We start from the raw sequence: 56,746 nt of genomic DNA on the forward strand, positions 1-56,746 counted from the left end.
AAGCTCACGAAAGACGAAGCCCCGGGAAAAATTCTGGAGGAGATGTCCGATTGGCGTCCCCTCGAGAGCATATACGAGTGACAGGCAATCGAGCGGCTCATGAAAGACAACAAAGACGTAGACAAGTTCTACACCCCTGAAGACGCCACAGAGGCAATTCGAAACCTGTCAGCCGAGCAGAAGCGGAGGCTTGAACGTGCGGCCAGAAGGCGCGCTTGGTTCTCAGGAGACCACAAGGGCCTCTTGCATGAAGCCATCGCAAGCACAGCAATTGGAAGGAGACGGTGGAACCGCTCCGTCGATGTTGTGCGTCACCTGGACCAAGCGATGCGCAGCATGACTTGGAACGCCGCGAAGCGCAAAGAGATTGCCTCTGACAACCTCGAAGAAACATCGACACGGGGGGCATGGCAGGACGAGGAGCTGTCAACCGAAGCGGCCCTTGAGGCTCGCGAAAGCCGCGAGGAACAACGCGCGAAAGCCATCGAACTCTGCGGTGACGATTGGGAAGTGCAACTTCTCGTAGAAGGCCTGCTCAACGACAGCACGCCGGAAGAGCTGGTTGAACTCTTCGGAGACAAGACCTCATATGAAACGGTCCGAAAACGAATGAATCGAAAAATCAAGAACTACCGGGCCCAGGGTGATAACCGATGACGAAAAAGAAGGACCCTGGAGTGACCCGTCTCGAAGACGAGATGGTGGAAGATGTTTTCGCCATGAGCGACGCTGAGATCGAGGCGGAGCTGCGGGAAGATGGCGTCAATATCGACACGTTCGACAAGGAAATGGACGAACTTTTCGCGTCCGCCCTCGCCGAGGGCGGGCAACGGCGCCTGCAGGAAGCCCGCAAGGCGGTCGACCTGCATCATGAGCGCCAGAAGCGAAAAGAGCAGCAGAAGTCCCAGGACGAGCTTCGTGCGAAGATTGCTGCAATTGTGTCGGGAAATCCCGACCTGACGATGGCCGCCCGCAACTTCGAGAAGGAACATGACGGCGATCTGGAGGGGGTCCTTGAGGACCTGCAGGAGCTCACGGGTGACGATTGGGATGGCGATGAGTGATGCGCAACATCCGTGATCCGGAAGAGTTGTTGAAGGAGTTCGGCATCTCACGCCCCGACCAGATCGATCTCGAGGCCATCGCCTGGACGCAGAACGCACGTGTTCAATACCGTCATCTGCACGGGTGCGAGGCCCGGATCATTGGTGCAGGAAACCGTGCAATGATCTCCCTGAAACCGGATGGGAACCCGCGCCGGAGGCGTTTCTCGCTTGCCCATGAGATCGGCCATTGGCAGTGCCATCGCGGGCAGACCCTAATGTGCCAGGCTGACGATATCGAGACGGGCAGCACAATCGGAAGACTTCCAGAGCGCGCGGCCGATCGCTTCGCTGCTCAACTTCTTATGCCCGAGTTCCTGATCCGGGAGAGCCTTCGTGGCTACGGCAATCGTTTCGACATGGGAACAATTAAAGCCATGGCGGAAGATTTTGACATGAGCCTAACAGCCGCCGCGATCAGGTTGGTCGAGCGCAACACCGTACCGAGCTTCTTGATCTGTCATACGTCGAAGGGACGAAAGTGGTTCACGCGATCCCCGAAAGTCGACCACCAATGGTTTCCAATGGATCACTTAGACAAGGACAGCCTAGCGTTCGACGTCCTGTTTGGTAGAGGGCCCGACGACAGAATGCTGCGCGCGAGCGGGGCAGATGCCTGGTTCGACAAGCCGTGGGCACACGAGATACCCATCAAGGAGCAAACCGTGCGTATTTACGACGATGAAGTGTTGACACTCTTGGTCGTGCAGGATGAGCGCATGCTGGCGAATTGACTTCGGCAGCTGCTGACTGAGCGAGCGATGAGGTCAGATGATCTAGTCGTCTTCCAGCTCCCCCTTCTCTCTGCTATCCATGCTGTAGTTCAACCGAAGCGCTGACGAAAATCTAGAATAATCGGAGCTCACGGCCGGTGCTTTCTCGGCCTTTTCACGCGTGGACGTTTTGGTGCATCATGCAAAATGGTAGCTTGATGCCGAAAGAGTTGGCAGCCGACAATACGAAGCCTGGATTGCAGGTATGGGAGGCAAATAAATGCTTTCATCTCCTAACCATGATCGGCCAACGTGGGCAAATTCTGCAGCGCAACTCGTCGAAATGGACGTTCGCGGCATATCATTGCCCTACATGGGGCTTATCCCAAGCTCAATCTGACATCGGTTCGAGCGTGACTTTCGCGGCCACGATAGCTATAACCACTTCATGTATGGCGATTGAGAAGATATGGTAAGCTGCGTGCCTTCCAAGGCTACATATTGCACAAAATATAGGATGCAGAGTCCTTGGAACCAACTTTTTCGAGCAAACTCATGAGGGACTTGGCGACAGAACCCGAGAAAGCTTACCGCCATCTCGGGAGTGAAAGCGGCCAGGCTTTCATCAGTTTGGTCGCAGACTTCCGAGCAGCCTTTTTCGCGGGTGATGTACCGATGGGCCCAAGATCGGCAACGAGAAACGGTGACAGCTTCGAGCTGGACTGGTTTGTCTCCTCTGGCTGCACACTGAAAACGGTGATAACTGCCTCTGGCAGACGGGACGACGCGTGGAAAGACGCTCATCGAATCCATTTGGAGACTATTATGATTGGCGGGGAGGTACTGGCTTGATGTTTGAACCGAACTGGGCTTCTCCACCGGGTGACACAATCTCGCGGCTGGCGGCAGCCGCCAGCGTTCCGATATACGAATTGGCGGCGCGCATCGGGTTCGAAGAAGATGTGTTTGCTGGAATCATGGACGGACGTGTCCAGATCTGTTCCGAGATCGCGGTTGCATTATCATCGGAACTAGGCGCATCGAGCCAGTTCTGGACCGCACGTTACAACCAATTTGTTGCAGATAAGGCGCGAATTTCCAGTTCTGCGCCTGACCAATCGTTGTCCACTTGGGGGCAGACGTTTCCAATTAGAGCGCTGCGCGAGCTCGGTTGGCTACCAAAGGGCTCTCGCGGCGAACGTCTCTCCGACGATGTACTCCGCTTTTTCGGCTGCGATAGTATCACCAACTGGAATGAACGATACTCCTCCGGGATTGGCCAAGTTGCATTTCGAACGTCGTTTGCCTTTGAAAGCGACGAGATGGCGACGTTAGCTTGGCTTCGAGTCGGCGAGATGCAATGCGAGAACTTATCTCTTGCGAGGTTTTCCGCGAGCAATTTCAAGAAGCGTCTGCCTGAGCTAAAGAAACTTAGTGCACTCAAGCGCCCCGAGTTATTCTTCCCAAAATTACAGCAAGCGTGCGCTGAAAATGGCGTTGGTCTGGTAAGTTCGAAAGCCCCAAGTGGATGTCGCGCAAGCGGTGCAACCTGGACAAACACAAAGGGCAACCCGATTATTTTGCTCAGCTTTCGCTACTTGAGTGAAGACCATTTTTGGTTCACTTTTTTCCATGAGGCAGCGCACGTTGTTTTGCACGGTACCGACCATATTTCGGTGGATGGTGCCGATCCGTCACCACTAGGTGCATCAGTATTTGAGGAAGAAGCCGATGCGTTCGCGCAAAACGCGCTTGTCCCATCTGACCTCAGGGAAGAGATGTTGAACGGCTTCCCAACCCGCCCATTTGCCCGTAAGATCGCGCGTGGAGCAGGCGTCACACCTGGCATTATTGTCGGGCAACTTCAAAGAGCTGGAGTTCTGCAGCCACAACAGCTCAACGATTTAAAGCGCCGCTACAAATGGGAGGGGAGTACTACACTACCAGTCCTTTTTCAGCCGCGGAAATACTCGTAGACATCAGGACTCTTTTGCCAGTTGCAAAGGCTGTCCTCGATCACCTGTTTTCCCACACCGAAAACCTCATCCAAGGCATCAATGCGAGACTCCAAAGCTCTGCCTGTTATGTGGTGTTCGCGATCGCCAAAAAACAACAGCCGCGCCCCAGCGAGCGGTCCTGTTGCTTTGTCCAAGTAAACGCTGCCTGGTGTAATCGGAGCGAGCTGAAGTTTGCCAAGCATTGTGAGAAAATCGAACCTACCTAGACGCCCCCCACCGAAACCAAATACTCCCTTCATGGAATTGTAGAGAGCATCGAAAGCCGCTCGCGGCTCTTGCCCAACACTCGCGTGTGTAGCGATCATTCTTTCACGAAAGCCGCCGAACTCCGTCTGCCACGCATAGTACGTACGAAACGTCTTTGCTATCGCTTGAGGCTTCTTACTTTGGAATTTCCGATGATTGGAAAAACTACCGGAGACATTGGCGTCTGCCAATCTGCCCGAGTTCGCGGTCAACATACTCTCAAATGCATTTGGATCGGCACTATAGTGGGTGAATGTCCAAACAGGTCCCGCGCCAAATGTACCATAGACATTCCCCGCTAGCTTCCATTCATCTGCTGCGTGTTTTCCGAAGTGGGTCAAGATGAATGTTAGCCAAACCGCTTCGTCGAGTTGCCCGTGTCGTTGAAGGTGAAGGGCGCCTCTTACCGGGTCGAAAATACCCGAATGTGGATCACACCGAGCCGGGTCCACGCCGCGCATCAGCAAAGTATCAGTATATGAAATTCGACGAAGGCTGGACACGATCTGATGCGCCCAGCAAAGCCTCCGTTGTGCAGTCGCGATCCCAGAAAGGGGACCAAACTGCGCGTCAACTTGCCCTATTCTTCCTAGAAATTCGTTGACTCGGTCTTTATGTATGCCAACCATGCTTTTCTGCCTCAGCCTACGTGCTCAAAAAGATCTCTAACGGGTGCTTGCTTTCTTTCAAGCCTGCCGAGGATGTAAAGCCGATAAATCGGTGAAATCTCCTTCATTATCTTCGCAACCCTACGCAACTCGGGCCTCTCGGCTCTAAGATCATCACCGCGCTTCCGCATCTCCTCAAAAATCTTATGAATTCGAAAAAGTTCAATAAAGTCGAGCCAGTAAGGGTCGAGATTTGTTGGCGCTGTGTGGTCGATATTTCCGGTTCGGATCTGGTGTTCGGCGATTTTCACTTGCTCTATGCTCTTCCACGGATTTCCTAAAGGCATCTCAGGCATTGGTGAATAATCGTGAAACCCTTCCCGATAATATGCTTCGGCGCCGGATGTGGAGAGGTTCGCGGGTCGCCCCTTAGTTGCGGCGCTGTCATGGTACAGATGTAGACTAGTCACGGAATGGCTATATCTGCCCAATCCAAGGCCCAATTCTCGAGCCGCTATCTCCTGTAGCATTGTAAACGTGAAAACATCATGCGGAAGCCCAAAGAATGCGTCGTTGGAACGCATGTGCGTGTGCATCAACAGTTGACCGTTTCTTATCGCAAATTGAATAGTGCAGGTGCAGGGCTTGTCACCGTTTTTCGGTTTTGCATCCGAGTTGTCATAAATCTGAACAAGCGCGTTTCTTGACCCTTCGCGTTCACGCAAAGTACGGATCACCCGATCCCATTCACTTGCTCCGTCGCGTTTTGCGAGCGCTTCCTTCCCGAAAATTCGCGGCCCATAGGCCCCGTTCGCCGTGACCTCATCCTTGATCAGCTTTGGGTAGTTTGGGATATAATGCTTGATGAACTCGACGCGATCACTCCCCGATAAGTACCAAAAAAGTTCTCCAAGTGGGCTGAAGGCTTTGGCTTTGGAGAACGATCGGCTAAGGCGCGCCCGAGGGTTCTTCAGCTCCAAAAGTGCACCGAAGACCTCTGTGCTCTTTCCCTTGCTGGAGTCGACCACAAAATTCCCACGCCCGGTGAGCAGCTGCTTGAAAACAACTCTCATGAGGTCGTCTAGGCTGTCCTCGCTCGCATGAAACACTGTTCATCAACCTCGTTCTCTGGTTGAATTTCGGCCTTCTCGGGCGAAAGTTCAAGGCGCCTAAGCCAAATCCCTTGTCTCCTGATACGAATAAATAGCTGGCTCGCGGCGTGGGTGGTAGGTCGAGGTCGAATTCAGGGTTGACTTAGTGACTTTCAGCAAATTGTGAGATTTCATGTTCAAGAAGTTCATTCTTTCTAGGAAAGTCTGTCCCTTGCAGAGGTATAAGGTCCACTTTCCTACGGCCGCATATATCACCGCTGCCAGTCCTTTTCCGCTTGGGAGACAACTCTGTCTGACAAGTTTCGCTCGGCTTGTTTTGCCTCTTTCAGCGTCAGCCCGAACGCCACATGCGACTTGGCTGCAGACACAACCGACCGCGCAATCCACTTCCGCTGGTCCGCATCCGCGAAATCCCCTGCCAGTGCATCCGTCTGCCCGCTGGCAAGTTCCGCCACAACCCCTTTGCCATACCGCTGACGCAGCTCGTCGGCGAACCGCTCAGCATGGGCATCACCCCGGAACTCAACTTTGCCATCCGCCCGCATGATGCGGCCCATCGATCCGAGGGTGCGCAGCAATCGATCATTTTCGGGAACGACCTCATGCGCCCGGGTATGCTTGATCAGTTTGGCCGCCGTTTCATAGAAACCTTCAAGATCATTGACGACCTTCCGACTCTGCTCCGGATTGCGAAGATCGGTGAGCCGCCGCCCAGACAGGACCAGCAAGTCACCGCGCACCCAGTCGCGTTCTTTCCAAGCATTGGCGGCACCCGTTTCCAATCGCTCAGCCATACGATCACCGCTGAGACCCAGGGCCACAGCTTTGCCGACGATATCGTTCTTGAGCCGGTCGGCAACACCTGGCTGCAAATCAACGGCCTCCCTGCCCTGTGTCAGCCGGTCACCCTCAAGACCCGTCGCGTAAAGCTTGGTCTGCGGCAGCATCTGCAAGAGCTGCGCGCCGCGGGCGTCGCCCAACCCTTTGGCGATGTCGATGGCATAGCCATAAAGCTCGTCCCGCATTTCCTTGCGCTCGGCGACGGGCAACTTCCGGATCTTGCCCTCCGCCTGTGCCATCCATCCGCTGAAATGCCGGTCCAGATCGGCCCGCTCAACTGTGGCCACATCACCCGGAAACGGCTGCAGCACCCCGCCCCGCCGCAAGGCTTCTTCCGCTTTAGCGATCTTCTCACCAATCTCCGGCAGGCCCGTGAGCGCCGCCACATGCTGCAGACTGCGCATGGCATCCGCCGTGCGCGTCATCGTCGCCAGAGCATCCTCCAGCGCCTTGCCCTCACGCGGCCGTTCTTCCGGTGCCCGGCCCTCGACCCGCGCCCGCTCGATCTCTGCCCGCGACGGCCCATAGGTCAGCAACCCACGCTCGGCGCGCGAAGTGGCATCCAGAAACACGCCCTCCTCGGCCGCGATCGCCACCATGCGCTCCTTCATAACCTCCAGATTGAAGACATGTTCCTTGGCCATGAAGAACCAGCTGTCGTTCACCGTGCCCCGGTTGTTGATGACCATGTGGACATGCGGATGCGCCTTGTCGGTGTGCAGGGCCGCGACATAGGACCAGACATCGTCCTGATGCTCGCCCGACTGGAACATCTCGAAGGCCCAGGCCTCGGCGATCAGCTTCGCTTTCTCCGGCCGCACATGGGACGGGAAGCTCATCAGCAGATGGGTGGTGTGGCCGTTCTTCGGTGATCCGCGCCAGTCCTCGACCCAGTCGCTGACGATGTCGTTGCGCTCATCCTTAGTCAGTCCCTTGGCGTCGGCATCCAGCACGACCCCGTTGCCGAAGATCGAGGCTGACTTCGAGAACAGATAATCCATCTGGGCGGCCAGTTCCTTGGCGTTCGCCGTCCCGCCCTTGCCGATCTTCTTCAGAACCGCCGCGCTTGAGCCCAGCGAAAACCGCCACATCTGGCTGGCCCGGGTCGAGAAACTGAACCCGCGCTTGGGCGAGGACGAGCCGCCCGCCTTCACCCTGCCCTGCTGCGGCCGCAGGAAGTTGATCTCCCCAAGAACGGCCTCTGCAACCCCGATGGGACGCGACCCAAGCTTAACCATGGCGCGCGCCCTCCTGGCTTTCTGCAAACTTGCGGAAAAGCGCCACGCCCTGCCGCCGACGTTCGGCGATAATCTGGCTCAGCGCCTTCGCCACCATTGGCAGGGACCGCCGCAATTCATCCACCGAAGCCCATTGCGCCTTGACCATCGGTGCTCTGCCGCGGTTCGCCGCCAGGGCGATCTGGTTCACGTTGGTGCCGATCTTGCCCAACTCGTAACGGATTTCTTCCAGCTTGGCGCTGTCCTCCCGGCTGAACTCGAGGAAACCTGACGCCATCCGCACCACCGATCGCACGCCGTCCGACCGGGATTTCGCACCAAGCTGGGTGCAGAGCGCATCGAAGGCATGAAGTTCTTCGGCAGGCAGGCGACAGCTCACGACCTGGCCCTTGTCCTCCGACCGAGGCCGACCTCGCCCACCGACTTGCTGTGCTGCAGAATCAGAAACTTCATTGCCAGTTTGGTCAGAAACACTGGATTGCGACTTAAGTCTCGTTTTGCGTGTTTCTGATTTTACCGCCAACTTCTGCCACCGATTATTTGTAGACACATCGCATTTCCTGCCACTCTTCCTATCCCTTCCCTCACCTCCCTTTCAAGTGCAATCTAGGCGCGATTTATGCTCTTGCAGATTGTGCTGACCTTGGGTAACTCCCCCGCCACCGAATGCGTTTCGCTGATCGCGCAACACACAAGGTGAGACAGGTAACGCGCACCCCCAGCCAGGAGGCCAGAGGCGCATTTTCCTTGAGAGTATGGGCCTAAAGCCTTGTTTTGTTTACCGTGCGGAGCCTGTCGTTCAGTGTTCAGGTTCCGGAGAAAGGAAGTGTGGGATGCGTCTTGTAGCATCAGGGATGTGTGTTCGGGGTTCCGCCTTGTGATACACGCATTGCGCGATCAGATAAAAGAGATACGCATCCAGTAATCAGACAAATGATTAAAGAGATACGCCTTGCGCAATAAGATTTGCGCGAGCCGGTTTCTGATATCCGCAGTGTGCGTTCAGATTAAAGCGATGTGAGTTAAGATAAAAGATTTACGCGATCCGCATTGTGAGAAACGCGATCGGCGAAGTGAGGAAGGTGGTATGGGTTACGGAATACGCGTTGTGCTGGTGATGAACCGCAAGGGGGGATCGGGCAAGAGCACCGTCTGCCGCGCCTTGGCTTCTGCTGCGGCTGCAAAAGGCGAGACGGTGACGATCTTCGACACCGATGCTTCAAAGTCCTGCCTCAAGTGGATGCAGGCGGGAAAGGAGGCAGGCAACTGGTCTTCCTTGGTTGAAGTGATCCACACGCTTGATGCACACCGGGTGGCAGAAGCCATAGGGCAGATCTACGAGCAGCCCGATCAAGAGCATCTCATCCTGATCGACACCTTCGGCGGCGGATCTGAAGCACAGGACGTTCTGGCGGTCGCAGCGCACCGGATCATCTGCCCGATGATGTTGTCGCGCGGTGATCTCAGCGAAACGATGGAAACGGCCAACTGGTATTTGAAGCTGCGTGCCCGCGTGGAAAAGCCCGACGAGCTTGCAGGGTTTTCTGTGTTGCTCAACCGGGTGCCTGTGCGGGTGTCAGAGACCGAGCGGGCGGTGGCTGAAGAGCTGTTCAAGTCCTTGCCAGCCCTTGAGATCTATCTCGGTAGCCGCGCCGCTTATGTTCGAATGGACAAAGAAGGGCTTCTCGGGGTGATCGCGGACAAGACGCCAAACCGGGCGCTTGCAGCGCATGTCCAAAGTGCCGTGAAGGAGGCAGGGGACCTTCTGGAGGAAATCGACCAGCTGATCCTCTATCCGGCGGAGATAGCATGATGGCGCAGCGTAAGGACATGATGCGGATCATCCGCCAGGACGCCGGGTTTTCGGCCAAGTTGGGGTTTGGCGGGAAGGTGGGCGAAAGTGATTTGGTTGATCGGCCAATCCCGGTTCAGCCGACGTCAGCCGATGAATTGACCGAGACAGAACCTTCGCCACCCGCGATTGCAGTAGCGGCGGCGGCGATGCCAGGTGGCGACGCAGGCGAGGTCAGCATCAGACCCTTTGGGTCCAAAGAAGAGTCCCGGGACGAGAAGAAGGTTTTCAATGCCCAGAGGGCTTCGGATGCGATGGCGGCTGGTCTTGCAACTGGGTCAGCTGTGCGCGGGCAGGTTGTCCATGTCTCATTGTCGCTGACCACCCGTCAGGCGCGGCTGGCAGAAGAGTGGGCCACGGCTGCACGTTGTACCGTCCAGTTTTTGATCCGTCGCGTTGCCCAGGGTCTGCGCGATCAGGTCTTCGACGATTGGGAACGTGATGGGATGCCGGAGGTCGAAGAGTCCCGCGGCGCACGCGGCAAGCACCCAACCAGCGTGACCTTGACCCTACGGCCGCAGTTCGCGGCTCACCTCGCGAAAATTCATGACCCGCTTAGAATCCTTGGATTGGCACGCGCCATGGGTCCTGCCTACCGCGCGCGGTTCCAGGACGCCTTCGACGACGCCCTGGCCAAGGCGAAAATTCAGACAACAAACGAGGGAGACGAACAATGACCAGCACAGAAGACCCTGCCCTCGCGCGCACCATCCCGCCGTCTGAATTCGACATTGGCACGCCCGTCGAATGGATGGTCGATCCGGATCAGCGCGAGAAAATCCTCGGGGTGACCTATGAGTTCAGCCAAACCGGCGAGCGCAAGACCGTTTGGTACACGCCCAACAAGCGGCGGGCAAAGAAGGCATTGGTCTTGTCTGAGTTGACCCAGGCCTGATTAAGTTTGGCGCGGCGCGGCTTGGCCGCCACCTGTTTCCGAGCTGGCTTTCGCGCCAGCTCGCTGGGGCAACGAAGAGACCCGGCGACTCGCGCCACCGGGTCTGATCTGCGGGGTCTCAGCCCGCGAACTGATCCTCGCGGTCAACCAGTTCGGGGTCTTCGCCTTCACCTGCCTTTGGGCGGCTCAGGAAGTCGACCTTTTCCGCGATGATCTCGCAGCCGTAGCGGTCGACCCCGGCGGCATCGGTCCACTTGGTGTAGTGGATGCGTCCGTGGACCATCACCTTCATGCCCTTTTCGCAGTTGTCGGCGACCGTCTTGCCGAGACCGTTGAAGCAGGTGATGCGGTGCCATTCGGTGTCCATCACGCGGTAGCCGTTCTCGTCGCGCTGGACCCGACCTTCGGACAGGCGCGGACGCGAGGTGGCGAGGGTGAAGTTGGTGATCTTGGTGCCGCCTTGCGTGGTGCGGACTTCCGGGGACTGACCGATGTTGCCGGCGAGGATGACGATGTTCTGCATGTGAAGCTCCTGTATCTGGCTGAAGGGACCATCCCTTCGACAAGACCCGAATGAAGCCTGTCGGTTGAGGCTTGCACGGTGGCCCTTCCGCCACCGGAAACCCCCGAGGGGCCGGGGTGGTGCGGGCAGGGAGCGGCACGCGACCAACACGGCCCGGACCTGAGCGGGGTTGCGAGCCAGAGGCCGAACAGGCTTAGGGGATTGTCCGTCGAAGGGAGGTGCCTGAGCCGGGATCACGGAAAGCGGCAGGGCAGAACCGCTCAAACGAGCAAATGGCAGTGTCAGGCCCGGGAAGAAAGAACCCGGAAAGAGGGGGGTGCCTAGTTAGCAACAGCGCACTAGATTGCCGCAACCGTTTCGTCGAAAGGGGGTTTGCACGATCAGAATAGCAACGCGGGGGACAGACCGAATGTGACGCCGCCCTGCGGATGTCGCAAGCATGTGTCGCCATCTGCGACCTGAAGGTCATGATAGCAATGCCGGTCTCGGATCGCCTTGCTACCAAGTGCCGACGCCCCGGCTGTGCCCGCAAGGGTTGAAAAGAATGTTTGGGCGAAAGAATGATACAGCTCCCCAGCCGGAAAGGCGGTGATGCGTTCTGACACACCGATTGAGCCGCTGGAACAAATCGAAACGCTAGGCACCGTCAGAGCAAAAACTTGACGCGAGGTGTCAGGGTCGTGGAGTTGTTGACCGATAGGGCTCGGCAATCGCTCAGGCCCAAAGCGATGATCTCGATCGCTCCAGCCCAAAACCTTCGATGAGCTATAGAAACCAGTTCTATCGCTCATGGCAAGGAACGCGAAAAACCTCGCCTACCCAGGTTGAAGGGCAATCTGTCAGCGTTCGAAGCAATTTCAGATCGCCATAGAACGCTTTGGGCCGCCCGGGGCCGCCCGTCAGCGAACGTAACCTTTCCGCTCCTTGGCTCGCGCAAGTTTCATCAGGGCGTTGACGGCCTGCCCTTCGTCAGAGTGGGTTTCGACCAGCATCTGCCCACGCGATCCGATCCGCCCCCATTCTCGCACCAGACTGGACTTATCAAAGAGATCGCTCTCAATTGCCATCCGATAGTAGCGCCGCATGTTGCGCGCAGGGTCAAGCCGCCGCAAATGCAGCAAGCGAGGAAACACTTCGAACTGGTCAGAAGATGCAGACATTTCTACCGGGCAGTAAGGTATCCAGAATCTAACAGGCAGGACGCTTCACAGAAAGCAGAGAAAACCCTTCAGGGTTCACAAAGCTTCGCATCATCAAGTGTGGTGGCGTAGAGCAGACAGGTTTCCATGTCGGCTAAGGTAGCCTCCAATCGGTCGTAGTCGGATTTCAGCGCCCGGGCTGCGGTGATCGTTTCGTCAAATTCTGTGGCCAGCTCTTTGTGCTTCTTGAGCAGGCCATTGTACTCATCAACCAACGTGTTGTTTTCACCGAGCAGCTTGTCATAGGCTGCGGCGCATTCGGTCACGTTGGATTTGCATGTGAAGCCTTCGTAGTCGCATTGGTACTTGTCGAAACAGGCTGCGTTCTGGTCGACGCACATGCCGCTGCTCGAGCAGACCGTATCGCCAAATCCAAGGCATGCTCCCCGGTCACCGTATGAACAGCTGAACCCCTGCTGTGCACTGACGCCGGTCGGGATCAAGACAAGGGCGATCAACAGCCTTAGGATCTTCATGCCATCACATCCAGCTTCGGCAGGCCGCGCACGATTTCCATGGTTCGCAGGCTCACGGTGATGACGCGTTGGAACAGTTCCAGCGGGTAGGCGGGGTTGGTCATCGTCTCGATGGCATAGCGGTTGGCGTCGTTTTCGATGCCGCTGTCCTTGTCGGTCTTGACCACCTGGCGTTCCATCACCCACTCCAGTGCGGGCTTGCCGTTCACGACGTAGTCGTAGGCGTCCAAGGGCACGTCCTGCATGGTGATGTTGGCGTTGTAGATGACGGTGGTCTTGTCCTTTTCCTTGCCCGCCTTGCCGAAGGCCCATTTCGTGACGCGGTAGAAGGCCTCGGGGTTCTTGATGTCGGCTAGGCGCAGGTCGCCTTGTTTGATCGTGACCGGGTAGGGTTCGACCGTTTCATAGTTCACATGCAGATCGCCGAGTTCACGGCCAGCGCGGCTGAAGGCCCAGAAGTCGGCGGCGGTTTTCACGCGGGGGATGCGGGGCAGTTCCTTCGACAGGTTGTCGGCATACTTCGCGCGGTAATCCTCAGAATGCAGCAGTCCGTAGACATAATAAAACAGGTCTTCCTTGGTGATCGTCTCGCCAGCGTATGCGTCCTGAAAGTGCTTCAAGCCAGCGTCGGTGATGCCGTCGATAGAATTGCCGGTCGGCTCCGCGGAGAACAGGTCCACCTCTTCGTCGTCCGCATCGACTTGCGCAAAATACAGTTTCAGCGGGAAGCATTGTATCCCACCATCACTGTGGATGTCCGCGATTGCATCAGTCATCAATGCAAGATGCCCGTCACCGTTCCATCGCTGCTTAACCATTATGTGAAGATTCGATGAAGTGCTGCCCGGGAATATCTGGGGCATGAGGTAACGATTTTCGTTCATCATCGGGTCGTAGTACAGCCATGTCTTCGTAAATGGCCGATGGATAGCTTTTGCAAGGGCGTCTTTAGAAAACTCAGTCGGTTTTCCCCGAACTGCGTTCAATCTCAAAACCCATGACCAGCTTATATCGAGAAGAGAGATTGGAAGGTTATCTGTGGTTTTCTCGGTGCCGGAGAAATCTTTTTGCTGCGCAACACTATTGTAGAAGTCGATGGTCTTTCGCATGTTATTGGCGAGGTCATGCTTGGAAAAATTATAGCACCAAGAGTCCCGATTGGTTTTGAGCCCGCTTGAGTATGACTTGAAAACCGCCTGCTGTTCCTTATTCTTCTTGTCACCGAACGTGATGAACTCTCCAAAGCCGCTATCCCTTTGGCTCAGCCAATCGTTGTGCTCATTGGGTCTTATGCACTTCCAACCATCCGCCGCTGCGACACCTTGGATGCTGCCGAAATCTCGGACAATCGACAGCTTCTGCTTTTGGTCCAAATAGTCGCCAATATCATGGAAGTAGATGTTCCCACGTTCAGCTCGTTTCTCACTTTTGACAAAAACGCTTATCGCAATCGGCGCTCGACTGCCCGAACCGAATATCTTCCCGCCTTCGCGGCGCGATTGTTCACCGCTTGTTCTTTGGTTTCCGCGCAGGTGGAAAATATAGAGGTCGGTGAACTCCTCTGCCAGGCAAGCCCGCAATCCATCTGCAGCCTTTCCTTCCACCCAACCTGCGTTCGTAACATACGCCAGCACACCTTCGGACCCAATTCGGTCCGAAGCCCATCTGATCGCACGAATGTAGCTGTCATAAAGACTGCGCGGGTTTCCTGTGGAGCGTGCGGCATAGGTTTGTTGAATGCGGTTATCAAGGCCGGTATATCGAACGTTAGCTGCTTCGTCATTGTCGCTGCCTTGCCCTGCGGAGTAGGGCGGATTGCCAATGATGACCCGAATATCCGTCGCCTTCTGCCGCTTCCGCCGCTCCGAGTTGTCGGGCATGTAATGCGAGATCAGGTCGTCGCTTTCATACATCTGGAAGGTGTCGGTCAGGCAGATGCCCTCGAACGGCACATACTCGCCGCCCTGCAGCCCATGATAGACCGCCTCGATGTTGATCGCGGCGATGTAATAGGCCAGCAGAACGATCTCATTCGCGTGGATTTCGTGGCGGAACTTGTGTTCCATCTCTTCGGGCGCGATCAGGCCGGATTGCAGCAGCCGGGTGATGAAGGTGCCGGTGCCGGTGAAGGGGTCGATGATGTGGACGCCAGGCGAGCCGAGGGTCTGGCCGAATTCGGACTGCAGCACCTCGTTCACCGAATGGATGATGAAATCCACGATCTCGACCGGCGTGTAGACGATGCCCAGCTTTTCGGTTGTGCGCGGGAAGGCGCGGCGGAAGAACTTGTCGTAAAGCTCGACGATCAGTTTCTGCTTGGCCTGGGGGTCGGTGATGCCCTGTGACCGCAGCTTGACGCTGGCGTAGAACTTTTCGAGGTCGCGGGATTCCTTGTCGAGGTTGGCCTCGTTCAGCACATCCAGCACGCGCTGCATGGCGCGGGAGACCGGGTTTTCGGCGGTGAACTTGTGGCCTTCGAACAAGGTCTCGAACACGGGCCTGGTGATGATGTGCTGCGCCAGCATCTCGATGGCGTCGCCTTCGGAAATGGTGTCGTTCAGATCATCACGCAGTTCGCCAAGGAAGGCATCGAAGGCGCGGCGTGCTTCGGTGTCGGGGTCTTTCAGCAGGGCGGTCAGCCGGGTGATGTGGTTCTTGGCGATTTCGGCGATGGAGGCCGACCAATCCTCCCAATAATCGCGGGTGCCACATTTCTTGACGATCTTGGCCATGATGGCGCGGGAGAATTCGTCGATCGAGAAGGTCATCTCGGTCTGGGTGGGTTCGGGGCCTTCGATCACGTCATCGCCTGGTCCGCCGCTGCCCAACCCGATGCCGGAACTGGCGGCCTTGGTCTTGTTCGGCAGCTTCTGGACGACAGCGGTGACCGAGCGCAGTTCTTCGGAGTCTGCGTTGATGCCGACAATCTCGACTTTGTCCGAGATATCTTGGCCGAGGGAGGCCTTGTTGATCGTGCTGTCGAAGCGTTCGTCATGGGCGCGCAGGGCGTTCAGGATTTGCCAAACGACGCGGTAGCGTTCATTGTCGGCCAGCGCCTGTTCGGGCGGAACCCCGGCAGGGACGCCCACGGGCAGGATGACATAGCCCATCTTCTTTCCGTCAGCGCGGCGCATGACGCGGCCGACCGACTGGACGACGTCGATCTGGCTCTTGCGTGGATGCAAGAACATGATGGCATCGAGGGCGGGAACATCGACGCCCTCGGACAGACAGCGGGCGTTGGTCAGGATGCGGCAGACATTGTCGCCCGCATCAGCCTTCAGCCAATCCAGCAGTGCGCCGCGCGTTTTGGCGTTGAATGTGCCGTCGACGTGTTCGATCTGGCACTGGAGGTGGTCAGAGGGGGTGTCGTCGTCGATCAGGCTGTCCTGCCCGAGGTATTCATCGACCACGGCTGTGAATTCGTCGCGGATTAGCTTGGAACTGCGGATGTCCTTGGCGAAGGCCAGCGCGCGGCGCATCGGGTGGGGATCGGTCGAGACATCGGCCTTCAGGTCGATCTTGGTCAGGGCCTTGTAGCAGCCAATGATCTTGGTGGCGTCGTCCAGAACCAGTTCGCTGCCCGCGTCGCCAAGGCGCTTTTGCACGGCCGCGCTGACCAGTCCCTCGTCCATCGCTAGCACGATGACCTTGTAGTCGGTCAGCAACCCGTTCTGCACGGCCCAGCCGAACCCGCGATAAAACAGTGTCTCGCCGAAAAGGGCCGGGTTATCCATCGAGGCCAGTTCGGCTCCGACCTCATCCGCCTTGCTGCGGACATTGTCGCCGAAAATCCGGGGCGTCGCCGTCATGTAGAGGCGCTTGCGTGCCTTCACATTGTCATTGCTGTGAATCTTGACGAAATTCGACTCTTCATCGCCGTCGAGTGTGGCACCTGTGGTGCGGTGCGCCTCATCGCAGATGATCAAGTCGAACTCGGGCAGCCCGGCTTCCTGCGCGCGGGTCAGTGTGACTATGGATTGGTAGGTCGAGAAGATGACGGTCATCCGCTCTGGATCGTCCTCGCCAGCTTTTTCGGCGACCTTGACCGGGTCAGTGGTGGCGGGAAACGCCAGGTCATGGATTTCGATTTCCGCAATGTCGTCCGTGCTTGTGCGGCGCTTGCCAACGTGGGCGTCGGAGCAGACAGCGAAGGCGCGGATCGGCGTTTCGGTGTCGTTCGTCCATTCGCGCACGGTCTGGGACATCAGTGCTAGCGACGGCACCATGAACAGAACGCGCTTGCCCTTTCCTGCGATGGCTTCGGCGATCTTCAGCGAGGTGAAGGTCTTCCCGGTGCCGCAGGCCATGATCATCTTGCCGCGGTCGGCCGCGGCGAGGCCCTTGCTGACGTCTGCCAGCGCATCCTTCTGATGGTCCAACAGGGACTTCTTGGCGCTTAGGACGATTTCGCCGCGCGCCTCGAAGATGGTCCAATCGATCCGACTTTCTCGCAAGTCGGTCAGGCCGATGCGCACAACCGGGATCACTTGATCACGGATCATTTCCTCGGCGTTTGTGCCCCATTCCTTTTCAGTCGTGTCGAGAACAACGCGCCTGCGGAAAGGCTCCTTGCCCGAGGCTGAGATGAAACTGTCGATGTGGATCTTCTGGATACGGGCATCCGCGGCGTAAAACTTTGCTTGAATGGCTGCGAACCCTGCCTCATTCCGCAGTTTTGCAACCAAGTCAATACCAACGTCTTTGCCGTCGCGGCCATTGGTTTTTGCCCAATCCGACCAAGTCCAGACCGCTTCATATTCTTCTGACTGAACAGGGTCATTCATGAAAAACACGAGGGCCAACCGTTCGAAATAGGTGCCCTTTTCACGCTCTGTAACTGCAGCGTCGCGGTAAGACTGTAAGATTCGGTCGATGGCAGTCATAAGCACCCCTGACTATGTATTTCATCAACTTAGCGATGAACCATCAGGGCGGCGACTACAAAAATTCGCCTTTTCGCCAGTGTCGATAAAAAGGGGGCTCACGCCCCCTTCTCGAACTTCAGGACCGGGATGCCCAGCTTCTTGGCCTTGTCGGCGAGGTTTTCCTGAATGCCATTGCCCGGGAAGACGAGGACACCCACAGGCAGCACGTCCAGTATGGCGTCGTTGCGCTTGAAGGGTGCGGCCTTGGCGTGTTTGGTCCAATCTGGCTTGAAGGCTACTTGCGTGACCTTGCGGGCTTCGGCCCATTTGGCGGCGATAAGTTCGGCCCCCTTGGGACTGCCACCGTGCAGAAGGACCATGTCGGGATACTTGGCCTGGACCTGATCGAGCTTGCCCCAGATCAGGCGGTGATCGTTGAAGTCGGTCCCACCGGTGAGGGCGATCTTGGTGCCTTGGGGGAGCATCACTTCGGTTTCCGAGCGGCGCTTGGCGGACAGGAAGTCGCGGCTGTCGATCAACGCTGCGGTCAGGTGCTTGTGGTTCACCATTGAGCCAGAGCGGGGCCGCCAGGTCGAACCGGTATGAAGCTCGAACGCCTCGGCGCTGCGGTCGCGGAAGGCTTCAAGACAATGCCGCCGTTCCACGAGGCTGGTGCCTTCGGCCGTCAAGCGCTCGAGCTCAGTCGATTTCACCTCAGAGCCGTCTTGTTCACGCTGCAGGCGGTGCTGCGCCACTTCGTTGTCATCGAGCAAGCGTTCGGTGCGGGCGGCGGCGCGGTGGAAGAGGTTGACTTGGCCCCAGAGCAATTCTTCGAGGTCCGGTTCCATCCGGGTGTCGCCAAGGGTTGCGACGAGGGCATCGAAGATATCGCTGACCGCGTCGATGAGGCGCTCGGGTTCCGGCATCGGGCGCAGATCGATCTCGTCCTGGAAGGCACGGGTGCCGTAGAGCTGAAGCTCCTGAAGCGCCCAGGCGGTCTGGGAAAGGGCGGGGCTGCGGTCGAAATCTTCGCTCTGGAATTGGGTCGTCATGGTCTTTTGCCTCCGGCTGCTCGGGCCCGCGCGACATCCCGCGCGGCCTTCATGGGCTGCGAAAGCTGTCACTGGGGACGCCGCTTCACCCCCTCTTTGGGGCCGGAACGCATGTGGAGGAGGACGGTGGGCGGCTGATTTGTCTCGCGATGCAAAGGCGGGGCTCGTCCCCGCCGGCGGAAATCAGTTGCCCTCCGTCCTTGAAGGGGCGGCCCCTTTGACGGCCGCCTGCCCATCTCTTGAAGGACGTGCGGGTGTCGGGTGGGTTCGAAAGCCGGGATGCGGGGAAAAGACGCGACCCGGTTACTCTAGCGATCCTTGACCCCTGCCCCGCTTCCTGACTGGCTTTGCGCTTTGATAGCTCAGATCGTCAGCCGATGCTGATCCTTGAGGTCGATCTGCTGTGCCAGATGCAGGCGCAGCGCCACAACGCCGTGGGCACGGAGATCATCGTTGAAATCCCCAAGCCGCGGCTCCAGCACCCGTACGGCAATCCCGGCCTCGGTTGCTCTGGCGGTCAACCTCTCCGCCGCACGCTGCCCCGCCGGATCGCGGTCGATGGCGATGTAGAGGCGCTGCAACCCTGCGGGCAACAGGACAGCCCCGAGGTGAGACGACGAGAGCGCCGACCAGACCGGCAAGGAAGGTACAGCCTCGCGCACGGAAAGCATGGTCTCGATGCCTTCGCCCAACACGAGGGTTTGATCTGCGGGCACGATCCTGACGGCATTGCCCAGAAGGTGACCCATTGCCCGACGGGGGATCTCGACAGCCGCCTTGTCCCGACCGTCAGGCGCCAACCAAGTGCGATGCACACCCTGCAAGACCCCTGCCAGATCGGTGACCGCCGCGATCATCGCAGGTCTGGGCACAGGCTTGGTCTGACCCTCATCCCGATGCCAGCATTTCGGGTGGAAGCGTAGAGTTGAACTCGGCACCGCCTGAGTGATGCCCCGGGCACGCAGGTAGGTTTCTGCCTGAGAGCCCGCCAAAGACAGCGAGGCTGCAAACAAGCGCGATGCTGCTGCCGGCGTGCCCGAGGGGGATTTTCGGCTGCGCGGGGAATCGGCATCAGGGAGAACCGGCTGCGGACGGCCTAAATGCACCCGGGCCTCAGCTAGAAGATCGGGAAAGCGGGTGATGCCCGTGCGTTCGCGAATGATGTCGAGGAGATCGCCATGTTCCGAAGTGGCTGAATCGGTCCATTTGCCCCGGGCACCCGGCCCCGACGTGGGACCGGTCAACCTTACAAACAGCGATCTCCCTGGATTGTTCTGCAAATCGCCGACCATCCAGTAAGAGCCTTCCCGCCTTCCGGCGGGAAGATAATGGCGGCAAACGCTTTCGGCATTTTGCGAGAGGTCTCGCAGTATCTCTTCTGTTTCCAATGACATGGCACACACGATTAACAACCTTTGCGTGCATGTAGACCTTGGATGGGGAAACGTGCAAGCAGGTGGTCGAGCACGGAGATCCCACTAGCATCGGCGGGACAGAACAGCCGCAGCTTCCAGCTGATGATTTCCGAGAAGAAGCCATCGGCTTTGAGGCGGTCTTTTTGCGCTTCCGTGAACCCGGACAGCTCTATCCGGTTCACACCCATGACGCGGGACCGGTGCAACTCCATCGCTTCGGCGAGCCGCACCACGGTCTTGCCCTCCAGAATGAGGGCATGCACCTGCGCCGCAGTCAGTTTCGGCGCGTCAGCGGCCAGCGTGGTCGCGACCCAGGCGGGCGAGACACGGCGGCCGATGATGCGTTGGCCGTCATCGATCTGGAGGCGGTAAACACGGGTTTCGTCCTGCGGCAGCTGCTTCCAGATTGGCAACAGAAGCCCCGCGACGATGTGCAGTGAGGATTCCGAGAACTCCGGCACCTCAGCCAGTTCCGCGGTCCAGGCGGCGACAAAGGCCGCGCGATCAGCCTCCAGCCAATGGGTGTCCTCCATCATCTTGACCGGGAGCGTGTGGGTTTCCGTTGGCCGGATCAGCCGCAGGCGCGGCTCGATAGTGCCGTCGTCCAGCATCAGGCTGGTCGCGGGCAATTGCACCGCGGCGCGACCCGAGCGGCTGTTGACCAGAAGCCGCGCCTTGGGGTCCTCGAGCCAGTCCAGCGCATCAGCCAAGGAGACCGGTGCATTACGGATCTTCTGCGCTATGGTCAGCAGCTGGGTTTCTGCCCCGGAACCGGGATGGGTGTAGATCACCCGAGCATCCGTGATACGGAAGCTCTCGGCGCGCAGGGTTTCCAGCCCGAGGTCATAGATCCCGGCGGCGATGGCGCCTTCGATGCGCTGCGCCAAAAGCTCCTCGAAGGCAGTAAACAGGATGCCCTGCATCGCAATCGTCAGCGCCAGCAGGCGATTGAGGAAAGTCGTGATGGGAGGCAGATCGTCCTTCAGACCGTTGTCATCTGTGAGGCTAAGGCCGGTCGCATCCTCGAAGGCCCCGAGCGAGCAACCCGGCACGTCACCGCGATAGAGTTTGCGGTAAAGCTGACGCAAGGAATCACGGGCGTAAGTCGACTCGAGGTTATCCTCGGGTCGGAACAGCCCCTGCCCACCGGTTTGGCGTTGGCCGCGTGTGATCGCCCCGAGAGTGTCGAGACGGCGCGCGATGGTGCTGAGAAACCGCTTTTCTGCCTTCACATCCGTGGCGATGGGTCGGAACAGCGGCGGCTGCGCCTGATTGGTGCGGTTGGTGCGCCCGAGACCTTGGATGGCCGCATCCGCCTTCCAACCGGGTTCCAGCAGATAATGGACGCGCAGGCGCTGGTTCCTGGCGCCGAGGTCGGCGTGATAGCTGCGCCCCGTGCCGCCCGCATCCGAGAAGATCAGGATGCGCTTTTGGTCGTCCATGAAGGCGGCGGTTTCCGCGAGGTTGGCAGATCCGGCGCGGCTTTCCACGACCAGTCTTGCCGCAGGATCTTCACCCTTGCGGATGATGCGGCGCGAGCGGCCCGTGACCTCGGCCACCAGATCGGTGCCAAAGCGCTGCACGATCTGATCCAACGCGCCAGGCACGGGCGGCAGCGAGGCCAGATGCTCGATCAGCGCATCGCGGCGGCGCACGGCTTCGCGGCATTCCACCGGCTGGCCATCGCGCGTGACGGGCCGGGAGGAGAGGTTGCCTTCGCTATCGGTGAAGGGCTCGTAGAGTTGCACCGGGAAGGAGTACTGCAAATAATCCAGGCAGCTCTCTCTTGGCGTGATGTCCACCCGCACATCGTTCCACTCATCCGTAGGGATGTCCGACAGGCGGCGTTCCATCAGCGCCTCGCCGGTGGAAACGATCTGGATGACGGCCGCATGGCCTGCGGCCAGGTCGGCGTCGATGGCGGCGATCAGGGTGGGGGTTTTCATCGAGGTGAGCAGATGGCCGAAGAAGCGCTGCTTGGCGCTCTCGAAGGCCGAGCGGGCGGCGGACTTGGCCTCGCGGTTCAGCGTGCCGCTGTCGCCCGTGATGTTGGCCGCCTCCATCGCCGCCGCAAGGTTGTTGTGGATGATGGCAAAGGCCCCGGCATAGGCATCATAGATGCTTCGCTGCTCGGGACTGAGCGCATGAACCAGCATCTCGTATTCGACACCGTCATAGGACAGCGACCGGGCGGTGTAGAGGCCAAGCGACCGCAGGTCGCGGGCGAGGACTTCCATCGCGGCGACCCCTCCCGCCTCGATGGCCTGGACGAACTCCGCACGGGTTGCGAACGGGAAATCTTCGCCGCCCCAGAGGCCGAGCCGCTGCGCATAGGCGAGGTTGTGAACTGAAGTCGCCCCGGTGGCCGAGACATAGACGATGCGGGCACTGGGCAGTTTATGCTGCAGGCGCAGGCCAGCCCTGCCCTGCTGCGACGCTTCGGTATCGCCACGTTCGCCCTTCGATCCGGCGGCATTCGCCATGGCATGGCTTTCGTCAAAGAGGATCACCCCGTCGAAATCCGCTCCGAGCCAATCGACGATCTGGTCGACGCGGGATTTCTTGGCCCCACGTTCTTCCGAGCGAAGTGTTGCGTAGGTGGTGAAGAGGATGCCCTCAGAAAGCGGGATGTCGCGGCCTTGCGCGAAACGCGACAGTGGCGTGACCAGCAGCCGCTCCTGACCGAGAGCTGACCAATCGCGCTGCGCATCCTCCAAGAGCTTGTCGCTTTTCGATATCCAGAGCGCCTTGCGCCGTCCTTGTGCCCAGTTGTCGAGCAGGATCCCGGCCGACTGGCGGCCCTTGCCTGCGCCCGTGCCATCGCCCAGGAAAAACCCGCGCCGGAAACGGACAACATCACTGGCGCCGTCAGGTGCCGCCGAGACAAGATCACCGGTTTCATCGACGTTCCAGGATCCTGCGAGATGGCCGGTATGGGCTTCGCCCGCGTAGATCACTGTCTCGAGCTGCGCGTCGGAGAGAAGGCCATCGCGCAACACGGCAGCGGGCAACTTCGGGCGGTAGCTGGGTTTTGGGGGCGCGACCGAGGCCATGGCCGCCGATTGCACCAGCTTGGTCGGATGCGGTTCCGCCCCGGGGATGTTGATGGCCTGCAGGCGGAAGGTCTCGTAAATCGCATCCGAGAGGCGCGCGGTATCATCGTTCTCGCGCACCTCGCGCAGGGTGTAGGCGAGATCTTCGGCCTCGATCTTAGCGATGGCTTGCGCGGGTTGGGCCGCAGAAGTCGCGCGAGATATGCCGATGGCCTTGCGCGTGGAGGGCGCAGAGTTTCCCGGGAAGAGGGAAGATCGGCTCTGACTTGCTTTTGCCACGTGTTCCAATTCGAGACGCGGCGGAACTTCGGCGGTGATCCGGGCTAGGAGATGCGCTGCATCCGGAGAGGCCAGCTGGCGCAGGTCAGCCGTGACACCACCCATTTCGCCACCACGGCATTTGTCGATGACCGAAATCCGGGTCTCGAAAGTGGTGCCATGCTTGGCGAAGGCGGCTCCCGACACAGCGCCGGTGAAGACCAGATGCGCGGACTCGGTCAGGCGGTCGAAAGTCTCGGCCCATGCCGGAGCGTCGGGCGCGAAATTCGCACCCGTGATGGCGACCAGCCGCCCACCAGGGGCCAGCCGGGCAAGCGCCGAGCGCAGATGCCGGGCCGTCGCCTCGGTCGTCCGACCATCGACGTTGGCCATGGCCGAGAATGGCGGGTTCATCAGGATGACGCTCGGGCGAACGCCCGCGTCGAGATGATCGTCAATCTGCGCGGCGTCAAAGCGAGTGACCGGGCAGCCCGGGAACAGCAAGCGCAGAAGGTCGGCGCGGGTGTCTGCCAACTCGTTCAGCGCGAGGCTGCCGCCCGCAATCTCGGCGAGGATCGCCAGAAGCCCGGTCCCGGCCGAAGGCTCGAGGACCAGGTCGCGCGGCGTGGTATGTGCGGCGGCCAGAGCTGCAAGGCCCATAGGCAGCGGCGTTGAGAATTGCTGAAAGCGCTCCATCTCCTCCGAGCGCCGGGTGTGCGTGGGCAAGAGGCCCGCCACCTTGACGAGGATCGGCAGCAACGCTGCAGGCGAGCCAGCCCGTGCCAGCAGCGCGCGGCCGAATTTGCGCAAGAAGAGGATCAGCGCCACCTCGCCAGCCTCATAGGCGAGCTTCCAGTCCCAGGCGCCGGTCGCATCAGAGCCGCCAAAGGCGCGCTCCATTTCAACGCGCAGGCGCAGCGCGTCGATCTGGAAACCCTGCGCCAGATCGGGCTGCAGCGCCGCGGCCACGCTCAAGATCGCGGCGGCCGTATCGAGGGACGGGATGGGGATAACAGGCGCAAGCGCGCGCTCGGTCGCAAAAGGGGCGAGATGGGTCATCGGAAACTCCGGACTGAGGGACAGGATCAGGCCCGGACACCCTCTTTCGGGCACCCTCAGGCCTGACCCTCCCCGGCCCCCCTCTTCCTCTCGAACTCCATGATCTGCGCAGGTGGCTTGCTTTTGTTCATGTTATGTTCTATATTGGAGGCCAAGCTAGGAAGGGAGATCCCCGATGGAGAGCACCACTTACGCCTTGCCCGCGACGCCCAAGCAGATCGCCTATGCGCGCTCTCTGGCCCTGCGCAACCAGACGCTTTTGCCGTGGGAGGTTCAGCAAGACCTGCGTGCGCTCAGCGCCTGGATCGACGTGCAGGCCAGGCTGAAGCCGGGCACACAGGACAGCCGCCCGACATCAAAGCAGGTCGCCTTCGCCGAACGTCTCGCCCGCATCAAACGCCGCGCCGTGCCGGATGAGTGTTTCCGCGACAAAGGGCTGATGTCGAAGTGGATCGACGGGAACAGGTGATCCCGGTACCGGCTGGTGATGCCCCATACCGCTGTCCGGGCCTCTCGCAATCATTCGGAGCTTTTGCCACAGTGTAGTTTGGCAAAACGAGCGTAGTTGCCAAGCTATAGTGTTGCGGACTGGTTCTTCAGAACTTCAACCTCGGTCGAACTTCTGTCCGAGCCGCGCCAGCTCTGTGAGCGCCGCTTCCTTCTTCTGCACGTCGTCCTCTTCAGCGATGAGCTTGCGAACAGTACTGACGGACATGAACATTCTCAGCGGATTAGAAACCAAAGATTGGAACCCGTAGCTTTCGTAAAGCGCCTTGCGGCGCGCGACGCGATCTGGATCGCCGCAGTCGAGCACATCAAGCATGACGACCGCGACGCCAATCGCGTCAGCGGCAACGGCAATCCGCCGGAGGGCGTCGACAAGCAGATCGCCGCCAAACCCACCGCCGCTGAACTTCTGGTCCCGCCCGATCATGGAGATGTAGGCGGCAGGAATGTTGCCATGCGAAGGCCGGGTCCGTGCAAACTTTACAGGAAGATCCGTAAACTGAACCGCGTGCGCATTCAGAGCATAGAAGCCGATGACCGTGCCGTCTCGGTCAACCATCACATAGAGGCGGACGTTATCTGCCTTGGCGAGCTTGTTCGCGGTCTTCTGAAAATAGTTGTCGACCTGTTCGACGCCGCAAGAAAAAGCCGCCCGATCATGTTTCTCTGGATCGAACGGCTCGATGATGTAAGTGGCCGGTTCAGATGTCGCCATTTACTGCGACACAACCGTTTTGCCATGCCGACGGAAGGCCGAACGTAGGGCGTCAGTCGGTACCGCCGGGGTATCAAGCGCTGCGAAGAACGCCTCATGATCGACCGGCTGCAGTACCGTCCGTTCATGCGCTGCGATCGTTGCCAGCGCTGCCTGGTAAGCGGCATTCATCGTGAAGACGGAATCGTCGACGCCAGAAAGCGCCGCCGCCTGCTGGATCGCAGTCTTGATGCGCGGCTTCGTCCGGAAATTCATCCGGGCCTCGTTACGCTCATCGATCGCGCGCGTGGTGTCGTGGAAACCAAGCATGGTCGCCTCCTGTTTCGCTATCCATCATGTACGCCATCTTGACGTACATCGCAAGCGTTCGGTCGTGAAAGTTCTTCGAGAGTATCGTGCTCACCCGAACCGCCGCCCTCCTTCCGTGAAGGTGTATTCGTTCACGATGATGCCGTCTTCGATGGTTTCGTCAGACGTCAGGTGGTCGTATTCGGTCTGAAGCTGGCGGTAGAGCCAACGGGCGAGATCGCGGATCGCCTCAACCACGGTCTCCTCGGCATCCGCGGTGGGCGGTTGCCAGCTTGGGCTGTCGCGGGTGACGTCCACAGACATGGTGTATTCGTGATAATAGCGGCCGCGGTGGCTGATCGCGGCGGCAAGCTGGTAGAAGTTGCGCCGCTGTATGGCCTGAAGCCGGTCGGCGATGCTGTGCAGAGTCGCGTCCTGGGGAACATAGTCCCGGATACGCGCGGCCGCACCCTTGGCGTGGCTGAGGTAGCCCTCCAGACAAGCCCCATCCCCCTGGCTCCAGAACCCTGAAAACCAGATGCAGGGCTCGGACCGCGTCCCGCCGCCCATCAGCCGGACGGAGGTGGTTTTGAGCCGGATGCCGAGAATTTCGCAGATGCGTTCAAAATCCTCGTAGACCGTGTCCCACCAGTCATCGTGGGGGCCAAGCTCGCGATACCAGCTGCGCGCCCTTTCCTTGGCCGCATCCGAGAGTTCGGAGAACTGGTAAACGGTGGTGCAGATGACGTCAGGCATGGGCGTCCTCCCCGTTCAGCGCAGCGGCGAGCCATTCTTGGCTGCTGGTCCAGCCGACGGATTTGCGGGCACCGAGGTCGATGACATGCGCGCCGCCACCGAAAGCGTCGATGCGGGGTCGGGAACAGGTCAGCGAATACTGGAACCCCCAGAGGCCGGTGAGGTCGAGTGCGTCCGCGAGGCGCAGCACGAAGCTGATGACAGCCTCGACATCGCCGTGCTCGTCGTCATGGATCCAAAGTGTGCTGCCCTCAGGTGCGTCCTGGCGCGAGAGTGTGAGTCCTGCGAATTCCGGCTCGTCGGCTTCCTGCTCCGCGGCGCGGAGATCCTGAAACAGCGCAAGCGCGCGGGCAGCCTTGTCGGCCGTGCCGACGTCGATGATGCATGAGAAATGGGTGAAGTAATCCGCCATGGGGACCTCCTGAAATTGAGAAGCCCGGCCAAGGGGCCGGGCACTGGATTGGGATGAAGGGATGAGGCAGAGCGATCAGCCGGATGGCGGATCGCCTGCGGCTTGACGTGCCGCGTGCGCGCAGGGCATCTGCCGGTAAAAGCGTTTGCGTGCCGTTCGGAAGCTGCGCACGGCGCGCGTATCGGGATGTAGAGCCCGGACCGCCGCACGCAGGACAGTGAAGGGCGACGCCGTCAGCGGCAGGCGGAGGCGCAGATAGGCTGGATCGGTCATGTCAGCTGACCTCGACCACGGGCGAGGCGAGATGCGGATCGACGAGCGCCTCGATCCGCTCGGCCCGGCCCATCCAGGGCTCGGGGCGGATCACTTTCACCCAATCCGCAAAGCTGGGGATGAAGCCGAGGTCCTCCTTCACATGCTGCTCGCCAACCCAACGGGTCGGGATGATGCGCCCTGTCGAGAGCGTGAGCGTCGGGCCAAAAATCGTCTCGGCCATGAATATGCCTCGGCATGGTGGCGCAGCGCCCGGTGCCGGAAGTCTGCAGTTATGGATTTTGATGCATCGAACCAGGCATGAACTACGATGAAGTCGTCAACCGTGCCGCCCCATTTCTTCACCGAGGAAAGGGCGTGGTGGTAGGGATGTGCCATCGCCGCCCCCTTCAAAAATCGTGGGTTAAGAGTTCGGACGAGGTGAAGCGCTCGTTGAACTCGAGATGGATGCAGCGGGCGGAAGCGTCGAAGCAGAACTCGCCGTAGGCGCCGTCGTTGTTTTCCCAACCGCCATGGGTGTCGGAGAGGAAGTCGTAAGCCAGCTGCTCGACGACATCCTCCAGCGACAGGCTGCGCATCTCGACCTCAGGATCATCCCAGGTCAGCGCGGCATAGGGGATTTCGCTCAATGGGAAGTCGACGGCGGTCTCGCCCGACCAGGCGCCGATGCTTTCGATCTGGCCGCTGTCACCGGCACCGTCGAAGGTTACGGTGACATGGGTGATGCCGGCGGCCATGAGGCCATCGAAGAGGCGATCCTTGTTGCCCGGGCGCAGGGCGAGGGTACGGGCAGTGCGTTCGGCATGTGCGGCGAAGATTGACCCCATATCGACGGTGGAGGGCGGCATCGGCGGTGCGAGGGTGGGTTCAGTCAGGTTCATCGGGAAACTCCGGTAAAGGGAAAGGGGCGGAGCTGGGCCGGGTGATCACTCTCCCCCCGGCAAAGCTCCAAATCCCCCCTGCCCTTCTCTGTCTCTCGGGGCTCAGGCCGCGACCTGAAGCGCCCGGGTGGCAAAGGCGCGCCAGAGCGAATCGACGAGCCGCGCATCCAGCAGATCGGCACGGTGCCGCAGCCTCTCAGCCAGATCAGGCTCGCCCCATGCGGCAGCGCGGCTCGCCTGCCCGCGAAGCTGGCTCGCTTCGGTCACGACGCACCGCGCCTCGGTTGCACTGGCCACCGGATGGCACCAGGCGACGGCCCCGTCGCTGGCGGCCCCGGCCAGCACAAGCTGTTCGTCGCGATCAAGGATCGCCAGAAGCTGGAACGCGGCATCCGCGGCCATCGCCTCGGCATGATTGATCGCGCCCTCCATGGCCTCTGCCAGCGTCGCGAAACGCGCGAGAACCAGTGGGGTGGCCCGGCCCGACATATTATCCGCAGGCGTCCGGTGCGATAGGGTCAAGGCGAAGGGATGGTTGGGATCAGCGTCGCCAATCGCAAAGACCGGCGCAAACCTCGCCGGGCAAGTGGTCGAGTGGATAGGCAGAGACAGGTCGAACATCGGGAATATCTCCGACGGCGCAGGGAGCCGCTCTCCCCGCCTCATCCGTCAAAGACTAAACCGCCGCCCTCTTCCTCGGAGGGGACGGACGGCACCAACCAGTTATCTTGCCGATGGCAAATCACTCCATCGGACACGCAAGTATCGACCCTGCCGTTTTGGCAACGCCTTTCGGTCGATCATTCGACCCGATACTTGAAAATCCCCGTTGATCTTGACCACAAGTAACCTGTTGAAATTTCCTGCAGTGTCGACCACCACCACGTCTTTGGTCTTGAACGGCGTAATAGTTTTCACCTCGACATGGTCGTTGCCAAGTCTTCCGTCCGCGCCTTGGGCGTAGGTCTTGTTCAACCTGATTCCGTAAGTAATCGCACCGAAAAGTTCGCCGATATCGCCATAGACGGCGAGATGAAGGCCAGTCTCCGCGTGGTAGCTTTCCGCAAGTGATATGAGGTTTTCAAAGTAGGGTATCATTGACCGAATGGCGTTGGGGTACTTTGCCCCCCACTCCTTGTAGCGAAGCTGCTCGTCAATTTCCGACCAGGTAACCCATTCGCCATCATCATAAAACGCGCGATCTGACCAATCAGTATCATCCATCTATGCTCGCCCAACTTGAAGTTTTGCAAGTGGATAGCAATCCATTTTGGCAATAAAGAGGCCGGAGGCACCAGAGCCTCCGGCCCTGCGGTCAGCCGACCCGGTCTAGGAGCTTCTTGGCACGCCCTTCCATATCGAGGCGGGCATCCTGCTGCGTCTTATCGCGCGCAAGCCGCGTGATGCCCTGGACGAAGTCGAAGATACTTTCGGGCGGGCGGCCCTCTTCCATCAGCACCTTCTCGATGATCTTGCCGGACTCGGCCTTCGAGAAGCCGCGTTTCCTCAGGAAGTCATCGCGGTCTTCATCCGTGCGCGCGACGATCTGCTGCCGCGCAGCCTTGATGCCGTTCACGAAGCCCTGCGGCGAAGAGTTGGCAAACCGTGTCAGCGCCGGGGCCGCCTCGTGGGCGAAGCGGGAGGCGGCGTATTTCGAGTGGCGGATCGTGATCTCCTGGAAATCTTCGACGCCCCAGAGGTTGCGGTTCTGGCAAACCGCCCGCAGGTAGAAGCTTGCCATGCCAAGGGTCTTCGCCCCGACCTCGGAATTCCAGCAATAAAAGCCCCGGAAGTAGAGATCGGGGGAGCCATCGGGCAGCTTGCCTGCTTCGATCGGGTTGCGATCATCGACCAGGAACAGGAAGACATCGCGGTCCGAGGCATAAAGCGTGGTTGTGTCACGGCTGATTTCGACATCGGGGTTGTAGACCCCGGTCGACCAGTCGAGCACCCCCGGCACCTTCCAGCGCGTGTCGCCCGTGCCATTGCCCGCGATGCGCTGCACCGCCTCGACCAACTCGTGGTCATGGATACGGCCATAGTCCGGGCCGGTCACGGCGCGCAATTCGGTGCGACCATCTTCGGTCTCGAAGGTCTTCACCTGCTCGGCGCGATGGTTGGTCAGACCGTATTGCAGGTTGATCCCCGCCAGCGGCGCAGGCAGCTGCCGCAGGTAGGATGCCGGGGCGCCTACGATGCTGGCAAGCTGGCCGAAGGCCCAGTGCGTGGGCGCGACAGGTTCATGCGCTTTCGGCAGGACCAGGTGCAGCCGCTCGGGGTTGTCACGCGCGGCCTCGACGCGGATATCCGCCGTCTGCACCACCCGGCTACGGCTGCGCTCAGATCGGCCCTTCACCGATGCCCATAGATCATCGAGCGACAGATACCGCTCGTCATCAGGCCGATTGAACCATTCGGACGATACCCGCCCGTTCCGTTCACCCCGGCTTACATCCACCTTCCAGCCACCAGCCCGCGTCGGTGCGACCGGATCCAGAACTTCCACAACGCCCATCGGCAATCTCCCTCGACAGGAGCCGGGAGCCACTCTCCCAACCCTCAACCTGTCACTGGAAACTCATCCAAACTCGAACTCTAAAGCCCAGCCAGACAAGTGGGCCGGACGGTCTGCCTTTGGGCCACAAGTGGTCAGCCGTTTGAAGCATTTGTGGGGCTTGCACCCTCGCCGATGAATATCCAATTCGAAGCAATCGGACGGCTTAGCCAAGGCAGATTGATGATCGACGTATTGACAAAGTTCTTTGAAAGCTACCCGAGGAGTTTCCTAGACACGAACGGCCCTTTCGAGGGCGGGATCTCGCCCGAACTAATGTCCCGGATGCTGGATTTTCGCGACAGGCAGCTGCACATTCTGTCCTATGCGCAGCACTATCGGATCGACCAAGAGACGGTCCAAATGTTGACCGACCTCGCCTACGGAACGAAGCCCGCTGGCCGTGAGGAAATCTACCGGGAAGCCCAGTTTCCCTTTCCTGCATTACTTGTCGAGTGCCCGGACACGACCGGTGAAGGGTCTTACGTTGCCCTGACGACGGTAGTGGACGATTGCATGTACACCCAACGCATGCTCGTTTCCGCCAATGGGATTGTCCCAAGTCTGCTGGTTCTAAAGTCCTCAGGCCTAAAGGGCGAACTGATCTGGACACCAACCTATGAGGCGGCGATGTTGGGGCCAAAGAATCCGGATGGTGACGCCGCCGTTAAAGCCGAAAGTGAGGTCTGCAGCCACTTCGTCGCGATCGTGGCCACGATGTGTTCGATGCTCAAATACAAGGGCATGATCGAAACCGATGAAGTCCAGGCGTTCAGTCGACCTGAGCGTCGGCGAGCCGAAAAGGCCGGGAAGCCGCTTCTGGACACGCTTGTGACGCGTGTTCGACTTGGTTCCGCCGGCAAGGTCCAGCTGAAGGCAACGCAAGTAGAGAAGGATCTGGATGAACCTTCGGAAAAAAGGCGCGCGCACTGGGTAGCGGGCCACTACATGCGGCACATCGCGAGGCCTGAGAAGGTCTTCCGCATGCCGCATGTCCGTGGCGCAGGTCCCGTGATCCCGCAAACGCGCCGAGTTGAATTGCCACATGTCGCAGATCGACTGGCAACGAAGGAGCGGCTTGCGACCACGGGTGAGGGCGAATAGCCAACGCCTACAGCGGGCGCCAGTGTCCGCGTGCCTCCAAATTATTGTCGGGGCCTGCAGATTAGTACCAGACCACTAAAATGAATGATGAGAGGCATTTGGACACCGTGGAACTCAAATATCCGATCAACCTGATGGGGGCAGAAGGCGGCGGAGAAAAGGGCGATGTCGTGACACGTGACGGTGAATTTCTTGGAGCATGGTCCTTCGAGAAGAACGAAGCCGAGGAGACGGGCATTTTTCATTTTACCGCTGACGGTGAAGTGGAACCGACGTTCTCCGAGAGCGTCCCGGTCTTGACGAGCGGAATGCTCACAGGTCTGGCGATGAGCAATTTGTGCCGATCCATACGAGACTGGCACGACGGGCAATCCTAGTTTGCGCCTCGGCGTCATGCACTATTGGGCAAGCCCGGCGGGTTTCCCCGCCGGGCCCTGGGGAGACCCCGTTCTTTTCAGAACGGGATCTCGTCGTCGCGGTCGACCAGCTCGGGGTTTTCGTTTTCGGCCGACTTCGGGCGGCTCAGGAAATCGACCTTCTCGGCGATGATCTCGCAGCCGTAGCGATCAACGCCGGTTGCGTCGGTCCACTTTGTGTAGTGGATACGGCCGTGGACCATGACCTTCATGCCCTTTTCGCAGTGCTCAGCGACGGTTTTGCCGAGACCGTTGAAGCAAGTGATGCGGTGCCATTCGGTGTCCATGGCCCGGTAGCCGTTTTCGTCGCGGATCGCACGGCCTTCTGAAAGGCGCGGCCGCGAGGTGGCCAGGGTGAAGTTGGTGATCTTCGTGCCGCCCTGCGTGGCGCGGACTTCGGGCTTCTGACCGATGTTGCCGGCGAGGATGACGATGTTCTGCATTTTGTAGCTCCTGTTTTTCCTGTCCCTGGGACCGTCCCTTCGACAAGACCCGAAAGAAGCCTGTCGGGTGAGGCGTGCACGGCTGGGCCATCAAAACAGACGGAAACCCCCAAAGGTCCGGGGTGGAGCGGGCAGGTGCCGCGTTTCCAAAGAAACGCTAGCCAACACGGCCCGGACTGACGCGGGGTTGCGCGCATGAGGCCGAACAGGCTTAGGGGATTGTCAGTCGAAGGGATGGCGCCGGGGACAGGAGAGATCGGGGGCTCTTGCAGAACATGTCTTCCCTCGCCCTGCTAAGACGGCAAACCCAAAGTCCTTAGCCCCATAGCGGCTGATCACCTCAGGGCCCCTTCGCTTGCCATTCGCGAACCAGCCCGATCGGCGTTGCGTGCCCGCGCCGTGACGGTTATCCCAAGGACATCATTTTGGACATGAGGCACCCATGGCCGAATTCGACGTTGAGACGCTGTCGCTCAAAGAGCTCAAAAGCCTGCAGAGGGATCTGGCCAAGGCCATTTCCACATTTGAGGACCGGCAGAAAAGCGATGCCCGCAGCAAGCTCGAGGTCCTTGCCAAAGAGATGGGCTATTCTCTTGCCGACCTGATTGGCACCGAGGTAAAACCCAGCCGTGCGCCCGCCGCCGCGAAGTACCGCCACCCAGAAAACGCGGCTCTCACTTGGTCAGGCCAGGGGCGCAAACCGCTGTGGTTTGTCGCAGCTCTAGAAGCAGGCAAATCGCCCGAGGACCTGGCAGTCAACTGACCATCTGTGCGTGACCGAGCAGTAGGACGTTCGTGTTATAGAAATCCACTTTTGTGAACATGTCGCCTCGGTCATGTTTACAAAACGTGGTTCTCCATACATTAGAAAGCCCCCTGCCCTATCTGCTTCAGTTTCTTGCCACCGCCTTCTTTGGATTTCGGAATGCCGACAAGACGTCGGCGCAGTGGGCCTGTCAGGCTCTTGAGGGAAGACAGGCGAAAGGCCCGGAGGCGCGTTCGCGCCGTGCCCGGGCCTTCTTGGCGACCGTGGGCATTACGCCCACGGGTCGATTTCTGCAATCAGGGAGACCTCGTCACCGTCGATTTCATCGGCGGGGACGGCACCAAAGGTTCCATCCCCGGCCTGAAAGACGACGATCGAAACCATGAGCGTGGCGGCGAGAGAGGCGGCGAAGGCGTGAGCATCTTTGCGGGACATCTGTTTTGGCTCCTGCTGGGAGGCGAGGGACCATCCCCCGCGCTGACAGGAACCCGCAGGCCCAAAGACCGGCTGACATCACCGGGTGCGTTCGGCTTGCCCGAATCCACACGGCGGCACGGGCTTGCCCCGTAGTCCGAGCCCTTGTGGCTTGATCTCGAAGACTGGATTTGGGCCAAGGAAGGGACTGGCAAGCGGGGGATGGTACTTTGACACAAGGAGCCGAATTGTCCCGCCGATGCTCACCCCGCCAGCCTTTCAGACATGCTCTTAGTTGACCGAGGCCTTACTGGGGATGGAGCCTTTGGTGCCCCGCGCAGATGCACGGGACAGGTTGGTGCTGGATGAGAGGCCCGCGTGCGGCGGGGCCCCTTGGTCTATGAGAAGGCTCAGGCGGCGATACCCGCCTCCCCTGCCCCGTCGGCTTCGTCGCCAACGACTTGCAGCCGCGCGTTGCGATAGCCTTCCTTTGCAATCCAAAGCTCTGCCGCCGTGACGGACGACGCCAGATGCAAAAGCTCGGTGCTGCCCCCGAAATCCAAGAGCACGCGGACCTGCCCCACCTTGGGCTCATCGATGACTTCGAAGACCAACCGGCTATCCGCCGAATGGCTGCGCATGATGGTAACGAGGATGACCCCGTCCGAGGAGAAGTTCCCCTCATGCAGCGTGAAGGACGCCGGAGCCGTCCAGGTTGGATAAGGCCGCGGCGGTTCCTTCTTTACCAGACGGCCAACACCGTTGGACCTTTCCCAGGCTGCCAACTTTTTGGTGAAGCGTGCTGGCGGCTTTGGACTGCCGTCGGTGTAACGAATGAGCGCGCCCAAAGGCGTTTGGTCGATGATTGTGTTTGCGGACATGATTCCTCATCTTGAATGCGAGCATTCGCACTCATCATATTGATATTATTGTTTTTTGTGGTGGTTGAGGGCGGGTTTCCCCGCCCTCGGGGGCTCAGATCACTCCGCAGCCATCAGCGCCGTGCTTTCCACGGGCAAATCGGCCATCAGGAAGGCGGGCAAGTCGATCTCAGCGTCAATGTCAGCAGCGCCCAAGGGTTCTTCGCTCAAAGCCCCCTGCCCTTCTGCAGCGACATCACCGTCCAGAGCGGCAAGATCACTGCGCCGCAGAACCTCCGGCAACCAACCGCTCCCCTTGAGCAAGCGCTCGGCTTCCGTCGCCATCTCGCCCTTCTTCAAATGATCGAGCAACTGTGCGGTGCCCTCCCCCTTCGCCTCACGCACGGCCTCGAGAATGCGCGCCTTGGGAACCCGGTTTAGATAGGTGTCCGCCGTCGGCTCCCATCCTGCCGCGACCAAATCGAGATCGACAGCTTGGGCCACGAGGTCGGACTGCGCTATACGGCGGGCCAACCCGCTGGTGGAGATGCCCGCGCCATAGGGGTTCACCTTCTCATGCAGCGCGTTGATCCCGAAGCTCAGGCAATGCGCCAGCAGAGCCAGACGGCTGGCCTGATCGAAGGCCGAGAGATAGTCCCAAAGCACGGCATCGTCGCCAAGCGGCAGATCGGCCTCCCAGGCAGCATGACGATCGTCCACGGCCTTGGCCACCGGACTGTCCTTCAGATCAGGCGCCTGAGCCGACATGTAGACGGTGCGCACAGACGCCTCGAGGCAACTGCCCGAAGCGCCTGAGCTGCGGAAGGTGTCATTGACCAGCTTCATCAGCAGCAGCGTCAAGGCGACGTCGGGCGAACGCCCAATCGCCTCGCGCAAGGCGAGGGTGCGATGCGCGGTCAGCTCCATGACCAGACGCTCCGGCAAAGGCTTCAATGCGCCATCATCTTCGTCGTATGGAAGACCGGCACTGAACGGCTGGCCCCCGGAAGTGATGACGGTGGCCGCAGACGGACCAGCGGACAGCTGATGGGCCGAGACGTCACCATCAGTCCCCTGCCCTTCCTTGTCCAGTTCATCGCCGAAGTTGGCCACGGTCTCTTCGCGAGGCTCATCCTCCGGCCGGACATAGCCGCGATAGACAGCCAGGCCAACATCCCGATCCAGCGTCACGAAGACGCCAGCGCGACCAACCTCGGCCGCATCGAAGATCAGCGGACGCTGATCAAAGGCTTCCATCGCCGATTCCAGCTCGCCGAGCCGGGTGTCGATCTCCTCGGGGTATTCGTCTTGGCCAGAGTATTCCTGTTCCAGTGCACGATACTTGGCGAGCAGCTTGGCATGCTCTGCAGCTTCATCAGCGCTGAGCGGCGATGGATCGCCAGCCAGCCGCCGCAGACCGTAGCTATAGCCATAGGGCAGCTCAGTTGACACCTCGATCCACTTCCAACCCTCAGCGGCGATTGCTTGAGCCTCGGCTTGCAGTTTGTCCGCGACCAAACGGTCGAGCAGGGCAGGGTCCTCCAACCAGCCACCATCATCGCCTTGGAAGAGATCGCGCAGGACAACGCCACCCGCTGTCTCATAGGCATCAACACCGACAAACACCGCGCGCCGATCCGAGGCCCGCACAGAGGTTTCGGTCAACATGCGCCGGATCGAATAGGGCTCTTTGTTCCAGGAGTTCTTCACCGCATCCCAAACCTGCGCCTGGCGCACGTGATCGGGGTTCACCGTGAAGGCCATCAGCTGTTCCAGCGTCATGCTATCCTCGGCGTAGACGTCCAAAAGGGCAGGGGCCACAGACGCGAGCTTCAACCGCTGTTTCACGATCTGCGGCGTCACGAAGAAGGCCGCCGCGATCGCCTCCTCGCCCTGACCCTTCTCCCGCAAAGCAACAAAGGCGCGGAACTGATCGAGCGGATGCAAGGCAACGCGCTGCATGTTCTCAGCTAAGGAGTCGTCCTCGGCCAGAATATCTGATGTCGCATCACGCAACACGCAAGGCACAGGCGCTGTCTTTGCCAAACGCTTCTGCTTCACTAGCAGTGACAGGGCCTGAAAGCGGCGACCGCCAGCCGGGATCTCGAACTTGCCGGTCTCGACGCCATCGGCATCCAACACAGGCCGCACGCTCAGGCCTTGCAACAGGCCACGACGTGCGATGTCCTCGGCCAACTCCTCCACCGACACACCGGCCTTGATGCGCCGGACGTTGGACTGGCTCAGCACCAGCTTATCAAAGGGGATATCCCGTGAGGACGACAGGGTGATCTTCTGGGCAGCTTGGGCCATCAGGTCTTCTCCACGACGGGCGCCGGGAGCCACTCTCCCGATCTCACTTCCCGCCACCGTCAAACCAACCATTCTCTCACTTTCGTACTGGACATAGGTGGCAACGACAGCGCCCCAGACCGGCAGGCCGGCGCGCTTTAGGTTGGTAATTTATGTACCAACGCAAAGTTGGCCATGGCCAACTCTTGTCTTGGTGCAACCGGCTAGGATCCTCGATAGGTAGCTATCGGGGCTTTTGACCTGGTCGATCTTGCAGGCCATTTGATCTGCCAGCTGAATCGCTTCTGCCAGGCCAAGCAAAGACACCGCCCTACCCAACAGAGCGCTGTCTATTCTCAGCATCTTACCAAATTCAAATAGCAGCTGTAGTAGGCCGTGTTCTGTGGTGGGGTGGTCTGGATAAAAGGCCGGGATTTCGGTCAAGCAAGCCCACAGCTCTGTCATCGAGCGCGGTAAGGTTTTTTTTGTATATGATTTTTGAGTCTCTTTGTGCCGGACATTTTGTCCGTCTGAGGCGGTCGGTTTGTTTGAGTTAGAAGACGGTGCTTGTTCTTGGCGTTGTTCGTGTTCTGGATTGTTGGCCGTGGCCAACTCTTCGAGATTCGGTATGCTTGGAGTGACTACCTTACTCTGCAGGATGCATTTAAGTCTGCTGATGACGCTGCTTGCCTGAAGTACAGTTACTCCGGTTCGACGCATAAAGTTGCGGGCAGCTTCGACGAACTCTAGGGCCTCGCCTTGCAGGCAAAGGGAGAGGCATTCACCGCGCAGTTTCTGGATGTAGGCTTTCATGCCTCGCAGTTCGTCGGCTTCCTGACGATGTTTCTGAGACATTGCAAGGATTTCGCCAGACCGTACGAGCAGGGGCGACAGGTCGATGCCAAACGCGCCGATGACTTTACCGTTGCGCATAATTGGGAATCGTTTGCCGTTGGAGCTGTCACGCCGTTGGATCAGATTCGCAGCTTCAAGTTTCTCAAGGTGCCGCCGAAGTTGCCTGTCCGTTATGCCTTTCGCGCGAAAACATAAAGTGTCGTTGCAAGCGAACACGGTCAGCAGGGTGAGTGGCGTGATTGGGCTGTCATTCCCGGTTTTCGGATCGTTGCAGGGAAGGCAGCTCAAGAGTGCGTCAAGCACAACGACTGAAGGCGGCCGCAGGCCCAGTGCGCGACTTGTGGTGTTGACCGCCGCCATAAGCGCGCGCCGCGTTACAGGTACGAAGTGTGGCTGTTGTTCGATCGTGCCAATACCGGCGAAAGAATCGAAGATTGAAGGCGCACAACTCAACTGTGCCTCGACCTCGATGGTCGTGACTGCTTCTTGTTCCATCTGTTTTCAGACAGCAAAAGGATACCGGTCACCGAAATCGGTGTTGCAGTGATTCGATTTTTTGGGTACCAATAGATTGCGAGTAAATCGGGACCCTCTGGAGTGCTTCACCGCCTTCGGGGGGTTTCTTTTTGCGCTACGTCTGCCTCCTTTTTGATTGTTTCTTGCCTGTTTGATCAGGGTTGACCATGGCCAACCCTATAAAGATCAATCACTTAACCGTTTCGGCGTCATGATTTTTCTATCCACTCCTTGTAGAGGCGCTCAAGCTGCGTCTCCACGAAGTTGATGAACCCGCGCTCCTTTTTGTCGGAAACCTCGATCAAAAGACGTTGGCCTTTGGACCTGAAAGCCACCGAAGTTGCGGGCATCTTGTTGAGCGGGGCAGGGGAGGGGCCCTTGGCGGCAGACTCCGATGCGTTCTGCTGTGCATCCGCAGCCTTCTGCAGCGCATCGATGACAGCGCTGAGCTTCTCTGCCGCAGTGCCTTCTTCAGGAACAAGCAAGAGGACAGAACTGTCTGAAGGGGCGTTTTCGGTTTTGACCAGACGACGCAGTTCCAGCCATGGGCGACGGCCTGCTTCATGCGCGGCGCCAATTTTGTAGATCACTGCGTCGGGCACGTCTCGGGCAACGCCAATCAGTTTGCTTAGCGTTCCCTTGTCGACAGCTAGCACATCGCCGATCTCGGCCCGGGTGAAGCCCTGGTCCTCTAGCTTGGTGGCGAAAATGGCTTGTTCGATGAAGCTGCGTTCTAGGCGCGCAGAGTTTTCCAGAGCCTGTGAGACAAGCGCCTCACGGTGGTCCATTTCCTTGACATAAGCCTTGACCTTGATCCCAAGCACGCGGCACGCGGCAATTCTGCGGCGTCCGTAAACCACCTCATAGCGAGGGCCAGGGCCACGGCGATAGCGGAGCAGTGCAGGGAGCTGTTGTCCTGATGTCCTGATGGACTCGATCAGATCATCAAGCCCTTCGGATACGTCAAAACGATCCGCGATTTCAGAATCGCCGATCTCATTGACATCCACGTCCTGGGCCGCTTGTGCCGAGACCTGAGAAAGGACGTCTGACATGCTCTTCAGGGACCGAGGCGAGCTTTCGTCCACCTTCGACCCGGCCTCGGCAGCAACCAAAGGCTTTGAGCCCATTTGTGCTAGGCTCTTGGCAAGAAGATCACGCTTCATTTGTGCCCCCTCGACCCCATGCTGACTGGATCATCTTTTCAATGTCATTTGAAAAGCTCATCACCGACTCTAGGGCTCGCTCATAAGTCTTTCGGTTCTTGGTCGTAGCGAGGTCCACTTCGAAGATTGTCTTCTGCGAAAGGCCGGCCTCGCTAACCGCCGAAGACTTCACGAAGGGCGTCTTGATCACACTGTCACCTAGCAATTGCCTGAGCCATTCAGACAAGTCCTGCTGCGTGCTGATAGCGGTGTCGAAGCGCGTCAGGAGGTAGGCGAAATTGTCATACGCGCCGATGCCACCGTTCGAGTACAGGACTTCCAACACGCCCGACGCCATCGTCAGGAACTGGCTGGCCGAGGCCAGGTCGACACGCTCAGGGATGATGGTCATGAGAAGCGACGTCGATGCACAGACCGCCGCCATCGTCAGATAGCCAAGCTGAGGCGGGCAGTCGATTAAAACGATGTCATAATCGTCTTCAACCTGTCGTAGCGAGTCGCGGATCCGATTGAAGAAGACGGGTTGTTCGCCACGGCTCAGCGCGGTTGGAGTTTCGGTTTCGAATTCCGAGAGCATGATCCCGCCGGGCACTAGATCCAGGTTCGGGAAGTACGTCTTGCGCAAAACGTCCACGATAGGCACCCGGGACGTTTCGCCATCGTTGTAGCGAATTGCATCATACAGCGTGCCGCCGTGACGGAAGTCGATCTCTGGCTGGTATCCAAAGAAGGTCGTCAGTGAGGCCTGAGGGTCTGCATCGACCAAACACACACGGTATCCACGCAGGGCGAGCCTCATCCCGAGAGTCACGGTGGTCGTAGTTTTGCTGGATCCGCCCTTGAAGTTGACGGTTGACCAGATCTGAAGCTTGTCACCTTGTCGCCGACCGGGAAGGAACTGAAACGGATCCTTTGCATTCTGAGCCAGAATGTTGCGGATCTGGAGAATGTTCTCGGCGGAATAAAGGCGCTTGTTACCCGGTCCCTGTTCGACTTCTGGAATTCTGCCGTCGAAATGCGCCTTGCGCAGATAGCCGTCGCTCACCCGCAATAACTCTCCGACCTCTGCGCTTGTGAAGGCGCGTAGTGTCTTTTCTTCCTTCGGTGCCAAAAAAAGCTTCGACATATGTTCAAGGGCTTCAGAAAGCCGCTCTGCGTCTGCCTTGAGCTTGTCATGCAACACTTGGTGCATCATCATTCGCCTGTCTCGAGACATCTCTTAAGCGTTACCCGTGATCTGCAGTCGATCGGTGCCAGCAGGAACGCAGTGGACGTCGTTTTCTTAGTTTTCGCGTTACAGATATGACGCCCGTCGGGAAGAAACTCAAGGCAAATCTTGTGCAGCTATCTTGTGCTTTCTGCCGACTATGGCACCATATGATGCGAAATGGCTAAAGTGACCTGTTAAAGGTTGGGTGTAGGATATTGTAAAGATTACAGAAAATGTCGCGAGACTTATCCACAGAACGCGACGCCCTTGAACCCACGCGTGATGCTTGAAAAATCTCTGACTAGGCTCAGTAACGCTGTAGCAGACCTGACCACGGCAATCGTGTTCGCGTGAGCATCGCAAGCGATTCTTCGTCTGAGCCCGTCGGTAGAATGCCTTTTGGCCTCATGGGCACCGAAAAGCGTTACCTACTACAACAGTCCCAACTTCTTCGCCCGCTCCAAGATCATCTTGACCGATGACGGCTCCCACTTGCTGCGGCCCCTAGGTGTCCGTTCGCGCATGGTCTCTAGCCGGTCGCAGATGGCTTGAAGAGTCATCTTGGGATCTGCGCCTTTGATGCCCGCGACGATGGCGGGCAGGCGATCATCCTTGTCGGACGCGGAGGCGCGGGAAAGGATGGTGTCCGGCAGCAGGCCTTCGCGGACGAAGGTTTTGGCAGCACGGATCAGGCGGGGCAGGGACCAAGGCTGCGCCTCGCTCGGCAGACCTGAATTGACGATGCGCAGCACGTCTTCCCAAGGCAGGCCCGGTCTCAGACGGCGCACTTCCGGCACCCACTGTTCAGCACTGGCATTAAGCTTCTGGAAATGGCTTTCCACTCGGGCGGCTCTTGCCTTGCGGATTGCCACGGGATCGCCCGCCTTTAGCCCTGGGTTGCCGCCAACCCGCCCTGCCGCCTTCGCAGATCGCAGCCCGGCCTTGGTGCGCTCGCGTATCAGTGCCCGTTCAAACTCGGCGGCTGCGCCCAGGACCTGCAGGGTAAACTTGCCCTGCGGCGACGCCGTGTCGATCGGATCCTGCAAGGACCGGAAATGCGCACCTCTTGCCTCCAGCCGCTCGATGATTTCCAAGAGGTGAGAAAGCGAGCGGGCAAGGCGGTCGATCCGAACCACGACAAGTGTATCGCCAACGCGCAGTTGATCCAGCACACGCGCCAGAACAGGCCGGGTGCGACTGCCGCCAGATGCTTGCTCCTCCACGATTTCCATACAGCCCGCCGAGCGCAACTCCTGTACCTGGGGCAGGGCGGTTTGGTCTTCGGTGGAAATACGCGCATATCCGATGAGTGGCACGGGGCAGGGGGCCTCTTTTGCAATTGCGGATGTCAGGAGTAAACGACCGTTTGTAAACGAATGCAAGGGCACGCTGTGTGATGCTGATCGCTGGAAACCCCTTGGTTTCCATACGCTGAACGCGACTAGAGCGCTCTCCACGGACGCTGCGCGCGCGTACTAAATAAGGAGCAAATGCAGCCCCACAGAAAACCCTTGGGTAGTTTGCATAATAGGCGTATTTTGCGCATATGAAGCCCTTCCACTCTGTTCTGCCTGATATTTCTGACGAAACCCTCGGCGATCCCGAGGCAAGAGAACAGGTGTCCGAAGACGACCTGTGGTTCCTGCCAGGACCGATGGATGAGGAAGATGATTATCTGCTTCCAGGCCCAAGATCTGAACCCAGCGAAACCTCAGTCGTTGCGGCATGGGCCCGGGCCGAAGCGGGTTGTGCGGCCCGCCTCGCACGAGTAGCCGGGAGACTGGGCGCGCTTGACGACCGTCTGCGACGCGGCCCATCGGGTTGGCGGCACAGATTGGCCCTGATCGAGGCTGCAGAGCTGAGCTGGTTCGTTGGCGATCGAGTCAGCCCTGACCGCCTTGCACTCTGGATCGCGCTTCGTCTGTCTGGCGCTCAGGAAGACTCTGGGGCGCTGTCACGCGTTGGATGGGCTGTTCGACGTCTTACTGGGGGGCCTGGCCCTGAAGCTGGGCTAGCCGATTTTCTCGACCGGCGGGACCCTGAGAACATAGCGGATGACGCCGAGCGCTTCACCGATCGCGCCGATGGCTGGCTCGCCGTGACGGGAGCCGCTCGACATCTGCACCCTATCACCCGGGCTTGTCTGGGCTTCCACCTTTGGAGCCTGGCAGGTCTCGGTCAGCATGGTGACCGGATGGAAGCCGCGGTCACGGCAGGCCGGATTGCTGCAGCCGAAGGGAAGGGTGCGATTTTCGCACCAGTAGCAATGGGTGGGGCAGGGGGGCTTCGTGCCGGCGGACCTCCGGCAGAGCGGTTGACCCGATGGCTGGACGGAATGGACAATGCATGCCTCGCAGCGATGCGGCACCTCGACGATCTCGAAATATGGTCTACCCAAGCGGAGACTGTCATGTCGGTGATGTCTGGCCGTACGCCTCCAGCTTTGCGCTCTGCATTGACCGAATGGCCCTTGGTCTCTGCGCCGATGGCTGAGACTCTGAGCGGCGCCAGCCGTGCGGCAATCCAGCGAAACCTGGCTTGGATGGAGGCGCACGGGCTGATCTGCGAGGTGACTGGCCAAGGGCGTTTCAGGATGTGGCGTGCAGCGGTTTAGAGGCCAGATGTGACCACGGCTTTTTTGTGGGTTGGCTTCGATAGCCCAAGAAGGTTGGGCGATCTTGTTAGATGAGATCACGCATCACCGAGTGGCAAACACACAACTGCTTCCAGTCCACCTGCCAGCACATTGCGGAGCACGACTGTCCCGCCGTGTGCCTGAATGATCGTGCGGGCGATTGCCAGCCCGAGGCCGACGCCGCCGGTATCTCGGCTGCGAGACCCTTCCAAGCGTACGAACGGCTCAAAGACCGCTTCAAGCTGGTCTTCGGGCAATCCCTGGCCCTTGTCCGCGATGGTGATGATGGCCAATCCCGGCGTTCGGTCCAGCTTTACCATCGCCACCCCGCCATAGCGGACAGCATTGTCGATCAGGTTCCTTAGAGCGCGGTTCAAGGCGTGCGGGCGGACGGTGATGGGCAGAGGCGACGACGGGGCAAGATTGGCTCGTTCTCCCCCTACATCGTTGACCAGATCAGCCAGCAGGACGGCAAGATCGACTTCAGCGGCGGGTTCTGCCCGCGCAACCCCGCGTGCGAATTCCAGGGTCGCCTCGACCATGGCCTGCATTTCCTCGACCAGTGCCTTCAGGCGTTCGCTATCCTCGGTTTCGTCCAGCATTTCGATCCTGAGCCGCATTGCTGTAAGCGGCGAGCGCAAATCATGACTCAGGGCGGCGAGCATGTGCGTGCGCTCGTTCACGAAGCGGGTCAGTCGGGCCTTCATCCGGTTGAAGGCCTGCGTGGTCTCGCGCACCTCGGATGGCCCCGTCATCGGCAGCGGATCGGCATCAAGCCCACGGCCCAAGCGGTCGGCGCCAACAGCAAGAGCACGCATCGGGCCGACGACGCGCCGCGCAGTCCACCAGGCCACCAAAGCTACCGCGACTGCCATCAACACCACCGGCAGCAGGGCCTGCGGAGTTAATTGCAGGGCAGGGCGGTAAAACATCGTGCGTACGTTCAGCCAGTCGCCCGCCGCAAGACGGATCGACAGCGTCAGCTCAATGGGGTCGGTCCGCCCCGCCATCATCGCCTCATGCATCGGGCGCATGGACGCAGGTACTCCCTCTGGCAATGGCAGGGACGCGAGGGACAGCGCATGAACATCGGCGCGCACTTCCCGTTCCGGCTCGCCAAGGATCTGGCGGATCTGGCGCAGAACCATGTCCGCCTCGGCGCTGTCGTGGGACGCTGCAGGCTCGGGTCCGACTTCAAACCGCACCAGCGGAGAATTTGCCGCGCGGAGTATCGACATGCGCAGATCAGTGGGGGCGCCATCCAAAAGCAAGACAACATTCGCGGCGCGCCCTGCCGCCTCCAGCCCGAGGGCTGCACGAACTGCACGGTTCCGCCCGTCTGTCAGCAGCAACAGGCCAAGCCCCTGTGTGATGGCCAACGCCAAAAGCAACATGATCAGCAACTGCCCGCCAAGAGATTGCGGGAAGAGCTTGCGCAACATCGAGAAGCGCGCGCTCACGGCATTGCACTCACGTCTGCGGCAAGGCTGTAGCCACCACCCCAGACAGTTGCGATCAGTACAGGCTTGGCCGGATCGGCCTCGATCTTGCGGCGCAGGCGGCTAATCTGGTTGTCGATGGTGCGGTCGAACACCTGTGCGGCGCGACCCGATGTAAGATCGAGCAGTTGTTCGCGGCTGAGCACGAAGCGCGGCCGTTCCAGAAACACCGTCAGCAGACGGAATTCTGCAGTTGTGAGTGCGACCTCGATGCCATCGTCGTCGGTCAGGGCCCGGCGGTCGGTATCAAGCACCCATCGGTCGAAGGCCAATCTGTGCCCGGCAAGGCTGCCACCAACGACGCCCCCCCGGTCGGATCGGCGCAGGATCGCCTTGATTCGGGCCAGCAGCTCTCGCGGATTGAAGGGTTTGGGCAGATAGTCGTCGGCCCCGACCTCCAACCCCACGATACGGTCAGTTTCATCACCCAGGGCTGTCAGCATCAAGATCGGAATGGCCCCCTGCGCACGCAAACGTCGGCAGACCGAGAGGCCATCTTCGCCCGGCATCATCACATCCAGCACGATCAGATCGAATTGACCCACCTTCATCGCCGCATCCATTGCGACGGCATTGGCGGCAGAAGTCGCGCGCATGCCGTTCTTTTCCAGATATTTCACTAGGGCATCGCGGATATCACGGTGGTCATCGACGATCAGAATATGCGGCGGCTGGTTCATCATCTTGTCTCCTGATGTCGACCCTAGCTGAACGCGGTAGTGCTGCGGACAGAAGATTGTCGCAAACCTCTCTCAGGACCTCTGCTTGCGACAGCTTGATACAAAACAGGCGTCGCCCTGACAAACCTGTGGGACACCTCGCTCCCAGATTGGACCCATCGCAATTTGATCCAGGAGAGACAGAATGAAACGTTCGACAAAATTCGCCCTCGCTACCGTTGCCGCCCTTGGCGTAGCCGCTGTCGCCGTGCCGGTCGTCGCCCAGCAGGGTCAGATGCAGCATGATGGCATGATGGACGGAGGCATGGGCATGATGGGCCAGCATGGCGGCATGATGGGTGGCGCCATGGGAATGATGGCCGGCGGCCAGAGCTATGCCATGGCCACGTTCGACACCAACAAAGACGGCACGCTCAGCCCCGAGGAAATGACAGCCGGAATTCAGGCTGAACTCAAGACCTACGACACCGACGCCAACGGTACTTTGTCGCTGGAGGAATTCGCGGTGATGCATGCGGCCCACACCCGACCGATGACCGTGCGTGCCTTCCAGATGCACGACGCCGACGGTGACGCACAGGTCACGGAGGCTGAAATGGCCGCCATGGCAGAAATGATGCAAAGCCACATGGGCGGACAGCAAGGCGGCATGCCGGGCATGGGTAAAGGCATGATGGACAACGACTGACCCACCTTTTTTCTCCCGCTGACTGGGCGAAGCTCCGGTTAGTGGGAGGAATCCCAACACAGATCAGGAGGCCATGACTATGAACGGCTACGGTATGGGATTTGGAATGGGCTTCGGCTGGCTCTGGATGATCGTCATCCTTGTGCTGGTCGGCCTCGCGATTGCGGCGCTGGTCAAATACCTGCGCAAATAGCGGAAGGGAAACCCGATGGACTATACGATCAACCGCCTGATCATTGGCGCGGACTTTGACGTGGTCGATGCCCGGACGCGTGCCGCGCTGTCCGAAAACGGCTTTGGTGTACTGACCGAAATCGACGTCAAGGCAACGATGAAGAAGAAGCTGGACGTGGATATCCCAGCCTACCGCATTCTAGGGGCCTGCAACCCGAAGATGGCGATGGAAGCCATTGGGATGGAACCGCGCGTCGGTGCGATGCTGCCATGCAACGTGATCCTGCGCGAGGTCGAAGGCGGGGTCGAGGTCAGTGCGATTGATCCGGTGGCGTCGATGCAGGCCATCGACAATCCCGCATTGCATGCCGTCGCAGGTCAGGTGCGCGACCTGCTGGCCAAAGTTGTTGCGGCAATTTGATTGCACGTGCAGCCGCAATCTTCGCTTGACCTTCCAATGATGGGAAGGAGCATCGCGAGTCGGTAGGCCTTTGCATCTGCCTTCACGCGGCGCCGACCGCGATAGGAGAACGCTATGAAACCCACCGATCTGCACAGCAGCCACGCCCATCCAGACCCGGATATGCCCGAGGGCCTAGGCGTTCCAGAAAGTGGCACCGGGCTAACGTCCATCGACCCAGTCTGCGGCATGACCGTCACGCTGAAACCCGACACTCGGACCGAGGCGTTTGGCGGCAAGGACTTCCATTTCTGCTCTGGCAAGTGCCAGACGAAGTTTCAGGCCGATCCGTGGTTCTATGCCTCCGGCCGGGCGGCGGGGCGTAAGAAAGTTGCCCCGGTCAACGTCCAGTATACCTGCCCGATGCACCCCGAGATCATCCGCGATGCGGCCGGCTCGTGCCCGATCTGCGGCATGGCGCTGGAGCCGATGCTGCCCTCGAACGAGCCCAGCCACGAGTTGACCGACTTTACCCGCCGCATGCGGATCTCGGTTGCCGCGGCGGTACCGCTGATCATGCTGACGATGGGGCCGATGGTTGGCCTGCCGGTGCGCGATTGGATCGGGCATCAGGCGGCGGGTTACCTCGAGTTTGTGTTAGCAACGCCGGTGGTCCTTTGGGCTGCACTGCCGTTCTTCTTGCGCGGCTGGAATTCGGTTGTGAACCGCAGCCCGAACATGTGGACGCTGATCAGCCTTGGTGTGGCGGCGGCCTACATCTATTCCCTTTTTGCGGTGTTCCTGCCCGATCTGTTCCCCGAGGCCTACCAGATGGGCCACGGCGTCGGCACATATTTCGAGGCGTCGGTGGTGATCGTGGCGCTGGTGTTCTTTGGTCAGGTGCTGGAACTGCGGGCGCGCGAACGCACCGGCGATGCGATCCGCGCGCTTCTCGACCTCGCGCCGAAGACCGCGCGGCGCATTTTGCCGGACGGCACCGAATATGATGCGCCGCTGGAAAACATCATGGAGGGCGACCGTCTGCGCGTGCGCCCCGGCGACGCTGTGCCAGTCGATGGCGTGGTCATCGAAGGTCATTCATCCTTGGACGAAAGCATGCTGACCGGCGAGTCGATGCCGGTCGAAAAAGGGCCGGGAGATGCGGTGACCGGCGCCACCATCAACAAAAACGGAAGTCTTGTCATCGAGGCTGGCAAGGTTGGCGCAGACACCGTCTTGGCTCAGATCGTGGCCATGGTGTCGAACGCGCGCCGGTCGCGCGCACCAATCCAAGGGCTGGCGGATCGGGTGTCCGCAATCTTCGTTCCGACCGTAGTTGGGATCGCACTACTGGCCTTTGCGGCTTGGATGATCTTTGGCCCCGAGCCAGCCCTGGTCTTTGCCATCGCGTCGGCGGTGTCGGTGCTGATCATTGCCTGCCCCTGCGCGTTGGGTCTTGCCACCCCAATCTCGATTACGACGGCGGCTGGACGCGGCGCTCAGGCGGGCGTGCTGATCAAAGACGCTGAGGCGCTGGAGCGGATGGCAGGAGTCGATACGCTGATCGTCGACAAGACGGGCACACTAACGATGGGAAAGCCCAAACTGACCGATACGGTGATGCTTGGGGACGTGGCCGTCACAGACCTTTTGTCACTGGCGGCGGCGCTGGAACGTGGGTCCGAACACCCGCTTGCCGAAGCCATTGTCGAGGGGGCTGACGCGCAGGGGGCGTCCCGGCAAGAAGCAGCGGATTTCGAGGCGGTCACCGGCAAGGGTGTTCGCGGCAAGGTCACAGGTCGCTCGGTTGCGCTTGGCAACGCGGCCATGATGCAGGAAATGGGCTTGGACACTGCACGCGCGGAGACACAGGCGGACACTCTGCGCGAAGAGGGCAAGACCGCGATGTTTATCGCTGTCGACGGTGTGCTGTCAGGTATCGTCGCCGTCGCAGATCCGATCAAGGAGTCGACCGCACAGGCGATAAAGGAACTGCACGCTCAGGGGCTGCGCGTCATCATGGCAACCGGCGACAATGAACGCACCGCACAAGCGGTCGCGGGCAAGCTGGGCATAGATGAGGTGCGTGCGGGAGTGTTGCCCGAGGCCAAGAAAGACCTGATCGACCAGTTGCGCCGTGAAGGTCACAAGATCGCCATGGCCGGCGACGGCGTCAATGACGCGCCTGCACTGGCGGCGGCAGATGTCGGCATCGCCATGGGTACTGGGGCTGACGTCGCGATGGAAAGCGCGGGCATCACGCTGCTCGGCGGCGATCTGATGGGCATCGTCCGGGCGCGCAAACTTGCTCGGGCTACCTTGCGCAATATCAAGCAGAACCTGTTCTTTGCCTTTGCTTACAACGCACTTGGCGTACCGATCGCAGCCGGGCTGCTTTATCCGGTCACCGGACTTCTTTTGTCGCCCATGATTGCGGCAGCAGCGATGAGCCTGTCGTCGATCTCCGTCATCTCCAATGCGCTGCGTCTTCGGCGGGTAGAGCTATGAAGACCGGAGATGGCAGGAAATCTTAACCTTTGGGAACAGGCATGCCAGATCACGCATAACGCCGAGGAGGGCTTGTTTGTAGAGAGCCAGTTGACCTCCATCAGCTATATCGGAACTGGCTTCGAGAAAAACATGCGACCAGACCGCAAAGATAGCCTCTGACCCAGCCATGGTCCCCTCTGACGAGAACATTCTCTTTGGGGAACTTAGGGTAAATGAAGCGAGTGAGAGTGTCACCAACGCAAGAGCTGCGTAGTGACCGCACTTCGCAAGTGTGACCACTGGCATAAACCGGCGGAGCGGTTTCCGCATCATGCCTGCGGCAGGCTTCAGCGGGTCATCATCGATCGGCAACCGCGATCATATGGAAGCGCGTTCATGGCGGAGAGGATCGTGTCAAACGATCGCAAGGGGGTTTGTATTCGCACCTTTGGCCATGGACGGGGGAAGGGGCTCCTAGGGTCGGTGACTGGTAAAGACAAATACTGAATGGGGTGTGCAAAGGCAGGATTTTGTGCTGACAGCAGCCAACCTACAACCAATGTGCCAGATAATTTGGCGAGTTGACCAACTTCTCGGTAAGGATGATGCCCCTCGAGAGTTTTCATCTATACATTATTGGTCGCCCTGCTAGGCTTTCCCAAAACCAACCAACAGGGGTAAGTCATGCTGAAGCTCGACCGTCGTTCCTTCCTTGCCACCACGGCGGGATTGTCGTTCCTGTCCGTCCTGCCGCGGGTTGCCCATGCCGATGGCCATGCCGACACGCTGCGCGTCGCCATCGCGGGCGAGACGGGCGATCTTGACCTGTTGCAGAACGTCTCGACGCTCTCCTCTTACTCTGCCGTATTCGACGCGCTGATCCACTATGGCCCCGGCGGCGCGCTGGAGCCGGGTCTGGCGACGGCCTGGACGATTGCGGAGGATGGGTTGTCAATCAGCTTTGATCTTCGCGAGGGTGTCAGCTTCACGGATGGCACCCCGTTTGATGCAACTGCAGCCGAATGGAACCTGAAACGTTGGATGGGAGTGGCCGATTTCTCGTGGATCGGGATTGCCGATAACTATGACAACATCACCATCGACGCGCCGAACAAGATCACCGTCAAGCTGAAGCGTCCAGTTCCGGCGGCGCTTTTGGAACTCACAATCGTGCGCCCGGTCCGCTTCCTGTCGCCAAAGGCGGCGGCGGGCCAGCCGATTGGCACTGGGCCGTGGATCGTGGAGAGCTACTCCTCGACCGAAACCGTGCTGGTGCGCAACGATGCCTACTGGGGCGAAAAGCCCGCCTTTGGCCGGATGGAACTGAAAGTGGTGCCGGATGAACTGGCCCGCGCCAACGCGCTGCGAGCTGGCGAGCTGGACGTGATCGGCGGCGACTGGGTCGCGGCCCTGTCGCCGCGCCGCGCCAAGGCGCTGGAGGGCGAAGGCATGACCATCGTGGCCGAGCCGGGCACGGCGACGACGATCCTCGGCTTTTCGCCGAAGTCGCCGATGATGCAGGACAAGGCCGTGCGTGATGCGATCTTTATGGGCATTGACCGGGCAGCCGTGGCGACGGTTTTGTTCGAAGGTTATGCGGACCCGACCGCAGACATCTTCCCGACCACCGTGCCAACTGCTGGAGCGCGCACTCCGGTCCCGGCGCGCGATGTGGCCGCTGCGCAGGCCGCGCTGACGGCAGGCGGCTGGACGGGTGACGCTTCGGGCTGGGCAAAGGACGGGGCGGCGCTGGAGATCGCTTTCCTCGTCTCCGAAGAATCCTTCCCCGGGTCGCGCCGGATCGCCGAGATGATTCAGGGCATGCTGATGGAGGTGGGCGTCAAGACCAACATCGAGACGGTCGATAACGCCACAATGCACGAGCGTCGCCCGAACTTCGACTATGACCTGACTTTCTTCGCGACTTACGGGGCCCCTTACGATCCGCATGGTTCGCTTGGAGCGTCCTTCGTAACCGCGTCGGATACCGGCCCGGATGGCAAGATCTATGTCCATCCCGATCTAGATGCACTGGTGGCGACCGCGCTGGAAACCGGAGGCGATTCCCGCCAAGGCGCGATGCAGGCAGTTTACGATTGGTTGCGCGACAACACGGCGGCCTGCCCGCTGGTGGTGACGCAGCGGCTGTGGGCCGTGAACCCGCGGGTGAAAGGTTTCACCCTGCCGGCCACGGACTATGACCTGCCGTTCAAAGGCATCACGCTGGGTTGACCTGACCCAAGGAGGGCGAATTCGATGCAACGCATGTTCATGCGGCGAGTGGGGCTTGCCCTCCTTCTGATGCTGGCGGCGACGGCGCTGACCTTTTGGCTGGTTACAGCCGCCCCCGGAAACGTGGCAGCCCTTATTGCCGAACGGGCAGCGGGTGCGGGCGCAGATGGCGAGATGATCGCCAAGATCGCCGATGATCTGGGCCTGAACGATCCCCTGCCAGTGCGCTATGCGCGCTGGCTAGGGGATGCCTTAACCGGGGATTTCGGAGTCAGCCTGCGGACCGGCAAGCCGATGGCCGAGGAATTCGCCGAGCGTATTCCGATGACGCTCGCGCTGCTGGCGGGCGGCGGGGTTCTGGCGCTGGTTTTGTCCTTGGCGATGGGCATCGCCGGGGCTGCGTCGAACGGCGGCATTGTCGACCGGGTGCTGCACGGGTTGGCTCTGGTCGGAGCCTCGACCCCGAACTTCTTCGTCGCGGCTATGCTGGTGATCGTGTTCTCGGTCTGGCTCGGGATGGTGCCGACCTTCGGTGTAGCCGGCCTGACCTCTTGGCTGCTGCCCTGGATCACCATCGCGCTCTTCCCGGCTTCGGTGCTGGCGCGCGTCGTGCGCGTGAATCTGCAAGACACCATGTCGCGCCCCTTCGCAACCACGGGTTTTGCCAAGGGCCTGACCCGCAGCGCGGTCTTGCTGCGTGAAGCTCTGCCAAACATCGCTATCCCCTACATGACCACCTTCGGCGCGCAGTTCACGCTGATGATCATCGGCGCCATTGTGGTCGAGCGGGTGTTCGGCCTGAACGGCGTAGGTGCCTTCTTTATCGAGGCGATCCGGTTTCGGGATTTCATCGGGATGCAGGCGATCCTGACGCTGTTCGTGGTGTTCTTTGTCTCGATCAACTTACTCGTCGACGTCTTGGCGATGCTGGCAGATCCCCGTCTCCGCCGCCCGAGGAAAGCATGAAAAACTGGCCCTGGGCGATCCTTGCCCCCGCACTCCTCTTTGTCCTGATCGGCCTTTTCGCACCTTGGATCATGACGCATGACCCCGCTTCGCAGGATTATAGCGCACTGCTGAAAGGGCCGTCGGGCGCGCACTGGCTGGGCACCGACTATCTTGGCCGCGACATGTTCAGCCGCATCATCGGTGGCGCGCGCACGTCGCTGGTGGCCATGGCCTTCGTTCTGGTGGCGGCACTGGCCATCGGCGTCGTGATCGGGTCCTTTGCCGGCTATGTCGGCGGCAAGACCGAACTGGTGCTGATCTCGGTCATCGACATCGCGCTGGCACTGCCCTCGCTGGTTATTGCGCTTGCACTGATGGGCGTGTTCTCGGGCGAGAATTTCAGTTGGATGAGCGATTACTGGAAGATGATCGTCGCCCTGACGCTGGCTTGGTGGGCGAACTACGCTCGCATGAGTCGTGCGGTCGTGGTGGCCGAACTTCAGCAGCCCTATATTGAGGCGGCCCGCGTGATGGGGGCGTCGCATATCTGGATCTTCACGCGCCACATCCTGCCGCATGTTCTGGGGCTGGTTGTGGTCTATGCAAGCGCCGATGCGGGTGCGCTGGTGCTGGCAATTGCCACGCTCTCGTTCCTGGGTCTGGGCGTCGCTCCGCCCACGCCCGAGTGGGGCCAGATGCTGGTCGATGGCATGTCCTATATCGAAGAGAACCCGGCGCTGGTGATCATACCGGGCTTGGCGCTGACCGCCGTTGTCGTCAGCTTCAACCTGCTGGGTGAGGCCTTCGCCCTGCAAAAGGTGCCCCGCGCTGTGCGAGGACGCTTCCTTGCCCGCAAGAAGGCCGCCCGCGCTGCCGAAGACGCTGCCCGGAAAGAGGTGGAGGCATGAGCCGGCATAGCCAGAATGGGCCGATCTACGAGGTCGAAGGGCTGGTGATCGACCTTTACACACCGACAGTGTCGGTCCGCGCCGTGGATGGGGCGGGGTTTTATGTGGCTCCGGGAGAGACACTGGCGATTGTCGGTGAGAGCGGCTCGGGCAAGACGGTGATGACCCTGGGGCCGTTGGGACTCCTGCCTGAAGGCGTTGCAGTCGACCTGCGCGGAACGGCACGGGCGGATGGGAAGGACATTCTTTCCATGTCGCCCACCGACCTCAGCCGGCTGCGCGGCGGTTTCTTTGGCGTGATCTTTCAGGACCCGATGTCAGCACTTAACCCGATGCTGAAAATCGGCCCGCAGCTTGCCGAACAGGCCCGCCGCTTTGCCGGGTTGTCGGCGACTGAGGCTCGGAAGGAAGCGGTATCGCTGCTTGCGCGTTCCGGCATCCCGGATCCCGAGGATCGTTATGATCGATATCCGCATGAGCTGTCTGGAGGTATGCTGCAACGCGCGATGATCGCACTGGCGCTGGCGGCACGGCCAAGGGTGCTGATTGCGGACGAGCCGACAACGGCGCTGGATGCCACGGTGCAGGCGCAGATACTCGCTCTGATCCGCCAGATCCAGAAGGAGGACGGCATTGCAGTGATCCTCATCACCCATGACATTGGCGCAGTGTCGGTGCTCGCCGACCGCGTGGCTGTGCTTTACGCAGGCCAGGTGGCCGAGGAGGGCAGCGCCATCGATGTGCTGACAGCACCCGTGCATCCCTACACCCGCGGGCTTCTCGCCTCGGTCCCCGACTTCCGCAGCGACAACGCGACGGGTACGAAGGAAATCCCCGGCATTCCGCCCAACCAAGCGCAGCTGGAACCCGGTTGCCGCTTTGCCGATCGCTGCGAACTGGTCCAGCCCCAGTGCCGAACCCACCGCCCGCCGCTGGTCAAGGTGGGCGCAGGCTCGGTGCCGCATCGCGTCGCCTGTCCCGTTGTCATCGCCGCCGAGGGGATCGTGACCCATGACTGATGCCCCAATGACCGACGCAATTGTCGCCAAGGGCCTCAAGGTCCACTTCCAGACCGCTGCAGGCCTCGTCCGCGCGGTCGATGGCGTTGATCTGACCGTCGCGCAAGGTGCGTTCCACGGCATCGTCGGCGAAAGCGGATGCGGCAAGACCACGCTCGCCCGCGCGCTGATCGGGCTGCAAAGTGCCACGGAGGGGCAAGTGCAGATCCTAGGCCGCGACCGTTCCGACTGGGCGCGATCCGACCGCAAGGGCTTTGCTCGCGCCGTGCAGTTCATCTTCCAGGACCCGCTCGGCAGCATGAGCCGCCGCCAGACTGTCGGCCAAACCTTGGAGGAACCTCTGCAGATCCACGGCGTCGGCGATGCGAAAGCCCGCCGGGCGCGTGTCGCTGAACTCCTCGACCTCGTGGCCTTGCCGGCAACGGTTCTGGACCGTTTGCCGCGCTCGCTATCAGGTGGGCAGCGGCAGCGCGTGTCTATTGCCCGGGCGCTGGCGCTATCGCCACAGGTCCTGATCTGCGACGAGCCGCTGTCGGCGCTGGACGTGTCCGTCCGGGCGCAGATTGTCAACCTCTTCGCCCGGCTTCAGGCACAGCTGGGCCTGACCATCGTCATCGTCGCCCACGACCTGGCCATCGTCCGCGAGGTTTGTTCGGCCGTTACCGTCATGTATCTGGGTCGCGTCGCCGAGGAAGGGGTTGCGAAGTCTCTCTTCGCCGACCCCGCCCATCCCTACAGTCAGGCGCTTCTCTCCGCCGTTCCCTCGCCCGACCCCCGGATCGAAGCGACACGTCCGCGCATCCTGCTGGCGGGCGACCCACCCAGCCCGCGCAATCCGCCGCCTGGGTGTCGGTTCTCGACGCGCTGCCCGGTGGTCGAACCACGCTGCCGCGAAACGGAGCCTGCCCTTCGGGCCGTGCAGCATGGTGGAGCTGCTGCCTGCCACCTTGCCGACGCAAACATTCATGCCATGATCTGACGCATGCACGACCACGCACCCGATACACGTCCGGCAACCTTGCACGCCCGTATTCGGGCCGAGGTGGAGGCACGCATCCTGTCTGGCGAGTTAAAGCCAGGCGATCGTCTTCCGACGGAAACGGAAATGATGGCCCGCTATAGCTGTTCACGGATGACGGTGAACAAGGCGATGGCCTCACTTGCAGCAACAGGACTGATCATCCGCAATCGCCGCGCGGGCACCAGCGTCGCCCGGCCAAAGATGCACGCAGGTGTGCTGACGATCCCAGACATTCGCGCCAACATCGAGGCGCGCGGGGCCCGCTATGGCTATCAAGCCGTCCTCGATGAACTGCGCCCGCCCTGCTGCGTGCATTTGGGGTCCGAAGGACATCATTTGGGCCAAAGCCGCTTCGTCCGCTCTATCCATCACGCAGATGACAGTCCCGTTCTTATCGAGGACCGGCACATCTTTCTCGATGCTGTGCCCGGTGCAGCAGAGGCGGATTTTCGAACCGAACCGCCCGGACCTTGGTTGCTGGGACATGTGCCCTGGACAGAAGCCGAACATCGGATTGCAGCAATCGCCGCCGATCCATTAACAGCCCGCTGCCTTGAGATCAGCATTGGTATGCCGTGCCTCTTGGTCGAGAGGAGGACGTGGCGCGGTGAGGAAACCTTGACGATTGCCAAGCAGGTATTCCGTGGTGACGCCTTTGATCTGACAGCTAGATTTGGACCGTCGTCCTGATCCCGTCAGCTTGCTAGGCCGTGTGTGATCCACGCAAGCGCCAGATACCGACCGCCTTTGGCCAAGGTAACTATCAGCAAGAATCGCCCGAATGGTTCGCGCAGCACGCCGGCGACAAGGGTTAAGGGATCGCCGATCACGGGAACCCACGAGGCCAACAAGCTCCAATGTCCCCAACGCGCATACCAGCCTGTGGCCTTATCGATCTGCGTTACGGATGCTGGAAACCAGCGGCGGCCGGCAAAGCGAATGAGAAACCTCCCCATCGCCCAGTTCACAGCAGAGCCGAGCACGTTGCCGACCGTTGCAACCAACAGAAGCAGCCAGACCGGTTGGTTCGCTGAAAGGATCAAAGCAACCAGCACCGCCTCGGACTGTGCAGGGATCAGCGTGGCGGCGGCAAAGG

General features: G+C 60.0%; 51 protein-coding genes and 1 pseudogene (1 of these 52 cut by a window edge). 21 read left to right on the forward strand and 31 right to left on the reverse strand.

The features are described 5' to 3' along the window. Positions 1-99 precede the first annotated feature (99 nt). From RSW2DRAFT_RS09840 to RSW2DRAFT_RS17445, 4 genes are all read left to right on the forward strand, one after another. Positions 100-657 (forward strand): hypothetical protein, encoded by a 558-nt coding sequence (locus RSW2DRAFT_RS09840; RefSeq protein WP_040671961.1) that lies wholly within the window; start codon positions 100-102, stop codon positions 655-657. Then, entirely contained in the window at positions 654-1,064 is a 411-nt protein-coding gene (locus RSW2DRAFT_RS09845; protein ID WP_008030491.1) for a hypothetical protein, read from the forward strand. Before RSW2DRAFT_RS09840 ends, RSW2DRAFT_RS09845 begins: the two co-directional genes overlap by 4 nt. Continuing rightward, on the forward strand, positions 1,064-1,837 hold the full coding sequence (locus RSW2DRAFT_RS09850) for an ImmA/IrrE family metallo-endopeptidase (RefSeq protein ID WP_008030492.1): 774 nt from the start codon (positions 1,064-1,066) through the stop codon (positions 1,835-1,837). Before RSW2DRAFT_RS09845 ends, RSW2DRAFT_RS09850 begins: the two co-directional genes overlap by 1 nt. An 830-nt stretch (positions 1,838-2,667) precedes the next feature. Further along, entirely contained in the window at positions 2,668-3,792 is a 1,125-nt protein-coding gene (locus tag RSW2DRAFT_RS17445; protein WP_008030493.1) for an ImmA/IrrE family metallo-endopeptidase, read from the forward strand. On the opposite strand, the gene RSW2DRAFT_RS17175 is transcribed toward RSW2DRAFT_RS17445, so the two are convergent. From RSW2DRAFT_RS17175 to mobC, 4 genes are all read right to left on the reverse strand, one after another. Then, complete coding sequence (locus RSW2DRAFT_RS17175; protein WP_008030494.1) at positions 3,771-4,709, reverse strand: alpha-glutamyl/putrescinyl thymine pyrophosphorylase clade 3 protein; 939 nt, start codon at positions 4,707-4,709, stop codon at positions 3,771-3,773. The two genes, RSW2DRAFT_RS17445 and RSW2DRAFT_RS17175, sit on opposite strands and share 22 nt — an antisense overlap. 11 nt (positions 4,710-4,720) lie before the next feature. After that, on the reverse strand, positions 4,721-5,761 hold the full coding sequence (locus tag RSW2DRAFT_RS09865) for a thymidylate synthase (RefSeq protein WP_156790689.1): 1,041 nt from the start codon (positions 5,759-5,761) through the stop codon (positions 4,721-4,723). 290 nt (positions 5,762-6,051) lie between these two features. Beyond that, a complete protein-coding gene (locus RSW2DRAFT_RS09870) occupies positions 6,052-7,878 on the reverse strand; it encodes a relaxase/mobilization nuclease domain-containing protein (protein WP_008030497.1) in 1,827 nt (608 codons plus the stop codon). After that, positions 7,871-8,257: a plasmid mobilization relaxosome protein MobC gene (gene mobC / locus RSW2DRAFT_RS18300; protein ID WP_040671969.1), complete on the reverse strand. Its 387-nt coding sequence runs from the start codon at positions 8,255-8,257 to the stop codon at positions 7,871-7,873. Before mobC ends, RSW2DRAFT_RS09870 begins: the two co-directional genes overlap by 8 nt. A 708-nt stretch (positions 8,258-8,965) precedes the next feature. Between mobC and RSW2DRAFT_RS09880 the strand changes: the two genes are divergently transcribed. From RSW2DRAFT_RS09880 to RSW2DRAFT_RS09890, 3 genes are read left to right on the forward strand one after another with little or no spacing between them, the layout of a single operon-like run. Then, the gene (locus RSW2DRAFT_RS09880) at positions 8,966-9,691 is read left to right on the forward strand and encodes a nucleotide-binding protein (protein WP_008030501.1); all 726 of its coding nucleotides are present in this window, start codon (positions 8,966-8,968) and stop codon (positions 9,689-9,691) included. Continuing rightward, positions 9,691-10,407 carry a hypothetical protein gene (locus RSW2DRAFT_RS09885; protein ID WP_232209675.1) on the forward strand — a complete coding sequence of 239 codons (717 nt, stop codon included), beginning with the start codon at positions 9,691-9,693 and terminating at the stop codon, positions 10,405-10,407. Before RSW2DRAFT_RS09880 ends, RSW2DRAFT_RS09885 begins: the two co-directional genes overlap by 1 nt. Continuing rightward, complete coding sequence (locus RSW2DRAFT_RS09890; RefSeq protein WP_008030503.1) at positions 10,404-10,625, forward strand: hypothetical protein; 222 nt, start codon at positions 10,404-10,406, stop codon at positions 10,623-10,625. Before RSW2DRAFT_RS09885 ends, RSW2DRAFT_RS09890 begins: the two co-directional genes overlap by 4 nt. A 118-nt stretch (positions 10,626-10,743) precedes the next feature. Here RSW2DRAFT_RS09890 and RSW2DRAFT_RS09895 read toward each other — a convergent pair whose 3' ends face one another. The 7 genes from RSW2DRAFT_RS09895 to RSW2DRAFT_RS09925 form a co-directional block, all read right to left on the reverse strand. Continuing rightward, positions 10,744-11,148, reverse strand: a complete 405-nt coding sequence (locus tag RSW2DRAFT_RS09895; protein ID WP_008030505.1) for a single-stranded DNA-binding protein — start codon at positions 11,146-11,148, stop codon at positions 10,744-10,746. A gap of 899 nt (positions 11,149-12,047) precedes the next feature. After that, positions 12,048-12,308 (reverse strand): WGR domain-containing protein, encoded by a 261-nt coding sequence (locus RSW2DRAFT_RS09900; protein ID WP_040671971.1) that lies wholly within the window; start codon positions 12,306-12,308, stop codon positions 12,048-12,050. Positions 12,309-12,376: 68 nt separating this feature from the next. Then, positions 12,377-12,823, reverse strand: a complete 447-nt coding sequence (locus RSW2DRAFT_RS09905; protein WP_040671973.1) for a hypothetical protein — start codon at positions 12,821-12,823, stop codon at positions 12,377-12,379. Further along, a complete protein-coding gene (locus RSW2DRAFT_RS09910; RefSeq protein ID WP_008030510.1) occupies positions 12,820-17,709 on the reverse strand; it encodes a DEAD/DEAH box helicase in 4,890 nt (1,629 codons plus the stop codon). Before RSW2DRAFT_RS09910 ends, RSW2DRAFT_RS09905 begins: the two co-directional genes overlap by 4 nt. A gap of 98 nt (positions 17,710-17,807) precedes the next feature. Beyond that, a complete protein-coding gene (locus RSW2DRAFT_RS09915; RefSeq protein WP_008030512.1) occupies positions 17,808-18,743 on the reverse strand; it encodes a DUF2493 domain-containing protein in 936 nt (311 codons plus the stop codon). 362 nt (positions 18,744-19,105) lie between these two features. Beyond that, entirely contained in the window at positions 19,106-20,137 is a 1,032-nt protein-coding gene (locus tag RSW2DRAFT_RS09920) for a DUF7146 domain-containing protein (RefSeq protein WP_040671975.1), read from the reverse strand. Between the two features lie 11 nt (positions 20,138-20,148). Further along, complete coding sequence (locus tag RSW2DRAFT_RS09925) at positions 20,149-24,528, reverse strand: strawberry notch family protein (protein ID WP_008030515.1); 4,380 nt, start codon at positions 24,526-24,528, stop codon at positions 20,149-20,151. A gap of 175 nt (positions 24,529-24,703) precedes the next feature. Here RSW2DRAFT_RS09925 and RSW2DRAFT_RS09930 point away from each other — a divergent pair, with 175 nt between their 5' ends. Beyond that, positions 24,704-24,997, forward strand: coding sequence for a hypothetical protein (locus tag RSW2DRAFT_RS09930; RefSeq protein ID WP_008030517.1), 294 nt, complete (start codon positions 24,704-24,706; stop codon positions 24,995-24,997). 135 nt (positions 24,998-25,132) lie between these two features. Here the strand turns inward: RSW2DRAFT_RS09930 and RSW2DRAFT_RS09935 are convergent, their stop codons facing one another. The 9 genes and pseudogenes from RSW2DRAFT_RS09935 to RSW2DRAFT_RS09975 form a co-directional block, all read right to left on the reverse strand. Then, on the reverse strand, positions 25,133-25,750 hold the full coding sequence (locus RSW2DRAFT_RS09935) for a hypothetical protein (RefSeq protein ID WP_008030520.1): 618 nt from the start codon (positions 25,748-25,750) through the stop codon (positions 25,133-25,135). Beyond that, positions 25,751-26,059, reverse strand: coding sequence for a type II toxin-antitoxin system TacA family antitoxin (locus RSW2DRAFT_RS09940; RefSeq protein ID WP_008030522.1), 309 nt, complete (start codon positions 26,057-26,059; stop codon positions 25,751-25,753). A gap of 90 nt (positions 26,060-26,149) precedes the next feature. Then, positions 26,150-26,794 (reverse strand): hypothetical protein, encoded by a 645-nt coding sequence (locus RSW2DRAFT_RS09945; protein ID WP_008030524.1) that lies wholly within the window; start codon positions 26,792-26,794, stop codon positions 26,150-26,152. Then, complete coding sequence (locus RSW2DRAFT_RS09950; protein ID WP_008030526.1) at positions 26,787-27,206, reverse strand: hypothetical protein; 420 nt, start codon at positions 27,204-27,206, stop codon at positions 26,787-26,789. The genes RSW2DRAFT_RS09945 and RSW2DRAFT_RS09950 overlap by 8 nt, the downstream gene beginning before the upstream one ends. Positions 27,207-27,480: 274 nt before the next feature. Beyond that, positions 27,481-27,857, reverse strand: a pseudogene (locus RSW2DRAFT_RS17950) (DUF6915 family protein). Between the two features lie 11 nt (positions 27,858-27,868). Beyond that, positions 27,869-28,360, reverse strand: a complete 492-nt coding sequence (locus RSW2DRAFT_RS09960; RefSeq protein WP_008030534.1) for a DUF6878 family protein — start codon at positions 28,358-28,360, stop codon at positions 27,869-27,871. 102 nt (positions 28,361-28,462) lie between these two features. Continuing rightward, positions 28,463-28,981, reverse strand: coding sequence for a hypothetical protein (locus RSW2DRAFT_RS09965; RefSeq protein WP_008030536.1), 519 nt, complete (start codon positions 28,979-28,981; stop codon positions 28,463-28,465). Between the two features lie 102 nt (positions 28,982-29,083). Beyond that, positions 29,084-29,584, reverse strand: coding sequence for a hypothetical protein (locus RSW2DRAFT_RS09970; protein WP_008030539.1), 501 nt, complete (start codon positions 29,582-29,584; stop codon positions 29,084-29,086). A gap of 91 nt (positions 29,585-29,675) precedes the next feature. Next, positions 29,676-30,875, reverse strand: coding sequence for a hypothetical protein (locus RSW2DRAFT_RS09975; RefSeq protein WP_008030541.1), 1,200 nt, complete (start codon positions 30,873-30,875; stop codon positions 29,676-29,678). A 222-nt stretch (positions 30,876-31,097) separates the two neighbouring features. On the opposite strand from RSW2DRAFT_RS09975, the gene RSW2DRAFT_RS09980 reads away from it, so the two are divergent. Then, positions 31,098-32,018 (forward strand): hypothetical protein, encoded by a 921-nt coding sequence (locus tag RSW2DRAFT_RS09980; RefSeq protein WP_008030542.1) that lies wholly within the window; start codon positions 31,098-31,100, stop codon positions 32,016-32,018. 98 nt (positions 32,019-32,116) lie between these two features. Then, on the forward strand, positions 32,117-32,395 hold the full coding sequence (locus tag RSW2DRAFT_RS09985) for a hypothetical protein (protein ID WP_156790691.1): 279 nt from the start codon (positions 32,117-32,119) through the stop codon (positions 32,393-32,395). 77 nt (positions 32,396-32,472) lie between these two features. Here the strand turns inward: RSW2DRAFT_RS09985 and RSW2DRAFT_RS09990 are convergent, their stop codons facing one another. Beyond that, the gene (locus RSW2DRAFT_RS09990) at positions 32,473-32,877 is read right to left on the reverse strand and encodes a single-stranded DNA-binding protein (protein ID WP_008030546.1); all 405 of its coding nucleotides are present in this window, start codon (positions 32,875-32,877) and stop codon (positions 32,473-32,475) included. Between the two features lie 442 nt (positions 32,878-33,319). Here RSW2DRAFT_RS09990 and RSW2DRAFT_RS09995 point away from each other — a divergent pair, with 442 nt between their 5' ends. Next, on the forward strand, positions 33,320-33,640 hold the full coding sequence (locus RSW2DRAFT_RS09995) for an H-NS histone family protein (RefSeq protein ID WP_008030548.1): 321 nt from the start codon (positions 33,320-33,322) through the stop codon (positions 33,638-33,640). Between the two features lie 273 nt (positions 33,641-33,913). Here the strand turns inward: RSW2DRAFT_RS09995 and RSW2DRAFT_RS18305 are convergent, their stop codons facing one another. From RSW2DRAFT_RS18305 to RSW2DRAFT_RS10025, 7 genes are all read right to left on the reverse strand, one after another. Beyond that, complete coding sequence (locus RSW2DRAFT_RS18305; protein ID WP_008030551.1) at positions 33,914-34,078, reverse strand: hypothetical protein; 165 nt, start codon at positions 34,076-34,078, stop codon at positions 33,914-33,916. A gap of 389 nt (positions 34,079-34,467) precedes the next feature. Then, positions 34,468-34,938, reverse strand: a complete 471-nt coding sequence (locus RSW2DRAFT_RS10000; RefSeq protein WP_008030553.1) for a hypothetical protein — start codon at positions 34,936-34,938, stop codon at positions 34,468-34,470. Between the two features lie 99 nt (positions 34,939-35,037). Beyond that, positions 35,038-37,230, reverse strand: coding sequence for a ParB/RepB/Spo0J family partition protein (locus tag RSW2DRAFT_RS10005; RefSeq protein ID WP_008030555.1), 2,193 nt, complete (start codon positions 37,228-37,230; stop codon positions 35,038-35,040). A 150-nt stretch (positions 37,231-37,380) separates the two neighbouring features. Then, complete coding sequence (locus RSW2DRAFT_RS10010) at positions 37,381-38,559, reverse strand: helix-turn-helix domain-containing protein (RefSeq protein ID WP_050786799.1); 1,179 nt, start codon at positions 38,557-38,559, stop codon at positions 37,381-37,383. Positions 38,560-38,789: 230 nt separating this feature from the next. Next, on the reverse strand, positions 38,790-39,746 hold the full coding sequence (gene repB / locus RSW2DRAFT_RS10015) for a plasmid partitioning protein RepB (RefSeq protein ID WP_008030559.1): 957 nt from the start codon (positions 39,744-39,746) through the stop codon (positions 38,790-38,792). Next, a complete protein-coding gene (gene repA / locus RSW2DRAFT_RS10020) occupies positions 39,736-40,938 on the reverse strand; it encodes a plasmid partitioning protein RepA (protein WP_232209676.1) in 1,203 nt (400 codons plus the stop codon). Before repA ends, repB begins: the two co-directional genes overlap by 11 nt. Positions 40,939-41,387: 449 nt before the next feature. Then, entirely contained in the window at positions 41,388-42,272 is an 885-nt protein-coding gene (locus RSW2DRAFT_RS10025; RefSeq protein ID WP_040671980.1) for a recombinase family protein, read from the reverse strand. A 230-nt stretch (positions 42,273-42,502) separates the two neighbouring features. On the opposite strand from RSW2DRAFT_RS10025, the gene RSW2DRAFT_RS18520 reads away from it, so the two are divergent. Continuing rightward, positions 42,503-43,570, forward strand: coding sequence for a hypothetical protein (locus tag RSW2DRAFT_RS18520; RefSeq protein WP_008030567.1), 1,068 nt, complete (start codon positions 42,503-42,505; stop codon positions 43,568-43,570). 77 nt (positions 43,571-43,647) lie between these two features. Here the strand turns inward: RSW2DRAFT_RS18520 and RSW2DRAFT_RS10035 are convergent, their stop codons facing one another. Together RSW2DRAFT_RS10035 and RSW2DRAFT_RS10040 are read right to left on the reverse strand one after the other, a co-directional pair. Continuing rightward, a complete protein-coding gene (locus tag RSW2DRAFT_RS10035) occupies positions 43,648-45,051 on the reverse strand; it encodes an ATP-binding protein (RefSeq protein ID WP_156790692.1) in 1,404 nt (467 codons plus the stop codon). Next, complete coding sequence (locus RSW2DRAFT_RS10040) at positions 45,048-45,773, reverse strand: response regulator (RefSeq protein ID WP_008030570.1); 726 nt, start codon at positions 45,771-45,773, stop codon at positions 45,048-45,050. Before RSW2DRAFT_RS10040 ends, RSW2DRAFT_RS10035 begins: the two co-directional genes overlap by 4 nt. Before the next feature lie 181 nt (positions 45,774-45,954). Between RSW2DRAFT_RS10040 and RSW2DRAFT_RS10045 the strand changes: the two genes are divergently transcribed. From RSW2DRAFT_RS10045 to RSW2DRAFT_RS17460, 9 genes are all read left to right on the forward strand, one after another. Next, the gene (locus tag RSW2DRAFT_RS10045; RefSeq protein ID WP_008030571.1) at positions 45,955-46,458 is read left to right on the forward strand and encodes an EF-hand domain-containing protein; all 504 of its coding nucleotides are present in this window, start codon (positions 45,955-45,957) and stop codon (positions 46,456-46,458) included. Between the two features lie 208 nt (positions 46,459-46,666). Next, positions 46,667-47,053, forward strand: a complete 387-nt coding sequence (locus RSW2DRAFT_RS10050) for a DUF302 domain-containing protein (protein WP_008030575.1) — start codon at positions 46,667-46,669, stop codon at positions 47,051-47,053. 162 nt (positions 47,054-47,215) lie between these two features. Next, positions 47,216-49,540: a heavy metal translocating P-type ATPase gene (locus tag RSW2DRAFT_RS10055; protein ID WP_050786803.1), complete on the forward strand. Its 2,325-nt coding sequence runs from the start codon at positions 47,216-47,218 to the stop codon at positions 49,538-49,540. Positions 49,541-50,206: 666 nt separating this feature from the next. Then, entirely contained in the window at positions 50,207-51,754 is a 1,548-nt protein-coding gene (locus RSW2DRAFT_RS10060) for an ABC transporter substrate-binding protein (protein WP_008030578.1), read from the forward strand. Positions 51,755-51,778: 24 nt separating this feature from the next. Beyond that, on the forward strand, positions 51,779-52,720 hold the full coding sequence (locus RSW2DRAFT_RS10065; protein WP_008030579.1) for an ABC transporter permease: 942 nt from the start codon (positions 51,779-51,781) through the stop codon (positions 52,718-52,720). Further along, on the forward strand, positions 52,717-53,610 hold the full coding sequence (locus RSW2DRAFT_RS10070) for an ABC transporter permease (protein WP_008030583.1): 894 nt from the start codon (positions 52,717-52,719) through the stop codon (positions 53,608-53,610). Before RSW2DRAFT_RS10065 ends, RSW2DRAFT_RS10070 begins: the two co-directional genes overlap by 4 nt. After that, positions 53,607-54,629, forward strand: a complete 1,023-nt coding sequence (locus RSW2DRAFT_RS10075; protein WP_008030585.1) for an ABC transporter ATP-binding protein — start codon at positions 53,607-53,609, stop codon at positions 54,627-54,629. Before RSW2DRAFT_RS10070 ends, RSW2DRAFT_RS10075 begins: the two co-directional genes overlap by 4 nt. A 7-nt stretch (positions 54,630-54,636) precedes the next feature. Then, positions 54,637-55,608: an oligopeptide/dipeptide ABC transporter ATP-binding protein gene (locus tag RSW2DRAFT_RS10080; RefSeq protein WP_040672001.1), complete on the forward strand. Its 972-nt coding sequence runs from the start codon at positions 54,637-54,639 to the stop codon at positions 55,606-55,608. 3 nt (positions 55,609-55,611) lie between these two features. Then, entirely contained in the window at positions 55,612-56,340 is a 729-nt protein-coding gene (locus RSW2DRAFT_RS17460) for a UTRA domain-containing protein (protein WP_008030588.1), read from the forward strand. A 5-nt stretch (positions 56,341-56,345) separates the two neighbouring features. Here RSW2DRAFT_RS17460 and RSW2DRAFT_RS10090 read toward each other — a convergent pair whose 3' ends face one another. Continuing rightward, a protein-coding gene (locus RSW2DRAFT_RS10090; protein ID WP_008030590.1) for a YqaA family protein crosses the window boundary here: on the reverse strand, positions 56,346-56,746 show its 3' portion. The gene runs 31 nt beyond the window's last position; the window shows 401 of its 432 coding nt (coding positions 32-432); the start codon falls outside the window, past its right edge; it ends in the stop codon at positions 56,346-56,348.

The sequence above is a fragment of the Rhodobacter ferrooxidans genome (assembly GCF_000176015.1).
GTDB classification, from domain to species: domain Bacteria; phylum Pseudomonadota; class Alphaproteobacteria; order Rhodobacterales; family Rhodobacteraceae; genus Pseudorhodobacter_B; species Pseudorhodobacter_B ferrooxidans.

Coding starts and splice junctions, on each gene's coding strand:
- RSW2DRAFT_RS09840 (WP_040671961.1), top strand. CDS start 100: ATGAAAGACAACAAAGACGTAGACAAGTTCTACACCCCTGAAGACGCC.
- RSW2DRAFT_RS09845 (WP_008030491.1), top strand. CDS start 654: ATGACGAAAAAGAAGGACCCTGGAGTGACCCGTCTCGAAGACGAGATG.
- RSW2DRAFT_RS09850 (WP_008030492.1), top strand. CDS start 1,064: ATGCGCAACATCCGTGATCCGGAAGAGTTGTTGAAGGAGTTCGGCATC.
- RSW2DRAFT_RS17445 (WP_008030493.1), top strand. CDS start 2,668: ATGTTTGAACCGAACTGGGCTTCTCCACCGGGTGACACAATCTCGCGG.
- RSW2DRAFT_RS17175 (WP_008030494.1), bottom strand. CDS start 4,709: ATGGTTGGCATACATAAAGACCGAGTCAACGAATTTCTAGGAAGAATA.
- RSW2DRAFT_RS09865 (WP_156790689.1), bottom strand. CDS start 5,761: ATGAGAGTTGTTTTCAAGCAGCTGCTCACCGGGCGTGGGAATTTTGTG.
- RSW2DRAFT_RS09870 (WP_008030497.1), bottom strand. CDS start 7,878: ATGGTTAAGCTTGGGTCGCGTCCCATCGGGGTTGCAGAGGCCGTTCTT.
- RSW2DRAFT_RS09880 (WP_008030501.1), top strand. CDS start 8,966: ATGGGTTACGGAATACGCGTTGTGCTGGTGATGAACCGCAAGGGGGGA.
- RSW2DRAFT_RS09885 (WP_232209675.1), top strand. CDS start 9,691: ATGGCGCAGCGTAAGGACATGATGCGGATCATCCGCCAGGACGCCGGG.
- RSW2DRAFT_RS09890 (WP_008030503.1), top strand. CDS start 10,404: ATGACCAGCACAGAAGACCCTGCCCTCGCGCGCACCATCCCGCCGTCT.
- RSW2DRAFT_RS09895 (WP_008030505.1), bottom strand. CDS start 11,148: ATGCAGAACATCGTCATCCTCGCCGGCAACATCGGTCAGTCCCCGGAA.
- RSW2DRAFT_RS09900 (WP_040671971.1), bottom strand. CDS start 12,308: ATGTCTGCATCTTCTGACCAGTTCGAAGTGTTTCCTCGCTTGCTGCAT.
- RSW2DRAFT_RS09905 (WP_040671973.1), bottom strand. CDS start 12,823: ATGAAGATCCTAAGGCTGTTGATCGCCCTTGTCTTGATCCCGACCGGC.
- RSW2DRAFT_RS09910 (WP_008030510.1), bottom strand. CDS start 17,709: ATGACTGCCATCGACCGAATCTTACAGTCTTACCGCGACGCTGCAGTT.
- RSW2DRAFT_RS09915 (WP_008030512.1), bottom strand. CDS start 18,743: ATGACGACCCAATTCCAGAGCGAAGATTTCGACCGCAGCCCCGCCCTT.
- RSW2DRAFT_RS09920 (WP_040671975.1), bottom strand. CDS start 20,137: ATGTCATTGGAAACAGAAGAGATACTGCGAGACCTCTCGCAAAATGCC.
- RSW2DRAFT_RS09925 (WP_008030515.1), bottom strand. CDS start 24,528: ATGACCCATCTCGCCCCTTTTGCGACCGAGCGCGCGCTTGCGCCTGTT.
- RSW2DRAFT_RS09930 (WP_008030517.1), top strand. CDS start 24,704: ATGGAGAGCACCACTTACGCCTTGCCCGCGACGCCCAAGCAGATCGCC.
- RSW2DRAFT_RS09935 (WP_008030520.1), bottom strand. CDS start 25,750: ATGGCGACATCTGAACCGGCCACTTACATCATCGAGCCGTTCGATCCA.
- RSW2DRAFT_RS09940 (WP_008030522.1), bottom strand. CDS start 26,059: ATGCTTGGTTTCCACGACACCACGCGCGCGATCGATGAGCGTAACGAG.
- RSW2DRAFT_RS09945 (WP_008030524.1), bottom strand. CDS start 26,794: ATGCCTGACGTCATCTGCACCACCGTTTACCAGTTCTCCGAACTCTCG.
- RSW2DRAFT_RS09950 (WP_008030526.1), bottom strand. CDS start 27,206: ATGGCGGATTACTTCACCCATTTCTCATGCATCATCGACGTCGGCACG.
- RSW2DRAFT_RS09960 (WP_008030534.1), bottom strand. CDS start 28,360: ATGAACCTGACTGAACCCACCCTCGCACCGCCGATGCCGCCCTCCACC.
- RSW2DRAFT_RS09965 (WP_008030536.1), bottom strand. CDS start 28,981: ATGTTCGACCTGTCTCTGCCTATCCACTCGACCACTTGCCCGGCGAGG.
- RSW2DRAFT_RS09970 (WP_008030539.1), bottom strand. CDS start 29,584: ATGGATGATACTGATTGGTCAGATCGCGCGTTTTATGATGATGGCGAA.
- RSW2DRAFT_RS09975 (WP_008030541.1), bottom strand. CDS start 30,875: ATGGGCGTTGTGGAAGTTCTGGATCCGGTCGCACCGACGCGGGCTGGT.
- RSW2DRAFT_RS09980 (WP_008030542.1), top strand. CDS start 31,098: ATGATCGACGTATTGACAAAGTTCTTTGAAAGCTACCCGAGGAGTTTC.
- RSW2DRAFT_RS09990 (WP_008030546.1), bottom strand. CDS start 32,877: ATGCAGAACATCGTCATCCTCGCCGGCAACATCGGTCAGAAGCCCGAA.
- RSW2DRAFT_RS09995 (WP_008030548.1), top strand. CDS start 33,320: ATGGCCGAATTCGACGTTGAGACGCTGTCGCTCAAAGAGCTCAAAAGC.
- RSW2DRAFT_RS18305 (WP_008030551.1), bottom strand. CDS start 34,078: ATGTCCCGCAAAGATGCTCACGCCTTCGCCGCCTCTCTCGCCGCCACG.
- RSW2DRAFT_RS10000 (WP_008030553.1), bottom strand. CDS start 34,938: ATGTCCGCAAACACAATCATCGACCAAACGCCTTTGGGCGCGCTCATT.
- RSW2DRAFT_RS10005 (WP_008030555.1), bottom strand. CDS start 37,230: ATGGCCCAAGCTGCCCAGAAGATCACCCTGTCGTCCTCACGGGATATC.
- RSW2DRAFT_RS10010 (WP_050786799.1), bottom strand. CDS start 38,559: ATGGAACAAGAAGCAGTCACGACCATCGAGGTCGAGGCACAGTTGAGT.
- repB (WP_008030559.1), bottom strand. CDS start 39,746: ATGAAGCGTGATCTTCTTGCCAAGAGCCTAGCACAAATGGGCTCAAAG.
- repA (WP_232209676.1), bottom strand. CDS start 40,938: ATGCACCAAGTGTTGCATGACAAGCTCAAGGCAGACGCAGAGCGGCTT.
- RSW2DRAFT_RS18520 (WP_008030567.1), top strand. CDS start 42,503: ATGAAGCCCTTCCACTCTGTTCTGCCTGATATTTCTGACGAAACCCTC.
- RSW2DRAFT_RS10040 (WP_008030570.1), bottom strand. CDS start 45,773: ATGATGAACCAGCCGCCGCATATTCTGATCGTCGATGACCACCGTGAT.
- RSW2DRAFT_RS10045 (WP_008030571.1), top strand. CDS start 45,955: ATGAAACGTTCGACAAAATTCGCCCTCGCTACCGTTGCCGCCCTTGGC.
- RSW2DRAFT_RS10050 (WP_008030575.1), top strand. CDS start 46,667: ATGGACTATACGATCAACCGCCTGATCATTGGCGCGGACTTTGACGTG.
- RSW2DRAFT_RS10055 (WP_050786803.1), top strand. CDS start 47,216: ATGCCCGAGGGCCTAGGCGTTCCAGAAAGTGGCACCGGGCTAACGTCC.
- RSW2DRAFT_RS10060 (WP_008030578.1), top strand. CDS start 50,207: ATGCTGAAGCTCGACCGTCGTTCCTTCCTTGCCACCACGGCGGGATTG.
- RSW2DRAFT_RS10065 (WP_008030579.1), top strand. CDS start 51,779: ATGCAACGCATGTTCATGCGGCGAGTGGGGCTTGCCCTCCTTCTGATG.
- RSW2DRAFT_RS10070 (WP_008030583.1), top strand. CDS start 52,717: ATGAAAAACTGGCCCTGGGCGATCCTTGCCCCCGCACTCCTCTTTGTC.
- RSW2DRAFT_RS10075 (WP_008030585.1), top strand. CDS start 53,607: ATGAGCCGGCATAGCCAGAATGGGCCGATCTACGAGGTCGAAGGGCTG.
- RSW2DRAFT_RS10080 (WP_040672001.1), top strand. CDS start 54,637: ATGACCGACGCAATTGTCGCCAAGGGCCTCAAGGTCCACTTCCAGACC.
- RSW2DRAFT_RS17460 (WP_008030588.1), top strand. CDS start 55,612: ATGCACGACCACGCACCCGATACACGTCCGGCAACCTTGCACGCCCGT.